Genomic DNA, 57,671 nt, shown 5'->3' with positions numbered 1-57,671 from the left:
CGGGATCGGTGATCGCCAACGAGCACTACCGGCTCGAGGTCGACAAGGCCCGCGGCGGGGCCGTCGCCTCGCTGATCGACTTGTCTGCCCAGGGGGGCCGCGAGCTGATCGCCGAGGGCCGGGTGGGCAACGAGCTCGCCGTCTACGAGGAATACCCGTCGCACCCCACGCAGGGCGAGGGACCGTGGCACCTGCTGCCCAAGGGGCCGGTGGTGTGCTCGTCGGAATCGCCGGCGCGGGTGCGGGCCTTTCGCGGACCCCTCGGTGAGCGGGTGGTGGTCCGCGGTCGGATCGGCACGCTGCTGCGCTACACCCAGACCCTGACGCTGTGGCGGGGCGTCGCGCGGGTGGACTGCCGCACCACCATCGACGACTTCACCGGCGCCGATCAGCTGGTGCGGCTGCGCTGGCCGTGCCCGGTGCCGGGCGCCATGCCGGTCAGCGAAGTCGGCGACGCCGTCGTCGGCCGCGGTTTCGCGCTGCTGCACGACGGGCCGCGCGCGGTGGACACCGCCCGGCACCTGTGGGCCCTGGACAACCCGGCGTACGGCTGGTTCGGCCTGTCCTCGGCCGCCCGGGTCCGGGTGTCGGGGGCCGGGGTGCGGGCGATCTCGGTCGCCGAGGTGGTGTCTCCGGCGGAGGCGGTGTCCGGGCCGCTGGCGCGCGCGCTGATGGTGGCGCTGGTCCGCGCCGGAGTCACGGCCACCTGCAGCGCCGCGGACAAGCCCCGCTACGGCCACCTGGAGGTGGATTCCAACCTGCCCGACGTGCGGATCGCGCTGGGCGGGCCGGACCGCAACGCCTTCACCGAGGCGGTGCTGGCCCACGCCGATGCGGTGTACGCCCGGGAACTCGACCGCCAGCTGGCGGCGACCGGCCGGGCCCGGGTCTGGGTGCCGGCCGAGACGCCGCTGGCCGCGGTGTGGGTGCCCGGCGCCGACCTGCGTGGACTGCGGGCGCTGCCGGTGCTGGTCGTCGACGGCCGCGCCGACGAGGACCTGCGCGCGGAGATCGCCGCGCTGGCCGACGATCTCGGTGACGCCGAGATCGTCGCGCAGCGGCCCGCGTCGGGAACGGAGGCGTTCGAGGACCGCACCGTCGCCCTGCTCAACCGCGGGGTGCCCAGCTTCGCCGTCGACACCGAGGGCACCCTGCACACCGCGCTGATGCGCTCGTGCACCGGCTGGCCGTCGGGCATCTGGATCGATGACCCCCGCCGCACCGCGCCGGACGGCTCCAACTTCCAGCTGCAGCACTGGACCCACGATTTCGACTACGCGTTGGTCAGCGGCGACGGCGACTGGCGGCGCGCGGACATCCCCACCCGCAGCGCGCAGTTCGCGCAGCCGCTGCTCGCCGTCGCCGGGGGCCGGCGGCCCGGTGCGCTGCCGCCGGTCGGTGCGCTGCTGCGCGTCGAGCTCGCCGACTCGGTCCACCTGGCGGCCCTCAAGGCGGCCGGCGATCCGCTGACCGCGGGCCGCGCCGCGCCGGTCGACCCGCACTCGGTCGCCCTGCGGTTGGTGGAGACGACCGGGGCGGGCGCGCGGGTGACGCTTAGCTCGGACGTCGCGGCGATCAGCGACCTGCGGGCCGCCGACCTCCTGGAGGCTCCCGAGGGGCGGCTGGATTCGGTCGACCTGCACGGCTACCAGGTGGCGACCGTGCTGGCCCGGTTCGACCTGCCCGCGACGCTCGCGGACGCCGCCGCCCTGGCGCCGAACGCCGAGGCCGCCCAGCCGCTCTACGCCCGCTATTGGCTGCACAACCGCGGGCCCGCGCCGCTCGGGGGCCTGCCCGCGGTCGCCCACCTGCACCCGTCGCAGATCAGTGCGCAGCCCGGCCGCGACGTGACGGTGCGTCTGACCGCGGCCAGCGACTGCAGCGACGCCACGCTGCGCGGCGGGGTCGTCCTCGCGTGCCCGGACGGCTGGTCGGCCACGCCCGCCGAGCTGCCCTTCACCCTGTGCAGCGGCGGCCACCTGGAGGCCGACGTGGTGGTGTCGATCCCGCCGACGGCAGAACCGGGCCTCTACCCCGTCCGGGCACGGCTGCGCCTCACCGGCGAACACATCCCCGCCCCCTGGCGGCAAGCGGTCGAGGACGTGTGCGTGGTCGCGGTGGGCGGCGCGGCGGTCGACCCGGGCGGGCTGGTCTACCTCGCCGACGGGCCGCGCGAGGTCACGCTGCGACCCGGCGAAGCGGGTGAGGTGACCGTCACCGTCGGCACCCACGCCCGGGCCGATTTGGCGCTCGAGGCGCATCTGATCAGCCCCTGGGGCACGTGGGAATGGATGGGACCCGCCGCCCTCGGCGCGGTCCTGCCCGCCGGCGGCACCGTCGGCCTCGGCTTCCGGGTGACCCCGCCGGCCTGGCTGGGACCCGGGCAATGGTGGGCGCTGGTGCGCATCGGCTGCGCCGGGCGGCTGGTCTACTCGCCCGCGGTCCGGGTGACGGTGACATGAGCGGCCACCCTGTCGCGACCGTCGCCGGCATCCCCGTGTCGTGCGCGGAGGTCGACGCGGCCGAAACGCGGCTGCGCGCGGGGCGGGGAGCGGGCGCACTGCCGGCCGCGGGCACCAGCGAGGGCCGCCAACTGCGACGCTGGCTGACCCAGCTCATCGTGACCCGGCGGGTGGTCGCCGCCGAGGCGGACGCGCGCGGGCTGGACCCGCGCGAAGCCCCGACCGAGACGGAGCTGCTGCCCGACGTGACCGCACGGCTGGAGATCGGCAGCATCGCCGCGGCCGTACTGGCCGACCCGCGCGCCCGGGCGCTGTTCGCCGACGTCACCGCCGACGTGCACGTCACCGACGACGAGGTGGCCGCCTATCACGCCCGCAACCCGCTGCGCTTCGCCGCGGCACGACCGGGTGAAAACGGCTGGCGCACAACGGCGTTGGCCGCTCCACCGCTGGCCGAGGTGCGATCGGCGATCGCCGAGCAGCTGCGCGGCGCCGCCCGGCGGCGCGCCTTCCGGCTGTGGCTGCACGCCCGCCGCGCCGAGCTGGTGCGGCTCGCGCCCGGCTACGAGCATCCCGGCGACCCCCGCCAACCCGACAACACCCACCGGCACTGAGACCATGCCAACCCTCTGCCTGGACATCGGCGGCACCAAAATCGCCGCCGCTCTGGTCGATTCGGCCGGCGCGCTGGTGCACAGCGCGATCCGCCCCACCCCGGTCACGACCGCCGCCGGCGACGTGTGGGCCGTCGTCGAGGCGATGATCGCCGACGCGGTGCGCGCGGCCGACGCCCCGATCACCGCCGTCGGCATCGCCTCGGCCGGGCCGATCGACCTGCACACCGGATCGGTCAGCCCGATCAACATCGCGGGCTGGGACCGTTTCCCGCTGCGCGACAGGGTCGCCGCCGCGGTGCCCGGGGTGCCGGTGGTGCTGGGCGGCGACGGCCTGTGTATGGCGTTGGGCGAGCACTGGATCGGGGCGGGCCGCAGCGCGGGGCCGGACGCCCGGTTCCTGCTGGGCATGGTGGTCTCCACCGGGGTGGGCGGCGGTCTGGTGCTCGACGGCGTCCCCTACGCCGGGCGCACCGGCAACGCCGGCCACGTCGGGCACATCGTCGTCGAACTGGACGGGCCGCCGTGCACGTGCGGCGGCCGCGGCTGCGTGGAGACGGTGGCGTCCGGGCCGTGGATGGTGCGCTGGGCGCGCTACAACGGGTGGGCGGCGCCGCCCGGCGCGGGCGCCAGGGACCTGGCCGTCGCGGCGGCGGCCGGAGACCCGGTGGCCCGGCGGGCCTTTCACCGATCGGCCAACGCGCTCGCCGCGATGATCGCCTCGGTCGGCGCGGTCTGCGATCTGGACCTCGTCGTGATCGGGGGAGGGGTGTCCAAATCCGGGCCGCTGCTCTTCGACCCCCTGCGGGCGAAGCTGGCCGACTACGCGGGGCTGGACTTCCTGTCCGGGCTGCGGGTGGTGCCCGGCGAGCTCGGCGGTGCGGCCGGCCTGATCGGCGCGGCCCGCCTCGCGGCCCTGGGCTGACGCGGCGCACGCCGCGCCCGGCTTTCTACGCTGACTGGCATGAACCACAGCATCGACGCGCTCGCGGTCGTGATCACCGGCCTGCTGGTGGGCGTGGAGCTGGCGGTCGCGGTGTTCTTCCACCCGCTCATCGTGCGGCTGCCCGACGACGCCTTCCGTGCGGCCCGCGTCGGCGCCGCCCGATCGCTGGGCACGACGATGCCGTTCTGGTACGCGCTGAGCCTGTTGCTGTTGGTGGCGCTGGCCATCAAGGAGCGGGGCGCGGCGCGCGACTGGCTGTACGGTGCCGCCGGCGCCCTGATGGTGTTGGTCGTGCTGCTGACGGTCACGCTGCTGGTGCCGATCAACAACCGCATCGCCAAGTGGCCGGCCGCCGGTGAGCTCTCGCGTGACCTCGCGGCCCGGTGGGATCGGCTGCACCGGCTGCGGGTGGCCCTGCTGCTGGCGGTGTTCGTCCTGCTGACCCTCGGCGTCACCCGCGCGGTCATCTGAGCCGGCGTCCGGGGTCGCCGTTTTGGCTGACCGCGCAGGCCACGCTATTGTGTTAGCCGTTCCACCGAAGACCGTCGGTCACCGAGCAATCGGTCGAAGGTCCGGGAGTATCCCGGCGGCCCACGCAGGAGGACGAGGCATGACGCCGGCTCGCGCCGGCGTGTTTGTACGCCCCGGCCGTTTCCTGCGCCGGGGCGTTCGTCGTTTTCGGGGGAATCGAGACGACACGTCGCATGACTTCACTTCAGGAGGTAGGCATGGCCAGGGCTGACAAGGCCACCGCCGTTGCGGACATCGCCGAGCAGTTCAAGGAATCGACCGCTGCCCTGGTCACCGAGTACCGCGGCCTGACGGTCGCCAACCTGGCCGAGCTGCGGCGCTCGCTGGGCGCGTCGGCCACGTACTCGGTGGCCAAGAACACGCTGGTCAAGCGTGCTGCGTCGGAAGCCGGGGTCGACGGCCTCGACGAGCTCTTCGCCGGCCCGACGGCCATCGCGTTCATCACCGGGGAGCCGGTCGACGCCGCCAAGGCCATCAAGACCTTCGCCAAGGAGCACAAGGCGCTGGTCATCAAGGGTGGCTACATGGACGGCCGCGCGCTGACGGTCGCCGAAGTCGAGCGCATCGCCGACCTCGAGTCGCGCGAGGTGCTGCTGGCCAAGCTGGCCGGCGCGATGAAGGGCAACCTCGCCAAGGCGGCCGGGCTGTTCAACGCCCCGGCGTCGCAGGTCGCCCGGCTCGCGGCCGCGTTGCAAGAGAAGAAGGCCGCAGAGGGACCGGCGGGGCCAGCAGCTTCCGAGGCCGCTGCCGAGCCCGCCGCGGAAGCCGCCCCGGAACCCGTTTCGGAAGCACCCGCCGAGCCTGCGGAAACCCCGGCCGAAGCCGAATAACAACCACCCCGGAACCTGGGAAAAACAAGGAAGGACCCACACCCATGGCAAAGATGTCTACCGACGACCTGCTCGACGCGTTCAAGGAGATGACGCTCCTGGAGCTCTCCGACTTCGTCAAGAAGTTCGAGGAGACCTTCGAGGTCACCGCGGCCGCCCCGGTCGCCGTCGCCGCGGCCGGCCCGGCCGCCGGTGGCGCGCCCGCCGAGGCCGCCGAGGAGCAGTCGGAATTCGACGTGATCCTCGAGTCCGCCGGCGACAAGAAGATCGGCGTCATCAAGGTGGTCCGCGAGATCGTCTCCGGCCTGGGCCTCAAGGAGGCCAAGGACCTGGTCGACGGCGCGCCCAAGCCGCTGCTGGAGAAGGTCGCCAAGGAGGCCGCCGACGAGGCCAAGACCAAGCTCGAGGCCGCCGGCGCCACCGTCACCGTCAAGTAAGTCACTGCGCGCAGGCCCCCGGGATCGAGGTCCCGGGGGCTTCGTGCGCTCAGCGCGCGCCCATCGCGGTCTGCAGCGACTGCGCCACCTGCTCCGGTGAATCACCAAGGGCCACAAGCAGGTTCGACGTCATCGACCCCAGCACCGGGACGACGGCCGAGCTGTCGTCGCCGTAGTAGCCGGCCAGTTCCAGCATGACGAAGCCGTGGATCAACGCCCAGAACTGCGCCGCGGTCGCCACCACGGACGCGTCGTCGACACCGTCTTTCACGGCGCCCGCGGGTTTGATGCGGCCGGCCAGCATGCACCGGTGCACCCCGCGCACCACGTGCGCGAAGCTCGGGTAGTCGCGCTCGATCGCGGCGACCGTCAGCGTCAGGACGTTGTGGGCGGGCGCGTTGATGCCGTGCGCGCTGGTGCTGCCGAACATCAGCCGATACACGTGCGGGCGCTTGATCGCGTAGCGGCGGTAGGCGGCCCCGATCATGAACAGGTCGGCGACCGGGTCGGCGGTGTGCGGCACGGTCAGCGCGGCGTCGAACTGGCGCAGGCCCTCCTCGGCCACCTCGGCGATGAGCCCCCGCATCCCGCCGAAGTGGGTGTAGACCGCCATCGTCGAGGTCCCCGCGGCGCCGGCCACCTTGCGCGTCTGCAGGGCGTCGGGGCCGTGCTCGTCGAGCAGGCCGACCGCGGCGCGCAGCATCTCCTCGCGAACGCTGCGCTGAACGTCTGAAGTCATCGTTGCCATCTTCTCATCGGGGGCGTACGGTGCCAATAACGCTGAAATAACGATGTTATAGGAGCTCAGCCATGGCGACCACGACAACCGCCAAGCCCGGCAACCCCTACCTCGAGGACTTCCTGGCGCCGGTGAGCGCGGAGGTCACCGCCACTGACCTCAAGGTCACCGGACGCATTCCCGAACACCTCGACGGGCGCTACCTGCGCAACGGGCCCAACCCCGTCGCCGAGGTGGACCCCGCCGTCTACCACTGGTTCAGCGGTGACGGCATGGTGCACGAGGTGGCGCTGCAAGGCGGGCAGGCCCGCTGGTATCGCAACCGATGGGTGCGCACCGCCCACGTCTGCGCCGCACTCGGCGAGCCGGCGCCCAGCGGGCTGAACCCGCGGGCCGGCATGCTCTCCGTCGGCCCCAACACCAACGTCCTCAGCCACGCCGGCCACACGCTCGCGCTCGTCGAGGGGGGCGGGGCGAACTACCGCCTCACCGACGAGCTGGACACCGAGGGGCCCTGCGACTTCGACGGAACCCTGTTCGGGGGATACACCGCCCATCCGCACGCCGACCCGCGGACCGGCGAATTGCACGCGGTGTCCTACTCGTTCACCCGCGGGCGCACCGTGCAGTACTCGGTCATCGACACCCAGGGCCGGGCGCGGCGCACCGTCGACATCGAGGTGGGCGGGTCGCCGATGATGCACGACTTCTCGCTGACCGACAAGTACGTGGTGATCTACGACCTGCCCGTCACGTTCGACCCCGTCCAGGTGATGCCGGCGAACGTGCCCCGTTGGCTGAGCCTGCCGGCCCGCCTGGTGATGCAGTCGCTCATCGGGCGCGTGCGGCTGCCCAGCCCGATGGCGACGGCGATCAATCGCAACCAGCGGCCGACCAGCCGGATGCCGTACCGGTGGGACGACAACTACCCGGCGCGCATCGGGGTGATGCCCCGAGAGGGCGGAAATCGGGACGTGCGCTGGTTCGACATCGAGCCCTGCTACGTCTACCACCCGCTCAACGCCTACTCCGAGATGCGCGACGGCACAGAGGTTTTGGTGCTCGACGTGGTGCGCTACGCGCGGATGTTCGACCGTGACCTGCGCGGTCCCGGCGACAGCCGGCCGACGCTGGACCGCTGGACCGTCAACCTGGCCACCGGGACGGTGACCAGCGAACGCCGTGACGATCGCCCCCAAGAATTCCCGCGCATCAACGAGGCCTTGCTGGGCGGGCCGCACCGGTATGGCTACACCATCGGCACCGAGGGCGGTTACCTGTCCGGCGGGCGATCCGAGATGTCGACCGCCGTGTACAAGCACGACTACGCGACCGGATCCGCCACCGCTGCCGATCTCGATGCGGGCCTTTTGCTCGGCGAGATGTCGTTTGTGCCCAATCCCGCACCGGGCGCCGAGGATGACGGCATCCTCATGGGGTTCGGCTATCACCGCGACCGCGACGAGGGCCAACTGGTCTTGCTGGACGCGCAGACGCTCGAGCACGTCGCCACCGTGCATCTGCCGCAGCGGGTGCCGATGGGATTCCACGGCAACTGGGCGCCCGCTGGCTAACACGTGCGTCAAATAAGTTGCGCCATCGGGGCTTCCGGCTGAGTCTGCGGACGGCCAATTTTTCCCCGCTGTGTGCCGCAACCCTGATGCCGTGTGGCAGGCGTGCGCTACAGTGACTCATGCCACACAAAAGGGCAGGTGGCAGGCATGAGTGTCGACGGAAGGATTTCCCATGGGCGTCGCAATCGAGGTGAATGGGCTCACGAAGTCCTTCGGTTCCTCGAGAATCTGGGAAGACGTGACGCTGGAAATCCCCGCCGGGGAGGTCAGCGTCCTGCTGGGGCCGTCGGGTACCGGCAAATCGGTTTTCCTGAAGTCACTGATCGGTTTGTTGCGCCCCGAGCGCGGCTCGGTCGTCATCGACGGCACCGACATCCTGCAGTGCTCGGCCAAGGAGCTCTACGAGATCCGCACGCTGTTCGGCGTGATGTTCCAGGACGGCGCGCTGTTCGGGTCGATGAACCTCTTCGACAACGCTGCCTTCCCGCTGCGCGAGCACACCAAGAAGAAGGAAGGCGAGATCCGTGACATCGTCATGGAGAAGCTGACCCTGGTCGGCCTCGGCGGCGACGAGAAGAAGTTCCCCGGTGAGATCTCCGGCGGTATGCGCAAGCGCGCCAGCCTGGCCCGCGCCCTGGTGATGGACCCGCAGATCATCCTGTGCGACGAGCCCGACTCCGGTCTGGACCCGGTCCGCACCGCCTACCTGAGCCAGCTGATCCTCGACATCAACGCCCAGATCGACGCCACGGTGCTGATCGTCACGCACAACATCAACATCGCCCGCACGGTGCCGGACAACATGGGCATGCTGTTCCGCCGCAAGCTGGTCATGTTCGGCCCCCGCGAGGTGTTGCTGACCAGCGACGAGCCGGTCGTGCGGCAGTTCCTCAACGGCCGCCGCATCGGGCCGATCGGCATGTCGGAGGAAAAGGACGAGGCGACCATGGCCGAGGAGCAGGCGGCGCTGGACGCCGGACAGCATGCGGGCGGTGTCGAGGAGATCGAGGGCGTGCCGCCGCAGATCGTCGCATCGCCCGGCATGCCGGAACGCAAGGCCGTCGCCCGCCGCCAGGCGCGGGTGCGCGAGATCCTGCACACCCTGCCCAAGACCGCTCAGACCGCCATCCTCGACGACCTCGAAGGCACCCACCGGTACCGCGCACACGAGATCGGCGAATGAGGCGCGCCCGGGCCGGCGGATTCCGTGATAACTCCGCGTAACACTCCCGGCCCGCCCTCTTGACGACGGGCCCTAAACGAGCCAGTCTGTTGGGCAGCATGTACCTGAACAGTCCGAGGGAAGTCGAGATCGCCAGCCAGCGTCGATGTCCCTGGACCCCCAGGGCTGGGAAGTTGAGGAATGCGCCGTCCTGCGCTATTGTTGGACGTTGCGCTGGCTACCTCCTGCCCACCTCACCCGCCACCTGACACCGTGGTCTAAGCCTGAGCCCCCCTACGTGGCTTAGTTCTTTAGTTGCGCGTGAGATCCGGACAGTTCGTTCGCCGGCCGAACCGACACAATTCGCGGCGAGCTGGCCGGTGGTCCCGGCCTTCGTGAGTCGCACGAGGTGCTGGAAGGATGCATCTTGGCTGATTTCCGCCAGAGCAAGACGGATCGCCCACAAAATTCCTCTAACGGAAGTTCGTCGAACGGCTCCGTGCCCGGAGCGCCCAACCGAGTTTCCTTCGCCAAGCTCCGCGAGCCCCTCGAGGTTCCGGGCCTGCTTGACGTGCAGATCGACTCCTTCGAGTGGTTGATCGGCGCGCCGCGGTGGCGCGAGGCGGCCGCCGCGCGCGGCGACGGCAAGCCGGGGGTCACCCCGGTGGGCGGCCTCGAAGAGGTGCTCTTGGAGCTCTCGCCGATCGAGGACTTCTCCGGCTCGATGTCGCTGTCGTTCTCCGACCCGCGCTTCGACGAGGTCAAGGCGCCGGTCGACGAGTGCAAAGACAAGGACATGACGTACGCGGCCCCGCTGTTCGTCACGGCCGAGTTCATCAACAACAACACCGGCGAGATCAAGAGCCAGACGGTGTTCATGGGTGACTTCCCGATGATGACCGAGAAGGGCACCTTCATCATCAACGGCACCGAGCGCGTCGTGGTCAGCCAGCTGGTCCGCTCGCCCGGTGTGTACTTCGACGAGACCATCGACAAGTCGACCGAGAAGCTGCTGCACAGCGTCAAGGTGATCCCCAGCCGGGGCGCGTGGCTGGAGTTCGACGTCGACAAGCGCGACACCGTCGGCGTGCGCATCGACCGCAAGCGCCGCCAGCCGGTCACCGTGCTGCTCAAGGCGCTGGGCTGGACCAACGAGCAGATCACCGAGCGCTTCGGCTTCTCCGAGATCATGATGTCGACGCTGGAGAAGGACAACACCGCCGGCACCGACGAGGCGCTGCTGGACATCTACCGCAAGCTGCGTCCGGGCGAGCCGCCGACCAAGGAGTCCGCGCAGACCCTGCTGGAGAACCTGTTCTTCAAGGAGAAGCGCTACGACCTGGCGCGTGTCGGCCGCTACAAGGTCAACAAGAAGCTCGGCCTGCACGCGGGCGAGCCGATCACCAGCTCGACGCTGACCGAGGAAGACGTCGTCGCCACCATCGAGTACCTGGTGCGCCTGCACCACGCCCGGACGGATGGCCAGCCCGCTGTCATGACTGTCCCCGGCGGCATCGAGGTGCCGGTGGAGACTGACGACATCGACCACTTCGGCAACCGCCGCCTGCGCACCGTCGGTGAGCTGATCCAGAATCAGATCCGGGTCGGCATGTCGCGGATGGAGCGCGTCGTCCGCGAGCGGATGACCACGCAGGACGTCGAGGCCATCACGCCGCAGACCCTGATCAACATCCGGCCGGTCGTCGCCGCGATCAAGGAGTTCTTCGGCACCAGCCAGCTGAGCCAGTTCATGGACCAGAACAACCCGCTGTCCGGTCTGACCCACAAGCGCCGCCTCTCGGCGCTGGGCCCCGGCGGTCTGTCCCGTGAGCGCGCCGGCCTGGAGGTCCGTGACGTCCACCCCTCGCACTACGGCCGGATGTGCCCGATCGAGACCCCGGAGGGTCCCAACATCGGTCTGATCGGCTCGCTGTCGGTGTACGCGCGGGTGAACCCCTTCGGGTTCATCGAGACCCCGTACCGCAAGGTGGTCGACGGTGTGGTCACCGACGAGATCCACTACCTGACCGCCGACGAGGAGGACCGCCACGTCGTGGCGCAGGCCAACTCGCCGATCGACGCCAAGGGCCGGTTCGAGGAGTCGCGCGTGCTGGTCCGCCGGAAGGCGGGCGAGGTCGAGTACGTGCCCTCGTCCGAGGTGGACTACATGGACGTCTCGCCGCGCCAGATGGTGTCGGTGGCCACCGCGATGATCCCGTTCCTCGAGCACGATGACGCCAACCGTGCCCTGATGGGCGCCAACATGCAGCGCCAGGCGGTTCCACTGGTGCGCAGCGAGGCGCCGCTGGTGGGCACCGGCATGGAGCTGCGCGCGGCGATCGACGCCGGCGACGTCGTCGTCGCGGAGAAGGCCGGGGTGATCGAGGAGGTCTCCGCCGACTACATCACCGTGATGGCCGACGACGGCACCCGGCACACCTACCGGATGCGCAAGTTCGAGCGGTCCAACCACGGCACCTGCGCCAACCAGTCGCCGATCGTCGACGCGGGCGACCGCGTCGAGGCCGGCCAGGTGATCGCCGACGGTCCGTGCACCGAGAACGGCGAGATGGCGCTGGGCAAGAACCTGCTCGTGGCGATCATGCCGTGGGAGGGCCACAACTACGAGGACGCGATCATCCTGTCCAACCGTCTGGTTGAGGAGGACGTGCTCACCTCGATCCACATCGAGGAGCACGAGATCGACGCCCGCGACACCAAGCTGGGCGCCGAGGAGATCACCCGGGACATCCCGAACGTCTCCGACGAGGTGCTGGCCGACCTCGACGAGCGCGGCATCGTGCGCATCGGCGCCGAGGTCCGCGACGGCGACATCCTGGTCGGCAAGGTGACCCCGAAGGGTGAGACCGAGCTGACCCCGGAGGAGCGGTTGCTGCGGGCGATCTTCGGCGAGAAGGCCCGCGAGGTCCGCGACACCTCGCTGAAGGTGCCGCACGGTGAGTCCGGCAAGGTCATCGGCATCCGGGTGTTCTCCCGCGAGGACGACGACGAGCTGCCGGCCGGTGTCAACGAGCTGGTGCGCGTCTACGTGGCCCAGAAGCGGAAGATCTCCGACGGCGACAAGCTGGCCGGACGGCACGGCAACAAGGGTGTGATCGGCAAGATCCTGCCCCAGGAGGACATGCCGTTCCTGCCGGACGGCACTCCGGTGGACATCATCCTGAACACCCACGGGGTGCCGCGACGGATGAACATCGGCCAGATCCTGGAGACCCACCTCGGGTGGGTCGCCAAGTCCGGCTGGAACATCGAGGGCTCACCCGATTGGGCGGTGAACCTGCCCGAGGAGCTGCGGCACGCGCAGCCGGACCAGATCGTGTCGACGCCGGTGTTCGACGGCGCCAAGGAGGAGGAGCTGGCGGGCATGCTGTCCTGCACGCTGCCCAACCGCGACGGCGAGGTCATGGTGGACGGCGACGGCAAGTCGGTGCTGTTCGACGGCCGCAGCGGCGAGCCGTTCCCGTACCCGGTGACCGTCGGCTACATGTACATCATGAAGCTGCACCACCTGGTGGACGACAAGATCCACGCCCGCTCCACCGGCCCGTACTCGATGATCACCCAGCAGCCGCTGGGCGGTAAGGCGCAGTTCGGTGGCCAGCGCTTCGGGGAGATGGAGTGCTGGGCGATGCAGGCCTACGGCGCGGCGTACACGCTGCAGGAGCTGTTGACCATCAAGTCCGACGACACCGTCGGCCGGGTCAAGGTGTACGAGGCGATCGTCAAGGGCGAGAACATCCCGGAGCCGGGTATCCCCGAGTCCTTCAAGGTGTTGCTCAAGGAACTGCAGTCGCTGTGCCTCAATGTCGAGGTGCTGTCCTCGGACGGCGCGGCGATCGAGTTGCGCGAAGGCGAGGACGAGGACCTCGAACGGGCCGCGGCGAACCTGGGAATCAACTTGTCCCGCAACGAATCCGCGTCCGTTGAGGACCTCGCCTAACCAACGTTTTCAGTTACTAAACCCGCAAGGGGAAAGGGAGTTACGTGCTCGACGTCAACTTCTTCGATGAACTCCGGATCGGTCTGGCCACCGCGGAGGACATCAGGCAATGGTCTTACGGCGAGGTCAAGAAGCCGGAGACGATCAACTACCGCACGCTGAAGCCGGAGAAGGACGGCCTGTTCTGCGAGAAGATCTTCGGACCGACTCGCGACTGGGAGTGCTACTGCGGCAAGTACAAGCGCGTCCGCTTCAAGGGCATCATCTGTGAGCGCTGCGGCGTCGAGGTGACCCGCGCCAAGGTGCGCCGCGAGCGGATGGGCCACATCGAGCTGGCCGCGCCCGTCACGCACATCTGGTACTTCAAGGGCGTGCCGTCGCGGCTGGGGTACCTGCTCGACCTGGCGCCGAAGGATCTCGAGAAGATCATCTACTTCGCCGCCTACGTCATCACCTCGGTCGACGAGGAGATGCGCCACAACGAGCTCTCGACGCTCGAGGCCGAAATGATGGTGGAGCGCAAGGCCATCGAGGACCAGCGCGACGCCGACTTGGAGGCCCGCGCCCAGAAGCTCGAGGCCGACCTGGCCGAGCTGGAGGCCGAGGGCGCGAAGGCCGACGCGCGCCGCAAGGTCCGCGACGGCGGCGAGCGCGAGATGCGCCAGCTGCGCGACCGGGCCCAGCGTGAGCTGGACCGGCTCGAGGAGATCTGGACGACCTTCACCAAGCTGGCTCCCAAGCAGCTGATCGTCGACGAGAACCTCTACCGCGAGCTGATCGACCGCTTCGGTGAGTACTTCACCGGCGCCATGGGTGCGGAGTCGATCCAGAAGCTGATCGAGAACTTCGACATCGACGCCGAGGCCGAGATCCTGCGCGACGTCATCCGGAACGGCAAGGGGCAGAAGAAACTTCGCGCCCTGAAGCGGCTCAAGGTGGTCGCCGCCTTCCAGCAGTCGGGCAACTCGCCGATGGGCATGGTGCTCGACGCCGTCCCGGTGATCCCGCCGGAACTGCGCCCGATGGTCCAGCTCGACGGTGGCCGGTTCGCCACCAGCGACCTCAACGACCTGTACCGCCGGGTGATCAACCGGAACAACCGCCTCAAGAGGCTGATCGACCTCGGCGCGCCCGAGATCATCGTCAACAACGAGAAGCGGATGTTGCAGGAGTCCGTGGACGCGTTGTTCGACAACGGCCGTCGCGGCCGCCCGGTCACCGGGCCGGGTAACCGCCCGCTGAAGTCGCTGTCCGACCTGCTCAAGGGTAAGCAGGGCCGGTTCCGTCAGAACCTGCTCGGCAAGCGTGTCGACTACTCGGGCCGCAGCGTCATCGTGGTCGGCCCGCAGCTCAAGCTGCACCAGTGCGGTCTGCCCAAGCTGATGGCGCTGGAGCTGTTCAAGCCGTTCGTGATGAAGCGGCTGGTCGACCTCAACCACGCGCAGAACATCAAGAGCGCCAAGCGCATGGTGGAGCGCCAGCGTCCCCAGGTGTGGGATGTCCTCGAAGAGGTCATCGCCGAGCACCCGGTGCTGCTGAACCGCGCGCCCACCCTGCACCGGCTGGGTATCCAGGCCTTCGAGCCGATGCTGGTGGAAGGCAAGGCAATCCAGCTGCACCCGCTGGTGTGTGAGGCGTTCAACGCCGACTTCGACGGTGACCAGATGGCGGTGCACCTGCCTTTGAGCGCCGAGGCGCAGGCCGAGGCCCGCATCCTGATGCTGTCCAGCAACAACATCCTGTCGCCCGCGTCGGGCCGTCCGCTGGCCATGCCGCGTCTGGACATGGTGACCGGGCTGTACTACCTGACCACCGAGGTCGACGGGGACAAGGGCGAATTCAAGGCGGCCGCCAAGGACGAGCCCGAGGTGGGCGTGTACTCGTCGCCGGCCGAGGCGATCATGGCGTCCGACCGTGGCGTGCTGTCGGTGCGGGCCAAGATCAAGGTGCGGCTGACCCAGCTGCGCCCGCCCGCCGAGATCGAGGCCGAGCTGTTCGGCGCGGGCGGCTGGCAGCCGGGGGACGCCTGGATGGCCGAGACCACGCTGGGCCGGGTGCTGTTCAACGAGCTGCTGCCGGTGGGCTATCCGTTCGTGAACAAGCAGATGCACAAGAAGGTGCAGGCCGCCATCATCAACGACCTGGCCGAGCGCTACCCGATGATCGTGGTCGCGCAGACCGTCGACAAGCTCAAGGACGCCGGTTTCTACTGGGCGACCCGCAGCGGTGTCACCGTGTCGATGGCCGACGTGCTCGTGCCGCCGCGCAAGAAGGAGATCCTCGACCAGTACGAGGAGCGGGCGGAAAAGGTCGAAAAGCAGTTCCAGCGTGGCGCTTTGAACCACGACGAGCGCAACGAGGCGCTGGTGGAGATCTGGAAGGAAGCCACCGACGAGGTCGGTCAGGCGCTGCGTGAGCACTACCCGGCCGACAACCCGATCATCACGATCGTCGACTCGGGTGCCACGGGTAACTTCACCCAGACCCGGACGCTGGCCGGCATGAAGGGTCTGGTGACCAACCCCAAGGGTGAGTTCATCCCGCGTCCGGTCAAGTCGTCGTTCCGCGAGGGCCTGACCGTGCTGGAGTACTTCATCAACACCCACGGCGCCCGAAAGGGCTTGGCGGACACCGCGTTGCGTACCGCCGACTCCGGGTACCTGACCCGTCGTCTGGTGGACGTGAGCCAGGACGTCATCGTCCGGGAGCATGACTGCGAGACCGAGCGGGGCATCGTCGTCGAGCTGGCCGAGCGTCAGCCCGACGGCACCCTGATCCGCGACCCGTACATCGAAACCTCGGCGTACGCACGGACTTTGGGCACCGACGCGGTCGACGAGGCTGGCAAGGTCGTCGTCGCGCGCGGCGAGGACCTGGGTGACCCGGAGATCGAGGCCCTGCTGGCGGCCGGCATCACGCAGGTCAAGGTGCGCTCGGTGCTGACGTGCACCACCGGCACCGGGGTGTGCGCGACCTGTTACGGGCGGTCCATGGCCACCGGAAAGCTGGTCGACATCGGCGAGGCCGTCGGTATCGTCGCCGCCCAGTCCATCGGTGAGCCCGGCACCCAGCTGACCATGCGGACGTTCCACCAGGGTGGTGTCGGTGAGGACATCACCGGCGGTCTGCCCCGGGTCCAGGAGCTGTTCGAGGCCCGCATCCCGCGCGGCAAGGCGCCGATCGCCGACGTCACCGGGCGGGTCCGCCTCGAGGAGGGCGAGCGCTTCTACAAGATCACCATCGTTCCCGACGACGGGAGCGAGGAGGTCGTGTACGACAAGCTCTCCAAGCGGCAGCGGCTGCGCGTGTTCAAGCACGAAGACGGTTCCGAGCGGGTGCTCTCCGACAACGACCACGTCGAGGTGGGCCAGCAGCTGATGGAAGGCTCGGCCGACCCGCACGAGGTGCTGCGCGTGCAGGGCCCCCGCGAGGTGCAGATCCACCTGGTCCGCGAGGTCCAGGAGGTCTACCGCGCGCAGGGTGTGTCGATCCACGACAAGCACATCGAGGTGATCGTTCGCCAGATGCTGCGCCGCGTCACCATCATCGACTCGGGCTCGACGGAGTTTTTGCCCGGCTCGCTGATCGACCGCGCGGAGTTCGAGGCGGAGAACCGCCGGGTGGTGGCCGAGGGCGGCGAGCCCGCCGCCGGCCGTCCGGTGCTGATGGGTATCACGAAGGCGAGCCTCGCCACCGACTCGTGGCTGAGCGCGGCGTCGTTCCAGGAGACCACGCGAGTGCTGACCGATGCGGCGATCAACTGCCGCAGCGACAAGCTCAACGGTCTGAAGGAGAACGTGATCATCGGAAAGCTGATCCCGGCCGGTACCGGCATCAACCGCTACCGCAACATCCAGGTGCAGCCGACCGAGGAGGCCCGGGCCGCCGCGTACACGATCCCGTCCTACGAGGATCAGTACTACAGCCCGGACTTCGGCCAGGCCACCGGCGCCGCGGTTCCGTTGGACGACTACGGCTACAGCGACTACCGGTAGTTTCTGCGACAACGACAAAGCCCCGGGTTTCGCCCGGGGCTTTGTCGTTGCGTGGGACGCCGAGCCGGTCGGGTGTGCGGCCAGCCGCACGTTCGGACTCGGGTGTGCGGCCAGCCGCACTCTCGCCGCCGTCAGGACCCCTCACTACACTGGCCACCGTGCTCATCGGTTCGCATGTCCACCAGGATGACCCGCTGGCCGCCGCGCAGGCCGACGGCGCCGACGTCGTCCAGTTCTTCCTCGGCAACCCGCAGAGCTGGAAGAAGCCCAAGCCGCGTGACGACGCCGAGGCGCTCAAGGCGTCGACCATCCCGCTCTACATCCACGCGCCCTACCTGATCAACGTGGCCTCGGCCAACAACCGGGTCCGCATCCCGTCGCGCAAGATCCTGCAGGACACCTGCGACGCGGCCGCGGCGATCAGCGCGACGGCGGTGATCGTGCACGGCGGCCACGCCGACGACAACGACATGGACGCCGGCTTCGAACGGTGGGTCAAGGCCCTGGACTACCTGGAAACGGACGTGCCGGTCTACCTGGAGAACACCGCCGGCGGCGACCACGCGATGGCCCGCCACTTCGACACCATCGGCCGGCTGTGGGATCACATCGGCGACAAGGGAATTGGGTTCTGCCTGGACACCTGCCACGCCTGGGCCGCCGGCGAGCAGCTGATCGACGCGGTCGACCGCATCAAGGCGCTGACCGGCCGCATCGACCTGGTGCACTGCAACGACTCGAGGGACGCGGCGGGCTCCGGCGCCGACCGGCACGCCAACTTCGGCACCGGCCAGATCGATCCCGAGCTGCTCGCCGCGGTGGTCAAGGCCGCCGACGCCCCGGTGATCTGCGAAACCGCCGACGAGGGCCGCAAGGACGACATCGCGTTCCTGCGGGAGAAAACGGGCGGCTGAGCGCGGGCCAGCGCTTACCTTTGATCCATGCTGCGCCGGCTGGCCACGATCTCGGGTGTCGTCCTGGTGCTCGCGGGCTGCTTCCCCGGAGTCGCCAACGCGCCGACGGGCTTCGTGACCGGCACCAGCGTCCACCACCTCAAGGTCGGCGATCTCGATCGCAGCTATCGGCTGTACAAGCCCGCGGGAGTGGCGGCCTCGGCCCCGCTCGTGGTCATGATGCACGGCGTGTCGGGAAGCGCCAGGGAAGCCGAAAAGGACTACCACTGGGACGGTTTGGCCGATTCGGGCAAGTTCGTCGTCGCCTACCCTGACGGCCTCGACCACGCCTGGAACGTCGACGGCCAAACCTGCTGCGGCCGGTCCGGACGAGAGGGCGTGGATGACGTCGGTTTCATCAGCGCGGCCGTCGCCGACATCGCCAAGAACGTCGGCATCGACACCGCGAAGGTCTATGCCACCGGCATGAGCAACGGCGGCATCATGTCCTACACGCTGGCCTGCACCACGGAGATCTTCGCCGCGATCGGTCCGGTCGCGGGCACCCAGCTGAACTCCTGCCGCACGCCGCATCCGATGTCGGTCATGCACATTCACGGCACCGCGGACGAGCTGGTGCCCTACGGCGGCGGACCGGGCTACAGCGTGATCAACGGCCCGCCCGTGCCGAACGTGAATGCCTTCTGGCGCAACGTCGATCAGTGCGGCGCCCCGTCGGCCACCACCGACGGCCCGATCACCACCTCGACCGCGGGATGCGCCGAGGGTCGCGGGGTCGTGCTCATCACGGTCGACCACGGCGACCACGAGTGGCCCGACTTCGCGACGCGAGAACTGTGGGACTTCTTCGCCGCGCACCCGCGCTGATCATTACAGCTCTTGTGCAACTGTCGGAAAAATGTAACATTGATCCCATGTCGGACACCCATGTCGTCACCAACCAGGTCCCGCCCCTGGAAGACCACAACCCCGCCACCTCGGCGGTGCTCATCGAGGCCCTGATTCGCGAGGGAGGGCAGTGGGGCCTGGACGAGGTGAACGAGGTCGGCGCCCTGTCGGCCAGCCGCGAGGCGCAGCGCTGGGGCGAGCTCGCCGATCGCAACCGGCCCATCCTGCACACCCACGACCGCAACGGTCACCGGATCGACGAGGTCGAATACGACCCGGCGTACCACGAGCTGATGCGCGCGGCGATCGAACACGGCATGCACGCCGCGCCCTGGGCCGACGAGCGGCCGGGTGCGCACGTCGTGCGGGCCGCCAAGACCTCGGTGTGGACGGTCGAACCGGGGCACGTCTGCCCGATTTCGATGACGTATGCCGTGGTGCCCGCGCTGCGCTACAACCCCGAGCTGGCCCAGGTCTACGAGCCGCTGCTGACCTCCCGCGAATACGACCCGGAACTCCGGCCGGCCACCGCCAAGCCCGGCATCACGGCGGGCATGTCGATGACCGAGAAGCAGGGCGGCTCCGACGTGCGCGCCGGCACCACGCAGGCCACCCCCAACGCCGACGGCACCTACAGCCTGACGGGCCACAAGTGGTTCACCTCGGCGCCGATGTGTGACATCTTCCTGGTGCTCGCGCAGGCGCCCGGAGGGTTGTCGTGCTTCATGCTGCCGCGCGTGCTGCCCGACGGCACCCGCAACCGGATGTTTTTGCAGCGTCTCAAGGACAAGCTCGGCAACCACGCCAACGCCTCGAGCGAGGTCGAGTACGACGGCGCGATCGCGTGGCTGGTGGGCGAGGAGGGCCGCGGCGTGCCGACCATCATCGAGATGGTCAACCTCACCCGGCTGGACTGCACGCTGGGCAGCGCCACCAGCATGCGCACCGGTTTGACCCGCGCGATCTACCACGCCCAGCACCGAAAGGCGTTTGGCGCCTATCTCATTGACCAGCCGCTGATGCGCAACGTGCTGGCCGATTTGGCCGTGGAGGCGGAGGCGGCCACCATGGTCGCGATGCGGATGGCCGGCGCCACCGACAAGGCGGTGCGCGGCGACGAGACCGAGGCGCTGCTGCGCCGGATCGGCCTGGCCGCCAGCAAGTACTGGGTGTGCAAGCGCTCGACCCCGCACGCCGCCGAAGCCCTGGAATGCCTGGGCGGCAACGGCTATGTGGAGGACTCCGGCATGCCGCGGCTGTACCGGGAGGCGCCGCTGATGGGCATCTGGGAGGGTTCGGGCAACGTCAGCGCGCTGGATACGTTGCGCGCCATGGCGACTCGTCCCGAATGCGTCGAGGTGCTGTTCGACGAAATCGCCGAGAGCGCGGGCCAGGACCCGCGCCTGGGCAACCATGTCGCGCGGCTGCGCGCCGACCTGGCCAACCTGGAGTCCATCGCCTACCGCGGCCGCAAGGTCGCCGAGGACATCTGCCTGGCGCTGCAGGGCTCGCTGCTGGTGCGCCACGGGCACCCCGCCGTCGCCGAGGCGTTCCTGACGACCCGGCTCGACCGCCGGTGGGGCGGCGCGTTCGGCACCATGCCCGACGGGCTCGACCTCGCGCCGATTCTCGAGCGTGCTCTAGTAAAGGGATGACGCCCGCCGGCGACGATGCAGAGCGCAGCGATGAGGAGGAGTGGCGCTCATGACTCACGCGATCAGGCCGGTCGACTTCGACAACCTGAAGACGATGACCTATGAGGTCACCGACCGGGTCGCCCGGATCACGTTCAACCGGCCGGAGAAGGGCAACGCGATCGTCGCGGACACGCCGCTGGAGCTCTCGGCGCTGGTGGAGCGCGCCGACCTCGACCCGAATGTGCACGTCATCCTGGTGTCCGGTCGCGGCGAGGGCTTCTGCGCCGGATTCGACCTGAGCGCCTACGCCGACCGCACCGGGTCGGCCGGCGGCACCGGCGCGTACGCGGGCACCGTGCTGGACGGAAAGACCCAGGCGGTCAACCATCTGGCGGATCAGCCGTGGGACCCGATGATCGATTACCAGATGATGAGCCGCTTCGTCCGGGGCTTTTCCAGCCTCATGCACGCCGACAAGCCCACGGTGGTCAAGATCCACGGCTACTGCGTGGCCGGGGGTACCGATATCGCGCTGCACGCCGACCAGGTGATCGCCGCCGCCGACGCCAAGATCGGCTACCCGCCCACCCGGGTGTGGGGCGTGCCGGCGGCCGGCCTGTGGGCGCACCGGCTCGGCGACGCGCGCGCGAAAAGGCTGCTGTTCACCGGCGATTGCATCACCGGCGCTCAGGCCGCCGAGTGGGGATGGGCGGTCGAGGCGCCGGATCCGGCGGATCTCGACGAGCGCACCGAGCGGCTGGTCGAGCGGATCGCCGCGGTGCCGGTCAATCAGCTGATCATGGTCAAGCTCGCGCTGAATTCCGCCCTGCTGCAACAGGGTGTGGCCACCAGCAGAATGGTCAGCACGGTGTTCGACGGTGTCGCCCGGCACACGCCCGAGGGCCACGCGTTCGTCGCCGACGCGGTCGAGCACGGATTCCGTGAGGCGGTGCGGCATCGCGACGAACCCTTCGGCGACCACGGCCGCCGGGCGTCCGGAGTGTAGCCATGCCGGACCTGACGGCGCGGTCGGTGGTGCTCAGCGTGCTGCTCGGCGCCCACCCGGCGCGCGCCCGCGCCAGCGAACTGGTCAGGCTCACTTCCGATTTCGGCATCAAGGAGTCGACGCTGCGAGTGGCGCTGACCCGGATGGTCGGCGCGGGCGACCTGGTCCGCAACGCCGACGGCTACCAACTCTCGGATCGCCTGCTCGCCCGCCAGCGGCGCCAGGACGATGCCATCGACCCGCGCGTGCGTCCCTGGCGCGGGGAGTGGGTCACCCTGGTCGTGACCAGCGTGGGAGACGACGCACGCACCCGGGCCGCGCTGCGAAACGCCATGCACGACAAGCGTTTTGGTGAGCTGCGCGAGGGGGTGTGGATGCGCCCCGACAACCTCGACGCGGAGCTCGGCCCCGACGTAAAGGCCAGGGTCCGGGTGCTGCGGGCGCGCGACGACGACCCCGCCGAGCTGGCCGCGCAGCTGTGGGACCTGCCCGCCTGGGCGCGGGCCGGGCACCGGTTGCTCGACGACATGGCCGCCGCGCCGGACATTCCCGGCCGTTTCGTGGTGGCCGCCGCGACCGTCCGGCACCTGCTCACCGACCCGGTCCTGCCCGACGAACTCCTGCCGGCCGACTGGCCCGGGGCCCGGCTGCGGGCGGCCTACCATGACTTCGCCGCTGAGCTGCTGCGGCGGCGCGAACCACTATGTGCGGAGGCGAGATGAGCGATCCGGTGCGCGTCGAGCGCAACGGCCGGGTGATCACCGTGATCATCGACCGGCCGGGGGCGCGCAACGCGGTCAACGGCCCGACGGCCGCCGCGCTGTATGCGGCGTTCGAGGAGTTCGACCGCGACGACACCGCGTCGGTCGCCGTGCTGTGGGGCGACGGCGGAACATTCTGCGCCGGAGCCGATTTGAAGGCGTTCGGCACACCGGACGCCAACGCCGTGCACCGGAGTGGCCCGGGCCCGATGGGCCCGACGCGGATGGTGCTGTCCAAGCCCGTCATCGCCGCGGTCAGCGGCTACGCCGTCGCCGGCGGCCTCGAGTTGGCCATCTGGTGTGATCTGCGGGTGGTCGAGGAGGACGCCGTGTTCGGGGTGTTCTGCCGGCGCTGGGGCGTTCCCCTGATCGATGGGGGCACCGTGCGGCTGCCGCGCCTGATCGGCCACAGCCGCGCGATGGACATGATCCTCACCGGCCGCGCCGTGGCCGCCGACGAAGCCCAGGCCATCGGGCTGGCGAACCGAGTGGTCCCCAAGGGCCAATCGCGCCGGGCCGCAGAGGAATTGGCGGCACAACTGTCGGCACTGCCGCAGCAGTGCCTGCGCTCGGACCGGCTCTCGGCGCTACACCAATGGGGGGCAACGGAATCCGAGGCGCTCGACTTCGAATTCGCCAGCATCTCCCGGGTGGCCGCGGAGGCGAACGAAGGGGCCGGGCGGTTCGCCGCCGGCGCGGGGCGTCACGGCGCGGCCGCCGATTGAGGGCGAGTTCGCCGCCGATCAAGGCCGGTGAGCCGCCGGTCAGCTGCCCTTGTTGATCGTGTTGTCCGAGCCGAGGTTGTCGACCTTGGGATCGCCGTCTTTGTAGGTGATGGTGTTGTTCATCCCGAGCACGGTGATGCGCTTCTCGACCTTGTCGAGGGTGATCTTGTTGTTGGTGCCGCCGATGTTCACCGTCGAGCAGCTGCCGGTGACGGTCAGGGTGTTGTCCGAACCGGCCACGTTCAACGACTTGCCGGTGGCGCAGTCGAGGTTGGTGGTGGTGCCCATCGACCCGTAGTTCACCGTGTTGCCGATCTCGAGGGACGCGGTGGTGCTCGCTCCGCTCGATCCCGTCGTCGGCGCGGCGCCGGCACTCGTCGTCGGGCTGCTCTTCGTCGTGGTGGTGGTGGAGGAGCCCGCCGGCGGATTGGCCGTCGAGCTGCAGCCGGCCAGCACCAGGATCGCGGCGGCCGGTGCCAGGGCGAAGGTGTGCACACGCATCGTTGTTTGATTCCCCTCGGTATGGTGCCTCAGCCCGGCACCTGCTGGAGCCGGTTGGTCATGCCCAGTTCGCGGCCCCGGTCCCACAGGAACGGCTGACCGCCCTTGTAGAGCACGGTCTGGTCGTGGCCGTACACCGTGATGTCGTGCGAAACCGAGTCGGCGATAACGACATTCGACGAACCCATCACCGTCACGGCGTAACAGTTGCCCAGCGCGGTGACCGTCAGGAACGAGCCGTTGACCAGCAGCGTGGCGTCGTTGCAGTCGACCGTCTGCTCCATGTCCTCCCCGATGACATGGGTGTCGCCGTTCTTGGCCTGCGCAAGCCCCGGCACGGCCGCGAAACCGGCCACGATCGCGACGGCGCACGTGGCCAACGACCCGGCGACAGTTGTCCACTTCACTGCGGGCCCCCTCTTGGACGGGTCGTCTGCTCGAATGAGCCAAGCATGACATTACGTGCATTCGCCCGCCCGATGGCAGATTTTCTTTGGTTCGCCGGGAGCTCATGCGCCTCCGGGGAGATTAATGTCTGACCGGGCGTCAACTAGAGTCATTAGTTAACCGCAACCCGTTCCCGCGATCGAAGGGCGACCGCCATGGCAGCTCAACCGGAATCGCCGTCGGCGGCCGGGCGCCAACGCGCGGGACGGCCCGGTTCGCGCCCGACCAAGCTCAGCCGGGAAGGGATCATCGACGGCGCGCTGACGTTCCTGGACCGCGAGGGCTGGGACGCCCTGACCATCAACGCGCTGGCGACGCAGTTGGGCACCAAGGGGCCGTCGCTGTACAACCACGTGGACAGCCTGGAGGATTTGCGCCGGGCGGTCCGGATCCGGGTGATCGACGACATCATCATGATGCTCAACCGGGTGGGCGAGGGCCGCGCCCGCGACGACGCGGTGCTCGTCATGGCCGGCGCGTACCGCAGCTACGCCCACCACCACCCGGGGCGCTACTCGGCCTTCACCCGGATGCCGCTGGGTGGCGAAGACGCCGAGTACGCGGCGGCGACCCGCAGCGCGGCCGCCCCGGTGATCGCCGTGCTGTCCTCCTACGGGCTCGACGGCGCCGAAGCCTTCCACGCCGCGCTGGAGTTCTGGTCCGCGATGCACGGCTTCGTGTTGCTCGAGATGACCGGCGTCATGGACGACATCGACACCGACGTGTTGTTCTCCGACATGGTGCTGCGCCTGGCGGCGGGTCTGGAACGGCGCACCGCCCACGACGGCGCCAGGGGCTAGGCCCCGTTGCGATCCCCGCTGGTCCGCCGCTTTGACCTGCGAGACCGGCGGCGGGTATTGTGGTTCCTCGTGCCTGGCGGCTTACGGCGCCTAACCGTAAGGAAGTGAATGCCGGGCGAATTCGCGTGTCCACCATGCATCGGGCTTACGTCCGGTGCGCAGCGCATGCGACACACCCGGCCGCGGGGTGAAGCGGACGGTCATAACTGCAGTACACAGACTTGAAGACGCCAGAAATATGCCGAACACGAACAGAGAAAGCCGGTAGATGCCAACCATTCAGCAGCTGGTCCGCAAGGGTCGCCGGGACAAGGTCGCCAAGGTCAAGACCGCGGCCCTCAAGGGCAGCCCGCAGCGCCGTGGCGTATGCACCCGCGTGTACACCACCACTCCGAAGAAGCCGAACTCCGCTCTTCGGAAGGTCGCCCGCGTGAAGCTGACGAGCCAGGTTGAGGTGACGGCCTACATCCCAGGCGAGGGACACAACCTGCAGGAGCACTCGATGGTGCTGGTGCGTGGTGGCCGGGTGAAGGACCTGCCCGGTGTCCGGTACAAGATCATCCGCGGTTCGCTCGACACCCAGGGCGTCAAGAACCGCAAGCAGGCTCGCAGCCGTTACGGCGCCAAGAAGGAGAAGAGCTGATGCCGCGCAAGGGGCCCGCGCCGAAGCGCCCGTTGGTCAACGACCCGGTCTACGGGTCGCAGCTGGTCACCCAGCTGGTGAACAAAGTCCTGCTGCAGGGGAAGAAATCGCTCGCCGAGCGCATTGTTTATGGTGCGCTCGAACAAGCCCGGGACAAGACGGGCACCGATCCCGTGATCACGCTCAAGCGTGCTCTCGACAACGTCAAGCCCGCCCTGGAGGTGCGCAGCCGCCGCGTCGGTGGTGCCACCTATCAGGTGCCGGTCGAGGTGCGTCCGGATCGGTCCACCACGCTGGCACTGCGCTGGCTGGTCAGCTTCTCGCGGCAACGCCGGGAGAAGACCATGGTCGAGCGCCTGGCAAACGAGATCCTGGATGCCAGCAACGGCCTGGGTGCCGCCGTCAAGCGACGCGAGGACACCCACAAGATGGCCGAGGCCAACCGCGCCTTCGCGCACTACCGCTGGTAGGTCTATGCGGCCCGCGCGCCGGGGCGCTGGCCTGACCGCGACAGACAGCAATTAAGCAATCGAAAGAGTGGGAAGACTTCTGTGGCACAGAAGGACGTGCTGACCGACCTGACCAAGGTCCGCAACATCGGCATCATGGCGCACATCGACGCCGGCAAGACGACGACGACCGAGCGCATCCTCTACTACACCGGTATCAGCTACAAGATCGGTGAGGTGCACGACGGCGCCGCCACCATGGACTGGATGGAGCAGGAGCAGGAGCGGGGGATCACCATCACCTCCGCGGCCACCACCTGCTTCTGGAAAGACAACCAGATCAACATCATCGACACCCCCGGGCACGTCGACTTCACCGTGGAAGTCGAGCGCTCGCTCCGTGTCCTCGATGGCGCCGTCGCCGTCTTCGACGGCAAGGAGGGCGTGGAGCCGCAGTCCGAGCAGGTCTGGCGGCAGGCCGACAAGTACGACGTCCCGCGCATCTGCTTCGTCAACAAGATGGACAAGATCGGGGCCGACTTCTACTTCTCCGTGCGCACCATGGAGGAGCGCCTCGGCGCCAACGTCATCCCGATCCAGCTGCCCGTCGGCTCCGAGGGTGACTTCGAGGGCATCGTCGACCTGGTCGAGATGAACGCCAAGGTGTGGCGCGGCGAGACCAAGCTGGGCGAGACCTACGACACCATCGACATCCCGGCCGAGCTGGCCGAGAAGGCCGAGGAGTACCGCACCAAGCTCCTCGAGGCGGTCGCCGAGACCGACGAGGCGCTGCTGGAGAAGTACCTGGGCGGCGAGGAACTGTCGGTCGACGAGATCAAGGGTGCGCTGCGCAAGCTCACCATCAGCTCCGAGGCCTACCTGGTGCTGTGCGGCAGCGCGTTCAAGAACAAGGGCGTGCAGCCGATGCTGGACGCCGTCATCGACTACCTGCCCTCGCCGCTGGACGTGCCACCGGCCGTCGGCCACGCCCCGGGCAAGGAGGACGAAGAGGTCACCCGCAAGCCGTCGACCGACGAGCCGTTCTCCGCGCTCGCGTTCAAGGTCGCCACGCACCCGTTCTTCGGCAAGCTGACCTACGTCCGGGTGTACTCCGGCAAGGTCGACTCCGGCAGCCAGGTCATCAACGCCACCAAGGGCAAGAAGGAGCGTCTGGGCAAGCTGTTCCAGATGCACTCCAACAAGGAGAACCCGGTGGAGACCGCCTCGGCGGGTCACATCTACGCGGTGATCGGGCTCAAGGACACCACCACCGGTGACACCCTGAGCGACCCGAACCAGCAGGTCGTGCTGGAGTCGATGACCTTCCCCGACCCGGTCATCGAGGTGGCCATCGAGCCCAAGACCAAGAGCGACCAGGAGAAGCTGTCGCTGTCGATCCAGAAGCTCGCCGAGGAGGACCCGACCTTCAAGGTGCACCTGGACCATGAGACCGGCCAGACCGTGATCGGCGGGATGGGCGAGCTGCACCTGGACATCCTGGTGGACCGGATGCGCCGCGAGTTCAAGGTCGAGGCCAACGTCGGCAAGCCGCAGGTGGCCTACAAGGAGACCATCCGCCGCAAGGTGGAGAACGTCGAGTTCACCCACAAGAAGCAGACCGGCGGCTCCGGCCAGTTCGCGAAGGTCATCATCAACCTCGAGCCGTTCACCGGCGAGGACGGCGCGACCTACGAGTTCGAGAACAAGGTCACCGGTGGGCGCATCCCGCGTGAGTACATCCCGTCGGTGGATGCGGGCGCGCAGGACGCCATGCAGTACGGTGTCCTGGCCGGTTACCCGCTGGTGAACATGAAGGTCACCCTGCTCGACGGGGCGTTCCACGAGGTCGACTCGTCGGAGATGGCCTTCAAGATCGCCGGTTCGCAGGTGCTGAAAAAGGCTGCGGCGCAAGCGCAGCCAGTCATCCTGGAACCGATCATGGCCGTCGAGGTCACCACGCCCGAGGACTACATGGGCGATGTGATCGGCGACCTGAACTCCCGCCGTGGCCAGATCCAGGCCATGGAGGAGCGGAGCGGTGCGCGCGTCGTGAAAGCGCATGTGCCGCTGTCGGAGATGTTCGGCTACGTCGGCGACCTGCGGTCCAAGACCCAAGGCCGGGCGAACTACTCCATGGTCTTCGACTCGTACGCCGAAGTGCCGGCGAACGTGTCAAAGGAGATCATCGCGAAGGCGACGGGCCAGTAAACATTCGCTCGGAGTAATCTTGCCGGGTCATTGGAATGCCTTGGGCGCGGCACAACTGAAAACACCAACACTGCTTTAACAAGCACCAACTAGTCCAGGAGGACACAGAAGTGGCGAAGGCGAAGTTCGAGCGGACGAAGCCGCACGTCAACATCGGGACCATTGGTCACGTTGACCACGGCAAGACCACGCTGACCGCGGCTATCACCAAGGTTCTGCACGACAAGTACCCGGACCTGAACGAGTCCCGCGCGTTCGACCAGATCGACAACGCGCCCGAGGAGCGTCAGCGCGGTATCACCATCAACATCTCCCACGTGGAGTACCAGACCGACAAGCGTCACTACGCCCACGTCGACGCCCCGGGTCACGCCGACTACATCAAGAACATGATCACCGGTGCGGCCCAGATGGACGGCGCGATCCTGGTGGTCGCGGCCACCGACGGCCCGATGCCGCAGACCCGTGAGCACGTGCTGCTCGCCCGTCAGGTCGGTGTGCCCTACATCCTGGTCGCCCTGAACAAGGCCGACATGGTCGACGACGAGGAGCTCCTCGAGCTCGTCGAGATGGAGGTCCGCGAGCTGCTGGCCGCCCAGGAGTTCGACGAGGACGCCCCGGTGGTGCGGGTCTCCGCGCTCAAGGCGCTCGAGGGCGACGCCAAGTGGGTCGAGTCCGTCGAGCAGCTGATGGAGGCCGTCGACGAGTCGATCCCGGACCCGGTCCGCGAGACCGAGAAGCCGTTCCTGATGCCGGTGGAGGACGTCTTCACCATCACCGGGCGTGGCACCGTGGTCACCGGCCGTGTCGAGCGCGGTGTGATCAACGTGAACGAGGAAGTCGAGATCGTCGGCATCCGCCCGACCAGCACCAAGACCACGGTCACCGGTGTGGAGATGTTCCGCAAGCTGCTCGACCAGGGCCAGGCCGGTGACAACGTCGGTCTGCTGCTGCGTGGTATCAAGCGTGAGGACGTCGAGCGCGGCCAGGTCGTGACCAAGCCCGGCACCACCACGCCGCACACCGAGTTCGAGGGTCAGGTCTACATCCTGTCCAAGGACGAGGGCGGCCGGCACACGCCGTTCTTCAACAACTACCGTCCGCAGTTTTACTTCCGCACCACCGACGTGACCGGTGTGGTGACGCTGCCGGAGGGCACCGAGATGGTGATGCCCGGTGACAACACCAACATCTCGGTGAAGCTGATCCAGCCCGTCGCCATGGACGACGGTCTGCGGTTCGCGATCCGCGAGGGCGGCCGCACCGTCGGCGCCGGCCGGGTCGTCAAGATCATCAAGTAGTTCGCTACTGAGTCAGGTCGAAGCCCGGATTGCCCACACGGCAATCCGGGCTTCGTCTGCTGTGCGCACCGCCTTGCCGGACCGGCGCGGAAATGATGCGGCCGCAGAGCGCCCTGCACTAGGATTTCGGCATAGTTCTCGGTGACCGTGAGGCGTGGCGGGGAGGTGCCGATGTCGTTCGTTCAAGCGACTCCCGAATTCGTTGCGGCTGCCGCGACGGACCTGGCCAGGATCGGGACGACGATCACCTCCGCCAACACGGCGGCGATGGGGCCGACGTCGGCGGTGCTCGCCCCCGGCGCCGACGAGGTGTCGGCGAGCATCGCCGCCCTGTTCGACGCCCACTCCCAGGTCTATCAGGCGCTCAGCGCCCAGGCGGCCGCGTTCCACAGCCAGTTCGTCCAGCTGATGAACGGCGGTGCGATGCAGTATGCCGCCGCCGAGGCGGCCAACGCGACGCCGCTGCAGACCGCGGCAGCGCCCGCATCGATGGCCGCGCAGGTACCGACGATGACGGCCGGCGCCATAAGCGCCTCGGCGCCGACCGCGCCCGCGGGGCCCCTGGCGGCGGCGGTGGCCCCGGCGGCCGCGGTGCCCGCACCGGCCGGCACGCCGGTCGCGGCGGCGCCGGTGGGGTCGGCGACGCTGGCCTCGGCCACCGCTCCGGCCGGACCGGCGCGGGTGGCGACGCCGGCCTACGCACCGGCCGGGCCCGCGAGCACCGTCGCGCCCGCGGCGTCGGCACCGACCGGCACGTCCGCCGCGCCGCCGGCACAGGTGGCGCCGCAGGCCTCCCCGGCCACGACGCTGCCGGTATCGCCGCGCACCGCCCCGCACTCGCCTGCGGGCACGCAGCCCGCGGCGCCTCCGGTGCGCCGGGTGCCGATCGTCCCGCCCGAATCGCTGGCCTGATCGCGGCCGAACCCGGTTTGCGCGTATCGGGTTCGCGGCGAGCCCCCGAGCGCTAATCTGACACAAATCCCCAGCAAGCCAAGGAGGGGCAAGTGTTAGCGCGCTACCTGAAGGCACAGTTGGTCGTTTTGCTGTGCGGAGGCCTCGTGGGGCCGATTTTCCTGGTCGTGTATTTCGTCATGGGGCTCGACAGCCTGCTGCAGTGGATGTTCTACGTCGGCCTGCTCATCACCGCGGCCGACGTGCTGATCGCGCTCGCGCTGGCCAACTACGGCGCCAAGACGTCGGCGAAGGTGGCCGCCCTCGAACAGAGCGGCGTGCTGGCGCTCGCGCAGATCACCGGCATCACCGAAACGGGCACGTGGGTCAACAACCAGCAGGTCGTCAAGGTGCACCTGCACATCGCGGGGCCCGGGCTCCTGCCGTTCGACAGCGAAGACCGCGTGATCGCCAGCGTCACCCGGCTGGGCAACCTCAACGCCCGCAAGGTGGTGGTCCTGGTCAACCCCACCACCAACGAATACCGGATCGACTGGGAGCGAAGCGCTTTGGTCAACGGCCTGGTGCCCGCGCAGTTCACGGTGGCCGAGGACAACCGGACCTACGACCTGAGCGGGCAGGCGGGCCCGCTGATGGAGATCCTGCAGATCCTCAAGGCCAACAACGTTCCGCTCAACCGGATGGTCGACATCCGGTCGAACCCGGCGCTGCGCGGCCAGATCCAGGCGGTGGTGCGCCGGGCCGTCGAGCAGCAGTCATCGGCCGCCCAACCGGCGCCGGGCGCCCCGCCGGCTCCTGCCGTCCAGCAGGGCGCGGCGCCGTCGGCGGTTGTCACGCCGCCCGAACCGTCGATCGCCGCGCGGCTGCAGGAGCTGAACGATCTGCACGCGAGCGGGGCGCTCACCGACCAGGAATACAACAGCCGCCGCGCTGCGATCATCGCCGAAATCTAGGGGCTCGTCCGGCCACCGGCGGGCGAATTAGAACACGTTTCAGTTCCGCTGCTAGCCTGGTTTGGTCTGTCGGCGGTCGAAGGGGTTACACGTGGTTGGATCACTGCACGGGCGGGTGGCATTCATCACCGGGGCCGCCCGCGGCCAGGGGCGATCGCACGCCGTGCGGCTGGCCGCCGAGGGCGCCGACGTCATCGCGCTCGACATCTGCGCGCCGGCATCGGCCAGCGTGACCTACCCGCCCGCCACGCCCGAGGACCTCGACGAGACCGCGCGCCTGGTGGAGGGGCAGGGGCGCAAGATCCTGACCCGCGTCCTCGACGTCCGCGACGACGCCGCGCTGCGGGAGCTGGTGGCCGACGGGATGGAACAGTTCGGCCGGCTCGACATCGTGGTCGCCAACGCCGGAGTGCTGAGCTGGGGCCGCGTCTGGGAGCTCACCGACGAGCAGTGGGACGCCGTCATCGGTGTCAACCTGACCGGCACCTGGCGCACGCTGCGCGCCACCGTGCCCGCGATGATCGAGGCGGGCAACGGCGGTTCCATCGTCGTGGTCAGCTCGTCGGCGGGGCTCAAGGCCACACCGGGCAACGGCCACTACTCGGCCAGCAAGCACGGGCTCACCGCGCTCACCAACACCCTCGCGATCGAGCTCGGCGAATACGGCATCCGGGTCAACTCGATCCATCCGTACTCCGTCGAAACCCCGATGATCGAGCCCGAAGCGATGATGGAGATCTTCGGCAGGCATCCCAGCTTCGTGCACAGCTTCCCGCCAATGCCGGTGCAGCCCAACGGCTTCATGACGGCCGACGAAGTCGCCGACGTCGTGGCGTGGCTCGCCGGCGACGGGTCCGGCACACTGACCGGCACGCAGATCCCGGTAGATAAGGGTGCCCTAAAGTACTGACCGGCCACCGTGCTAAGAACTCCACGTGAGTACTGACGCGAGCGCCACCAACGGAATCGTGATCGTCGGCGGCGGATTGGCCGCCGCCCGCACCGCCGAGCAGCTGCGGAAATCGGAGTATTCCGGGCCCATCACGCTCGTCAGCGACGAGGTCCACCTGCCGTATGACCGCCCGCCGCTGTCGAAAGAGGTGCTGCGCAAAGAGGTCGACGACACCGCACTCAAACCGCGCGAGTGGTACGACGAGAACGACATCACCCTGCGGCTGGGATCGGCCGCGACACGCCTGGACACCGCGGCGCAGACGGTGACGCTCGACGACGGGACGACGCTTCGCTACGACGAACTCGTCATCGCCACCGGGCTGGTACCGCGACGCATCCCGTCGATCCCCGACCTCGAGGGCATCCGGGTGCTGCGCTCGTTCGACGAGTCCCTGGCGCTGCGCGAGCACGCGTCCGCGGCGCAGCGCGCCGTCGTCATCGGCGCCGGCTTCATCGGCTGCGAGGTGGCGGCCAGCCTGCGCAGCCTGGGGGTGGACGTGGTGCTGGTGGAGCCCCAGCCCACTCCGCTGGCCGCGGTGCTCGGCGAACGGATCGGTGAGCTGGTGGCCCGGCTGCACCGCGCCGAAGGCGTCGACGTCCGCCTCGGGGTCGGCGTGGCGGAGGTGCGCGGTGACACGCGCGTCGAGGCGGTGGTGCTCAGCGACGGCACCGAGCTGCCGGCCGACGTGGTCGTGGTCGGCATCGGGTCGCGCCCGGCGACCGAATGGCTCGAGGGCAGCGGAGTTGACGTCGACAACGGCGTCATCTGCGACGAGGCCGGGCGCACCAGCGCGCCGAACGTGTGGGCGCTCGGGGACGTCGCGTCGTGGCGTGACGCGACGGGACACCAAGGGCGCGTGGAACATTGGAGCAATGTCGCCGATCAGGCCCGCGCCGTGGTGCCCGCGATGCTGGGGCAGGACGTGCCCACCGCGGTGGTGGTTCCCTACTTCTGGAGCGACCAATACGACGTCAAGATCCAGTGCCTGGGCGAGCCGGAGGCCGACGACATCGTGCACGTCGTCGAGGACGACGGTCGCAAGTTCCTGGCCTACTACGAACGCGACGGCGCCCTGGCCGGCGTGGTCGGCGGCGGGATGCCCGGCAAGGTCATGAAGATGCGCGCCAAAATCGCTGCGGCCGTGCCCATTTCGGAAGTGCTGGGCTGAGCCGCCGCTAGCCGACGGCGGTCGCGTACCGGTCGCCGACGTTCTCGGTGTTGCGGATCACCGTCGCGAGTTGCTCGGCGATGCCCGGCGCGCTGATCACGGTCGACGCGGACTTGTGGGTGTGGGGATTGCCCTGGGCGTCGGTGAGCTGCGCCCCCGCTTCCCGGGCGATCAGGGTCCCCGCCGCGGTGTCCCAGGGCTTGTTGGACATCATCACGCAGGCGTCCAGGGCGCCCTCGGCGACGAACGCGAGGTCCAGGGTCGCCGCCCCGATCATGCGGATGCGCTCGACCCGCGGCACCAGCTCGGCGGTGAGCGCCAGCCGGTGCTCGTTCAGCCTGCCGGCGTCGTGGCCGACGGCGTAGTCGCCGAGCGACACGATGGCCCCGCTGAGGCTGTCGGCGGCGCTGGCGTTGATCCGCTGGCCGCCCAGAAAAGCGCCCTTGCCCTCGATGGCGTGGTAGGTCTTGCCGAGCAGGGGAGCGTGGGTGACCGCGACCACGGTGCGCCCGGTGCGCATCAGCGCCAGTGATACGGCGCACAACGGCAGCCCGTGGACGAAGTTCGACGTTCCGTCGATGGGGTCGAGCACCCAGAGCCACTCGGAGGTTTCGATGTCCGGCTGTTGCTCGGACTCTTCGGCCAACAGTGGGATCTCGGGTGTGGTTTGGGCCAGGTAGTCGGCGATGTCACGCTGGATCGCAAGGTCGATGTCGGTGACCAGGTCACGGTCTCCCTTGTGCTGCACCGAGCTCGGCTGTGATTTCTTGAGCGTTGCGGCACCGATTTGCGTTGCTTGCCAGGCAATTTCGAAAAGCTCTTGCATTGTCTTCATGCGACAGACTTGCCTCGCTTCCAGGGGTAGCGCGTGGTCGCGTCTCTCGAGGATAGGGGACAGGTGATTTCACATCACAGTCGCATCACGGTATATCACGTTCGCATCACGACGCAGCTATGTCCGTTCCCCGGGAGTGAAACACGCACCATTGTCGGTGTTTTCGCCGGTAAGGCGCCTGGCCCAGGGAGAATTACGCTGAAATCGGTGATGCGCCACAACGCAATTCGATGGTGTTGCACATCACATCGGTTTGAGGTTTCGTCTGTCTTCGTCGAGGGCACCGGGCGCTCGTGTCTGCGGTGTCACAAAATTGCCAAAATTCCATCGCCAATCTTATTGTGCTGGAAAGACGTAACTTCTGAGCTCGCGTTTTTTTGCTAATGCGACGTCGACCGCCTCGGTCCGGGCGGCATCCGCCCGGCTCGGTTATTGTCTCCAAGCGAACGATGTATGGGGCCCATACGCACCAGAAGGGGTTGGCATAAGCCGCCTGGTGTGTTGTCCCTGGATCGTTTACGTCGAAGAAACCCCACACCCCAACCTGGCAGGCAGGTGATTGAAAAGTGACAGTGATTGATGAGATATACAGCGCTTCCAGCGTGATTCCGACCGTCGCTCTCAACGACGAGGCGAAGATGCCCGTACTCGGCTTGGGCGTGGCCAAGTTGTCCGATGAGGAGACGGAAAGCTCGGTACTCGCGGCTCTGGAGGCTGGCTGCCGCCTCATCGACACCGCTGCCTCGTACGGAAACGAAGAAGCCGTCGGGCGCGCGATCGCCGCGTCGGGCATCCCGCGTGAGGAGTTGTTCGTCGCCACCAAGCTGGGCACCTCGAGGCAGGGCTTCCAGAGTGCCCAGGAGTCGTGCAAGGAGAGCCTGGACCGTCTTGGGCTGGATTACCTCGACCTCTACCTGATCCACTGGCCGGCGCCGAAGCTGGGCAAGTATGTGGAGAGCTTCGAGGGCATGAAGGTCGCCCGCGACGAAGGGCATGTCCGCTCGATCGGCGTCTGCAACTTCACCGAGGAACTGCTGGCGAACGTCATCGAGGAGACCGACGAGGTGCCCGCGGTGAACCAGGTCGAGCTGCACCCGCGCCTCAACCAGGCCGAGCTGCGCCAGGCGCACGCCCAGCACGACGTGACCACGCAGTCCTACAGCCCGCTGGGCGTCGGCAAGATGCTCGAGGACCCGACCGTGACGGCGATCGCCGCCGAGTACGGCCGCACGCCGGCGCAGGTGCTGGTCCGGTGGAACCTGCAGTTGGACAACGTGGTCGTCTCGCGGTCGTCCAAGCCCGAGCGCGTCGCCCAGAACCTCGACGTGTTCGACTTCACCTTAGAGCCTCAGCACATGGAGGCCATCGACGGATTGCACGACGGCACCCGGGTGCTGCACGATCCGATGACCTTCATGGGTACCTAGTACACGCAGCATTGACGAAGACGAATTGCCGGACTTGGTCCGGCAATTCGTTTTTGCCGAGTTAGTGCCAGTGCACCGGCGGGCCGTGCGGGTGGCAGTCGCCCAGCACGCGCGTCTCGCCGTCCGGCCAGCTGCGGGCGCGCACCTCGAACCTGATCGGCCCGCCGGGGCGAGAGCGCGCCGGCTCCATCGTCAGGTGGGCGAACGGTGAGCGCGCGTCGGCCCGTGCGGCCAGCGCGTCCACGTGGGCGCGCACTGCGTCGCGCTCGCCGGCCGACAGGTATTGCCAGGTGATGGAATGCCAGAGGACGGTGAGCGCGCCGTCGGACACCCGCAGGCCGGCGACCGCGCCGGCCGCCGTCCGGCGTTCGAGCCGGGCCGGGACCCGGCGGGCGACCTCGATGGCCCCGCGCAGCCGGGCGAGCCGCGCGGCCTGGTCGGGCCAGACGTAGCTCAGCACGGTCAGCTCCCCGTCGATGTCGCCGACGTCGATCGGCGCGATGTCGTAGCCACGCCGCTCGACGATCCGCACGTCGCCCCCCGGCGGCAGCGCGCCGCGCCACGCGTCATCGATGGCCACCGGCGAGTCGGGCGGCCCCCACTGGCTTCCGGCGAACCGGTAGCGGTAGTGGTCGGCCCGCAGATTCAGCCCGGCGCTCGCCCCGATCTCGAAAAGCCTTATCGGCAAACCGGATTGATTGAGGTGCAGCAAACCGCCGATCAGTGCGGCCGATCGGCCTACCTCGTTGGTCTGTGGTGGTTGATCCAGCGCCGCGCGCAGCGCATCGGCGTGGCCGGCCGCGGCGTCGCGGATCTGAGGCCAGGCCGGTCCGGCGTCCCAGATCCCGCCGGTGCTGGGGTACCAGCGGCGCAGGTGCGGCGCCCGGCCGTCGAGCACCAGCCGGTGCAGCCCGCCGAGCAGCCGGAGCGGCACCGCGTCGCGCGAGGGGGCGTGGCGGTGCCCGGACAGGATGGCCGCGAACACGCCGCCGGCTTCGACGTCGGCGGCCACCAGATCGAACAGCTCGCCGTACATCGCGGAGCCCGACGAGGCGCAGAACCGGCCCTGGGCGCGCAGCGTGTGCGCCAGGTGCTCGACGCTCAAATGTCCAGCTCGTTCAGCCCCGCGCCGGCCACGTCGAAGGCATTGCCGAGGGCTACCGGCAGCGGGACGGATTCATCGCTGAGCCAGTGTTCGTACGCCGACAGCGCCACCCCCAGCATCGTCCAGGCGGCGGTCTGCGGCAGCAGGTCGGTGGTCTTGCAATCGCAACGGCGGGCCACGAACCCGGCGATCACCTCGCGCCAGCCGGCGTACATCGTCATCGAATAGGCCTGCAGCTCAGCGGTTTGCAGGATCACCCGCATGCGCCGGCGGTGGCGGGCGGTCTCGGACTCGTCAAAGGTGTTGAACGCCAACAACGCGGCGCGCAGGGCATCGCCCAGGCGCACCCGGGAATCCACGTTGTCGAGCAGGTCCCGCAGGTGGGCGAGGTGAGTGTCGAAATCGCCCCAGGGGATGGCGTTCTTGGACGCGTAGTAGCGAAAGAGCGTGCGGCGCGAGATGCCGGCGGCGTGGGCGACGTCGTCGACGCTCACGTCGGCGAAACCGCGGGCGGTGAACAGGTCGATGGCCACGTCGGTGATGTGGGCCGGCGTGGTCGAGCGGCGCCTGCCCACCCGCGGCTGCGGCATCTTCGGACCCCGCCCTTCCATTTCGGCACTCGATGCCATATTCTGGCGGCGAGTGTGACTCAGACCCCATCGTTGTCAAGACCCGACGAAAGGCAAGGCCCCGTGGACCACGAGACCGAAACTGACACCCAGCTCGTCACCGAGACCCTGGTCGAAGAGGTGTCCATCGACGGCATGTGCGGGGTCTACTGACCGTGCCTGCGTCCGCGCAGGCCGAAACGGCTCGCCCCGCCGGCGACACCGTGTTCGATCCTGATCGCGGCTGGCGACTGCACCCGCAGGTGGCGGTGCGCCCGGAACCGTTCGGCGCGCTGCTCTATCACTTCGGCACCCGCAAGCTGTCGTTTTTGAAGAACCGCACCATCCTCACGGTGGTGCAGTCGCTGGCCGAGCACCCCGACGTCCGCTCCGCGTGTCGCGCGGCGGGCATCGACGACGCGGGGCAGGCTCCCTACCTGCACGCGCTGGGTGTGCTCGTCGACTCCAAGATGCTGGTGCCCCGGGAGGACCATCAATGACCGCACCGACCCAAGCGGCCGTACCGCGGCTGATCGAGCAGTTCGAGCACGGGCTCGACGCGCCCATCTGCCTCACCTGGGAGCTCACCTACGCCTGCAACCTGGCCTGCGTGCACTGCCTGTCGTCGTCGGGCAAGCGGGATCCGCGCGAGCTGTCCACCCGTCAGTGCATGGACATCATCGACGAGCTGGAACGCATGCAGGTGTTCTACGTCAACATCGGTGGTGGGGAACCCACTGTGCGCCCGGACTTTTGGGAGCTCGTCGACTACGCGACCGCCCATCACGTCGGCGTCAAGTTCTCCACCAACGGCGTCCGGATCACGCCCGAGGTCGCCGCGCGGTTGGCGGCCAGCGACTACGTCGACGTCCAGATCTCGCTGGACGGCGCCACCGCCGAGGTCAACGACGCGGTGCGCGGACCCGGGTCGTTCGACATGGCGGTGCGGGCGCTGGAAAATCTGGCCGACGCCGGCTTCAAAGACGCCAAGATCTCGGTGGTCGTCACGCGGCACAACGTCGACCAGCTCGACGAATTCGCCGCGCTGGCAAGCCGTTACGGTGCCACGCTGCGGATCACCCGGCTGCGCCCGTCCGGGCGCGGCGCCGATGTCTGGGAGGAGCTGCACCCCACCGCCGACCAGCAGGTGCAGCTGTACGACTGGCTGGTCGCCAAGGGCGAGCGGGTGCTCACCGGCGACTCCTTCTTCCACCTGGCCCCGCTCGGTCAGTCCGGCGCGCTGGCCGGCCTGAACATGTGCGGCGCGGGCCGCGTCGTGTGCCTGATCGACCCCGTCGGCGACGTGTACGCCTGCCCGTTCGCCATCCATGACCGCTTCCTGGCCGGAAACGTGCTGTCGGACGGCGGCTTTGACAATGTGTGGAAGAACGCCCCGTTGTTCCGCGAGCTGCGCGAACCGCAGTCGGCGGGCGCCTGCGGCAGCTGCGGGCATTACGACAGCTGCCGGGGCGGCTGCATGGCGGCCAAGTTCTTCACCGGCCTGCCGCTGGACGGGCCGGACCCCGAATGCGTCCAGGGCCACAGCGCGTCGGCGCTGGCGCACGACCGCGAGACGCCGCGCCCCCGGGCCGACCACTCCCGCGGCAAGCGCATCCGCCAACCGGTGCCGCTCACGCTGTCGCTGCGGCCGCCGACGATCACGCCCGCGGCGCCGCCGGCGCGCCTGTGTAATGAAAGCCCGGTGTGACAATGGCCGAGAAATGGTTTGAGACCGTAGCCATCGCGCAGCAGCGCGCCAAGCGCCGGCTGCCGAAATCGGCCTATTCGTCGTTGATTTCGGCCAGCGAAAAGGGAATCACGGTTTCCGACAACGTCGAAGCCTTCGGTGAGCTCGGTTTCGCCCCCCACGTAGTCGGCGCGCCGGCCAAGCGCGACATGTCGACCAGCGTTATGGGGCAGGATATTTCGATGCCCGTCCTGATCTCACCGACCGGCGTGCAGGCGGTGCACCCCGACGGCGAGGTGGCTGTCGCGCGCGCCGCCGCCGCCCGCGGCACCGCCATGGGCCTGTCCTCGTTCGCCAGCAAGCCGATCGAAGAGGTCATCGCGGCGAACCCCAAGTTGTTCTTCCAGGTGTACTGGCTGGGTGACCGCGACGCGATCGCGGCGCGGGTCGAGCGCGCCCGGGCGGCCGGCGCGGCGGGCCTGATCGTCACCACCGACTGGAGCTTCTCGCACGGCCGGGACTGGGGCAGCCCCTCGATCCCGGAGAAAATGGACGTCAAGACCATCCTGAAGATGAGCCCGGAGGTGATCACCAAGCCGCGGTGGTTTCTGCAGTGGGCGAAGACCATGCGGCCGCCGGAGCTGCGGGTGCCCAACCAGGGCCGCCGCGGCGAGCCGGGGCCCCCCTTCTTCGCGGCCTACGGCGAGTGGATGGGCACCCCGCCGCCGACCTGGGAAGACATCGCCTGGCTTCGCGAACTGTGGGACGGGCCGTTCATGCTCAAGGGCGTGATCCGCGTCGATGACGCCAAAAGGGCTGTGGACGCGGGGGTTTCGGCGATCTCGGTGTCGAATCACGGTGGCAACAACCTGGACGGCACCCCCGCCTCGATCCGCGCCCTGCCGGCGATCGCCGCGGCCGTCGGCGATCAGGTCGAGGTGCTGCTCGACGGCGGCATCCGGCGCGGCAGCGACGTCGTGAAGGCCGTGGCGCTGGGAGCGCGCGCGGTGATGATCGGCCGGGCGTACCTGTGGGGCCTGGCCGCGGCGGGCCAACCGGGCGTGGAGAACGTCCTCGACATCTTGCGTGGCGGCATCGACTCGGCCCTGATGGGTCTGGGACATTCCTCGATCCACGACCTCGGGCCCGGCGACATCCTGGTGCCGCCCGGTTTCACCCGGGCGCTGGGCGTGCCGCCGGTCGGCGGATAACGAAAGCCGGGCTATCCGGGGCGGTTTTGTCGGAATTATTTGACGGCCACGGAAATCGTGGTACGGGCGGGGTAACCGTGACGAACGAGCCGACAATTCGAATGACCGATGAACGGCGCGGAAAAAAACTTATTTTCAAGCTTCAACAATCGGTGCACGCCAGGTGAATTCGTCCTACCATCACCGAGTGCCCGTACTCGGCGAACTAGGAACAGCGACGTCGAGCCAGCTGTCCGGTACGGCGGCATCGGTCATGATTCCGCTGGGTTCGACCGAGCAACACGGGCCGCACCTGCCGCTGGACACCGACACCCGGATCGCGGCGGCGGTCGCCCGGCGCGCTCGCGCCCGCCTCGGCGACGGGTGGCTGGTGGCGCCGGCCATCGCCTACGGCGCGAGCGGCGAGCACCAGAGCTTTGCCGGGACGATCTCGGTCGGCACCGAGGCGCTGACGCTGCTGCTGGTCGAGTACGGCAGGTCGGCGGGCACGTGGGCCCGGCGGCTGGTCTTCGTCAACGGCCACGGCGGCAACGTCGCCGCGCTGGGCGCCGCGGTGGCCAGGCTGCGCGCCGAGGGCCGCGACGCCGGGTGGTGCCCCTGTGTGGCCCCCGGCGGTGACGCCCACGCCGGGCATACCGAAACATCGGTGTTGCTCCATATCTCGCCGGCCGATGTCCGGACCGACCAGTGGCGCGCCGGCAACACCGCACCGTTGCCGGAGTTGCTCGGGTCGATGCGCCGCGGGGGAGTCGCGGCGGTCAGCCCGGTCGGCGTGCTGGGCGACCCGACCACCGCCACCGCCGCCGAGGGCGAGCGCATCGTCGCCGAGATGGTCGACGAGTGTGTCCGCCGCGTCGCCCGCTGGGGGCCCGGCCCCGACGGGATGCTGACATGACCTCCTCGGCGCCCCGGCTGCCCGACGGCTTCGCGGTCCAGGTCGACCGCCGCGTGCGGGTGCTCGGCGACGGCTCGGCGCTGCTCGGCGGGTCGCCGACGCGGCTGCTGAAGCTGGCCCCGGCCGCACAGGACATGCTCTGCGACGGCCGGCTGAAGGTCCGCGACGACCTGTCCGCCCAGCTCGCCCGCACCCTGCTGGACGCCACGGTCGCGCATCCCAGGCCCGCCGGCGGCCCGTCGCATCACGACGTGACCGTGGTAATTCCGGTGCGCAACAACCTTTCTGGCGTGCGCCGGCTGGTGAGCTCGCTGCGCGGGTTGCGCGTCGTCGTGGTCGACGACGGCTCGTTCCACGCCGTCGAGCCCGAAGACTTCGTCGGCGCGCACTGCGACATCGAGGTGTTGCGCCACCACCGCAGCAAGGGCCCCGCGGCGGCCCGCAACACCGGGCTGGCGGCCTGCCGGACGGACTTCGTGGCGTTCCTGGATTCCGACGTGGCGCCGCGCCGGGGCTGGCTGGAGGCCCTGCTCGGTCACTTCTGCGACCCCACCGTCGGCCTGGTCGCGCCGCGCATTGTCGGCCTGACGCACAACGAGAACGTGGTGGCGCGCTACGAGGCCGTGCACTCCTCGCTCGACCTCGGTGAGCGCGAGGCCCCGGTGTTGCCCCACAGCACGGTGTCGTATGTCCCCAGCGCGGCGATCATCTGTCGGTGCTCGGCCATCCGGGAGGTCGGCGGGTTCGACGAGACGTTGCAGTCCGGCGAGGACGTCGACCTGTGCTGGCGGCTGATCGAGTCGGGCGTCCGGCTGCGTTACGAGCCGATCGCGCTGGTGGCCCACGACCACCGCACCGAATTGCGGGATTGGCTCGCGCGCAAGGCGTTTTACGGCGGCTCGGCCGCCCCGCTGTCGGTGCGCCACCCGGACAAGACGGCGCCGGTGGTGATCTCCGGCTGGGCGCTGATGACCTGGACGCTGATGGCCTTCGGGTCCACGCTGTCGCGGCTGGCGTCCATCGTGCTGGCCGTCCTGACGGGTCGGCGCATCGCGCGGGCGATGCGCAGCGCGGAGACGTCGATGACCGATGTCGCCATGATCGCGGGCCGAGGCCTGTGGTCGGCGGCGCTGCAGCTGGCGTCGGCGCTGTGCCGGCACTACTGGCCGCTGGCGCTGATGGCCGCGACCATGTCGCGGCACTTCCGGCGGGTGGTCCTGGTCGCGGCCGTCATGGACGGGGTGGTCGACTGGCTGCGCCGCCGGGACGCCGTCGGCGACGACGTCGAACCGATCGGGCTGCCGACCTATCTGGTGCTCAAGCGCGTCGACGACCTGGCGTACGGCCTGGGGTTGTGGTGGGGTGTGCTACGGGAGCGCAACGTGCGCGCCCTGAAACCCCAGATCCGGAGTTAGCCGCCGCCTTGACCGCAGCCGTCACGCACAGCGATGTGCTGATCGTCGGCGCCGGCAGCGCTGGATCGGTTGTCGCGGAACGCCTTTCCGCCGACGCGGACCGCACGGTCACCGTCCTCGAGACGGGCCCCGCTCTCGACGATCCGGGCCTGCTCGCCCAGACCGCCAACGGGCTGCAGCTGCCGATCGGCGTCGGCAGCCCCCTGGTCCGGCGCTATCAGACTCACCTCACCGACGGACCCGTCCGCCAGCACCCCTTGGTGCGGGGGGCCACGGTGGGCGGATCGGGAGCCATCAACGGCGGCTACTTCTGCCGCGGGCTGCCCCGCGACTTCGACCGCATCGGCCTACCGGGCTGGGGATGGTCCGAGGTGCTGGACAGCTTCCGGGCCATCGAGACCGACCTGGACTTCGACGGTCCCGCCCACGGCGACAGCGGCCCCATCCTGGTGCGCCGCACCCACGAGATGACCGGGACCACGCACCGTTTCATCACCGCCGCCCGGCGCGCCGGATTCGGCTGGATCGCCGACCTCAACGACGTTGCGGCGGAACTGGTTTCGGGGATAGGCGCCGTCCCGCTCAACATCGTCGACGGAGTGCGCAGGGGGTCCGGCGCCGGGTATCTCATCCCGGCGCTGAGCCGGCCGAACCTGCGGCTGCACGCGCGGACCCGGGCGGTGCGGCTGCGCTTCGCCGGGAGCGTCGCGGTGGGCGTGGACGCGATCGGGCCGCACGGCCACACCGCGTTCACCGCCGACCGAATCGTGTTGTGCGGCGGGGCCATTGAAACGGCGCACCTCCTCATGCTCTCGGGCATCGGCGACCCCGAAGCGCTGGCGGCCGCCGGGGTGCCGGTGGTCGCGCCGCTGCCGGTGGGGGCGTCGTTCAGCGATCACGCCGAGTGGGTGCTGCCCACCGACTGGACGGTGGCCCCCGGGCGCCCGGTGCTCGAGGTGGTGCTCAGCACGGCCGACGGCCTCGAGATCAGGCCGTACACCGGTGGATTCGTGGCGATGACCGGCGACGGCACCGCCGGGCACGCCGATTGGCCGCACATCGGGGTGGCCCTCATGCAACCGCGCGCGCGGGGCCGCATCACGCTGGTCTCGTCGGATCCCGACGTGGCGCCGCGCATCGAGCACCGTTACGACAGCGAGCCCGACGACGTCGCGGACCTGCGCCGGGGCATCGAATTGGCCCACGAATTAGCCGGCAGCACAATCGGTTCCGCGTCGGCGGTCTGGTCCACCTCGCAGCATCTGTGCGGCACCGCGCCGATGGGGGTCGACGGCGACCCGCGGGCCGTCGTCGACCCCCGGTGCCGGGTCTATGGCATCGACAACCTGTGGGTGATCGACGGCTCGGTCCTGCCCGCGATCACCAGCCGCGGTCCGCACGCCACCATCGTGATGATCGGGCACCGGGCGTCAGAATTCGTTTCGACCCGATAGTCTCGTCTCAGACAGGAGGTGGTCGCCATTACCGCCGGGACGACCGACCCGCGCCCCGCGAGGTCGCGGGCCAGGCTGCTGGACGCCGCCGTCACGCTGCTGCGGGCCGGGGGTCCCAGCGCGGTGACGGTCGACGCGGTCACTCGCACCGCCAACGTGGCCAGGGCGACCCTGTATCGCCACTTTCCGAGCGGAAACGACTTGCTGGCAGCGGCTTTCAACAGCCTGATACCGGCGTCACCGACCCCGCCGGCCGAGGGGTCGCTGCGGGACCGGCTGGTCGCGGTGGTGTTGGCCCAGGCCGAATCCGTGGCCCACGCGCCCACCCTCATGACGGCGATGTCCTGGCTGGCGCTGGGGCGTGACCTGGAGGGGCTGCCCGAACCCCGGCACAGCGCCAATGCCGACAGCGCGGCGATCACCACCCTGCGCGAGCGGATCGCTCAGCAGTACGCGGAGCCGTTCGACGTCATCTTCGACAGCCCGGAGGCCGCCGAGCTGGGCGAGGTGGACCGATCCCGGGCGATCGCCATGCTCATCGGACCCCTGGTGCTCGGCCGCCTGTCCACCCTGCCCGATTTCGACTACCGCGAATGCGCGCTGGCGGCGGTCGACGGCTTCCTCCACGTCCAGACCAATCGGGCTAACGCAGCGAATACCGAATCGGCAGGTGCTTGAGACCACCCACGAACGTGGTGGCGACGAGTTCGGGTTCCCCGGCGCACTCGACGGACTCCAGCCGGGGCAACAGTTCGGTGAAAAAGCTGTTCACCTCCATGCGGGCCAGCGCGGCCCCCAGGCAGAAGTGCACGCCGTAGCCAAAGGCCAAGTGCTTGTTGGGGTCTCGGCCGACATCGAACCGGAACGGGTCGTCGAACACGTCCTCGTCGCGGTTCGCCGACACGTAGGACAGATACACCGATTCGCCCGCGGCGATCGGCACCCCGCGAACGGCGGTGTCGGCGACCGCGGTGCGCATGAACTCTTTGACCGGCGTCACCCAGCGGATCATCTCCTCGGTCGCCAGCGGCATCAGTGCGGGGTCGGCGGTCAACCGGGCGCGCTGGTCGGGGTTTTCGATCAGCGCCTGCAGCCCGCCGGCGATGGTGGCGCTCGTGGTGTCGTGCCCGGCGGTCGCGATGATGACGTAGTAGGAGGCCGTGTCGACGTCCGACAGCGGCTCGCCGTCGACGCGCGCGTTGGCGATCGCCGACGCCAGGTCGTCGGTGGGGTGGGCCCGCCGCGCCGCGGTGAGATCGCTGAAGTAGCCGAAGAAGTCGAGCAGGATCTGCATCTGCTCCTCGGGCGTGGTGCCCCGCTTGAACTCCTCGTCGTCGCCGCCGAACAGTTCCTGGGTGAGTCTGAGCATGCGCGGGAAATCCGATTCCGGCAGGCCCAGCAGCGACAAGATCACGTACAGCGGGTAGTTCACGGCGACCTCCTGCACGAAATCGCATTCGCCGCCCGCGGCCATCATCTTGTCGACGTAGCTCTTGGCCAGCTCGTCGACCCTGACCTTCAGCGCGCGCATGGCCTTGGGGCGAAACCAGTCGGCACCGATCGCGCGCACCACCTGGTGCCGGGGGTCGTCCATGTGGATCAGGGTGCGCAGGCCCATCCCGGCGTCCAGCTGGGCGCGCGCGAAGTCGTCGGCCTCGGCGGGGGCCAGCAGCGGCCGCGGCTCGTTGAGGAACAGGTCGTTGGCCCGCTCGATCTCCATGACGTCGGCGTGCTTGGTGATCGCCCAGAACGGCCGGTACGGCGGACAGTCGACCAACGACACCGGTGCGTGCGCGCGCAGGTGCGCCAGCGCCGCATGCAGCCGCGGCTCGTCGGCGTACGCGATGGGGTCGGCGAACACCTTGACGGCCTGCGCGGTTTCCGGATCGACGGTCGGTGTGCTCATGGCACTAGTCTTGGCCTCGGCACCGGCCATCTCAAGGCCTCTGACCTGGGCGTTAGCGTCGCGTAGCGACGGCGTCCGGGCCGGGCGTGACGGATTGGGCCCGGGATCTCGCCCGAATTTTGTTCGGGCCCCGATCTAGGGCATACTGTTCAGGTTGCCTTGAGCCGGGTTTGCGCCTGGTCGGGCATACGACCAGCGTCCAAACGGGCGCGTCCGGTCCCATCCTTCGAGTGCGACGAATTTCGATCGTGAAATCGGCGCGCCGAGGCCGCGTGAGGGTGACACACCCGACCGCGGGGGCCGGTGGACCACGACAGGTAAACAGCGGCGCACTATCCGGCGCAACGCTCGATCGGCCAACATCGGCCGGCCCGATCGGCGCGCCGGTGGCACTGAGGACATGGATTATTTGAGCCCGGAAACCGGGCCTCAACAGGAGCGAGGGTAGGAGAAGCGTGGCGGGACAGAAGATCCGCATCAGGCTTAAGGCCTACGACCATGAGGCTATCGACGCGTCGGCGCGCAAGATCGTCGAGACCGTCGTCCGCACGGGTGCCAGCGTCGTAGGGCCGGTGCCGCTGCCGACCGAGAAGAATGTGTATTGCGTCATCCGCTCTCCGCACAAGTACAAGGACTCGCGGGAGCACTTCGAGATGCGCACGCACAAGCGGCTGATCGACATCCTCGACCCGACGCCGAAGACCGTTGACGCGCTGATGCGCATCGACCTTCCGGCCAGTGTCGACGTCAACATCCAGTAAGGGGTTACAGAGCAATGGCGCGTAAGGGCATTCTCGGTACCAAGCTGGGCATGACGCAGGTATTCGACGAGAACAACAGGATTGTGCCGGTGACGGTCGTCAAGGCCGGGCCGAACGTGGTGACCCGCATCCGCACGCCGGAGCAGGACGGCTACAGCGCCGTGCAGCTGGCGTACGGCGAGATCAGTCCGCGCAAGGTCAACAAGCCGGTGACCGGTCAGTACGCGGCCGCGGGCGTCAACCCGCGCCGGTTCTTGGCCGAGCTGCGGCTGGACAACCCGGACGCGGCGGCGGAATACCAGGTCGGCCAGGAGCTGACGGCCGAGATCTTCACCGACGGCAGCTACGTCGACGTCACCGGAACCTCCAAGGGGAAGGGCTTCGCCGGCACCATGAAGCGCCACGGCTTCCGTGGTCAGGGCGCCAGTCACGGTGCCCAGGCGGTGCACCGTCGCCCGGGTTCCATCGGTGGTTGCGCCACCCCCGCCCGCGTGTTCAAGGGCACGCGGATGGCGGGCCGGATGGGTAACGACCGGGTGACCGTCCAAAACCTGTTGGTGCACAAGGTCGATACCGAGAACGGCGTGCTGCTGATCAAGGGTGCGGTCCCCGGCCGCACCGGTGGACTCGTGGTGGTCCGCAGCGCGGTCAAACGAGGTGAGAAGTGATGGCAGCACAAGGTTCCAAGACGCTCAAGATCGACGTCAAGACACCGGCCGGCAAGGTCGAAGGCTCGATCGAGTTGCCGGCCGAATTGTTCGATGCCCCGGCCAATATCGCGCTGATGCACCAGGTCGTCACCGCCCAGCGGGCGGCGGCGCGCCAGGGCACGCACTCGACCAAGACGCGCGGCGACGTCAGCGGCGGTGGCCGTAAGCCCTACCGGCAGAAGGGAACCGGCCGCGCCCGGCAGGGTTCCACGCGGGCCCCGCAGTTCACCGGCGGTGGCGTCGTGCACGGCCCCAAGCCGCGTGACTACAGCCAGCGCACGCCCAAGAAGATGATCGCCGCGGCGTTGCGCGGTGCGCTGTCCGACCGGGCGCGCAACGGGCGCATCCACGCGGTCACCGAAATCGTCGCCGGCCAGACCCCGTCGACCAAGAGCGCCAAGGCGTTCCTGGGCGCGCTGACCGACCGCAAGCAGGTGCTGGTCGTGATCGGACGCAGCGACGAGGCGGGCGCCAAGAGCGTGCGCAACCTGCCCGGTGTGCACATCCTGACGCCCGGCCAGCTCAACACCTATGACGTGCTCCGCTCCGACGACGTGGTGTTTTCCGTGGAGGCCCTCAACGCCTACATCAGCGCCAACACCGGTACTCCCGAGGAGGTTTCGGCCTGATGGCGACCGTCACTGACCCCCGCGACATCATCTTGGCCCCGGTCATCTCGGAGAAGTCCTATTCGCTCCTCGATGACAACGTGTACACGTTCGTGGTGCACCCCGATTCGAACAAGACGCAGATCAAGATCGCGATCGAGAAGATCTTCTCCGTCAAGGTCGCATCGGTGAACACCGCGAACCGGCAGGGTAAGCGGAAGCGCACCAGGACCGGGTTCGGCAAGCGCAAGAGCACCAAGCGGGCCATCGTCACGCTGGCGCCGGGTAGCAAGCCGATCGATCTCTTCGGCGCACCGAGCTAGCCCGACGACGATGCAGAGCGAAGCGATGAGGAGGAGTTGGGTAATCCAACCGAGCCGCCGCGAGAGGAAGACCTGATTAGACATGGCAATTCGTAAGTACAAGCCGACGAGCCCCGGCCGTCGCGGCGCAAGCGTGTCCGATTTCTCCGAGGTCACCCGTTCCACCCCGGAGAAGTCGTTGGTTCGGCCGCTGCACGGCCACGGTGGGCGTAACGCGCACGGCCGCATCACCACCCGCCACAAGGGTGGCGGCCACAAGCGCGCCTACCGGGTGATCGACTTCCGTCGCAACGACAAGGACGGCGTCAACGCCAAGGTCGCCCACATCGAATACGACCCCAACCGGACCGCCAACATCGCGTTGCTGCACTTCCTGGACGGCGAGAAGCGCTACATCATTGCGCCGCAGGGACTTTCACAGGGCGACGTGGTGGAGACGGGTCCGAACGCGGACATCAAGCCGGGCAACAACCTGCCGCTGCGCAACATCCCGGCCGGTACCGTGATCCACGCCGTGGAACTGCGGCCGGGCGGTGGCGCCAAGCTGGCGCGGTCGGCCGGCGCGAGCATTCAGTTGCTCGGCAAGGAGGGCACCTACGCGTCGCTGCGTATGCCCAGCGGCGAGATCCGTCGCGTCGACGTGCGTTGCCGCGCCACCGTCGGCGAGGTGGGCAACGCCGAGCAGGCGAACATCAACTGGGGGAAGGCCGGCCGCATGCGGTGGAAGGGCAAGCGCCCTTCGGTCCGTGGTGTGGTCATGAACCCGGTGGATCACCCGCACGGTGGTGGTGAGGGCAAGACCTCCGGTGGTCGCCACCCGGTGAGCCCGTGGGGCAAGCCCGAGGGCCGCACCCGCCATCCCAACAAGGCCAGCAACAAGCTCATTGTCCGACGCCGGCGCACCGGCAAGAAGCACGGTCGCTAGGGAAGTCAGGAGTAGCACATGCCACGCAGCCTGAAGAAGGGCCCGTTCGTCGATGGCCACCTGCTCAAGAAGGTGGACACGCAGAACGAGAAGAACACCAAACAGGTGATCAAGACATGGTCGCGCCGTTCGACGATCATTCCTGACTTCATCGGCCACACGTTCGCGGTCCACGACGGACGCAAGCACGTCCCGGTGTTCGTCACCGAGTCGATGGTCGGCCACAAGCTTGGTGAATTCGCCCCCACCCGCACCTTCAAGGGACACATCAAGGACGACCGGAAGGCCAAACGGCGATGACCACGACTGAATTTCCCTCGGCGGTGGCCAAAGCACGCTTCGTGCGGGTGTCGCCGAGAAAGGCGCGACGGGTGATCGACCTGGTGCGCGGCCGCTCGGTGGCCGACGCGCTCGACATCCTGCGCTGGGCGCCGCAGGCCGCCAGCGAGCCGGTGGCCAAGGTGATCGCCAGCGCCGCGGCCAACGCGCAGAACAACAACGGGCTGGACCCGTCGACCCTGGTGGTCGCCACCGTCTACGCCGACGAGGGCCCCACCGCCAAGCGCATCCGGCCGCGCGCCCAGGGCCGCGCGTTCCGGATTCGCAAGCGCACCAGCCACATCACGGTCGTGGTGGAGAGCCGCCCGGCAAAGGACCAGCGGTCGGCCAAGTCGACCCGGGCCCGCCGCGCCGAGGCGAGCAAGGCCGCCGCCAAGAAGGCCCCGGCCACCAAGGCGCCGGCCAGCAAGGCACCCGCCAAGAAGGCCGCGGCAAAAGCGCCCGCGAAGAAGGCCACACCGAAGGCCGAAGCCAAGACGTCTGAGACTTCTGACGCGAAGGGAGGCTCAGACTAGTGGGCCAGAAGATCAATCCGCACGGCTTCCGGCTGGGCATCACGACCGACTGGAAGTCCCGCTGGTACGCCGACAAGCAGTACTCGGACTACGTCAAGGAAGACGTCGCGATCCGGCGGCTGCTGTCGACCGGCCTGGAGCGGGCCGGGATCGCCGACGTGGAGATCGAGCGCACCCGCGACCGCGTCCGAGTGGACATCCACACCGCGCGCCCGGGCATCGTCATCGGCCGCCGCGGCACCGAGGCCGACCGGATCCGCGCCGACCTGGAGAAGCTGACCGGCAAGCAGGTGCAGCTCAACATCCTCGAGGTCAGAAACCCTGAGTCCCAAGCGCAATTGGTGGCCCAGGGCGTCGCCGAGCAGCTGAGCAACCGCGTGGCGTTCCGCCGGGCGATGCGCAAGGCCATCCAGTCGGCGATGCGCCAGCCCAACGTCAAGGGCATCCGCGTGCAGTGCTCCGGCCGTCTCGGCGGCGCCGAGATGAGCCGCTCGGAGTTCTACCGCGAGGGCCGGGTGCCGCTGCACACGCTGCGCGCCGACATCGACTACGGCCTGTACGAGGCCAAGACCACCTTCGGCCGGATCGGCGTGAAGGTGTGGATCTACAAGGGCGACATCGTCGGTGGCAAGCGCGAACTGGCCGCCGCCGCCCCCGCGGGCGCCGAGCGTTCCCGCCGCGAGCGCCCGTCGGGCACCCGCCCGCGCCGCAGTGGCGCCTCAGGCACCACTGCCACCAGCACCGAGGCCGGCCGGGCCGCCAGCGCCGAAGAGGGCGCCGCGGCCGCCGCACCCGCTGCAGAACCGCAAAGCACGGAGAGCTGAATCATGTTGATTCCACGCAGAGTTAAACACCGCAAGCAGCACCACCCCCGCCAGCGCGGCATCGCCAGCGGTGGCACGGCGGTGAACTTCGGCGACTACGGCATCCAGGCCCTGGAGCACGCGTACGTCACCAACCGGCAGATCGAGTCCGCTCGTATCGCCATCAACCGGCACATCAAGCGTGGCGGCAAGGTGTGGATCAACGTGTTCCCCGACCGCCCGCTGACCAAGAAGCCCGCGGAAACCCGGATGGGTTCCGGTAAGGGTTCGCCGGAGTGGTGGGTCGTCAACGTCAAGCCGGGCCGGGTGCTGTTCGAGCTCAGCTACCCCAACGAGCAGATCGCCCGCGCGGCGCTCACCCGCGCAATCCACAAGTTGCCGATCAAGGCGCGCATCGTGACTCGAGAGGATCAGTTCTGATGGCAGTGGGAATTTCGCCGGGCGAACTGCGCGAGCTCACCGACGAGGAGCTGACCGAGCGGTTGCGCGAGTCCAAGGAAGAGCTGTTCAACCTGCGCTTCCAGATGGCGACCGGCCAGCTCACCAACAACCGCCGGCTTCGCACCGTGCGTCAGGAGATCGCGCGCGTCTACACCGTGCTGCGCGAACGAGAACTCGGCCTGGCTTCCGGGCCGGATGGTAAGGAATCGTGATGGCAGAAGCCAAGAAGGCCGCCCCCAAGAAGGCCGCCGCAGCCCAAGCCGCGTCGAAGGACAAGGGCCCCAAGCACACTCCCGCGAACCCGAAGGTGCGTGGCCGCCGCAAGATGCGCATCGGTTACGTGGTGAGCGACAAGATGCAGAAGACCATCGTGGTCGAACTGGAAGACCGCGTCCGTCACCCGCTGTACGGCAAGATCATCCGGACCACCAAGAAGGTCAAGGCGCACGACGAGAACAGCGCCGCCGGGATCGGCGACCGCGTCTCGCTGATGGAGACGCGCCCGACGTCGGCGACCAAGCGCTGGCGGCTCGTCGAGATTCTGGAAAAGGCGAAGTAAGCCCTCACGCGTATGTGCGTTCGCCGAGCGTGACCTCACTGCGAAAGAACGGCCGAATTCTCGCGGTGGCGTTACGCTCGGCGCATGTCCACTGACTCGCGAGCCTTCAACGGCAAGATCGAGCTCGATATCCGGGATTCCGAACCGGATTGGGGCCCGTACGCCGCGCCGACCGCGCCGCAGGACGCACCGAACGTCCTCTATCTGGTCTGGGACGACACCGGCATCGCGACCTGGGACTGCTTCGGCGGCCTGGTCGAGATGCCGGCCATGTCGCGCATCGCCGAACGCGGCGTCCGGCTTTCGCAGTTTCACACCACCGCGCTGTGTTCGCCCACCCGGGCGTCGCTGCTCACCGGGCGCAACGCCACGACCGTCGGCATGGCCACCATCGAGGAGTTCACCGAGGGCTTCCCCAACGCCAACGGTCGCATCCCGTTCGACACCGCCCTGCTGTCCGAGGCCCTCGCCGAGGCGGGATACAACACCTACTGCGTGGGCAAGTGGCACCTGACGCCGCTGGAGGAATCGAACCTGGCGTCGACGAAGCGGCACTGGCCGCTCTCGCGCGGCTTCGAACGGTTCTACGGGTTCCTGGGCGGGGAGACCGACCAGTGGTATCCCGACCTGGTGTACGACAACCACCCGGTCAGCCCGCCGGCCACCCCGGAGGACGGCTACCACCTGTCAAAGGACCTCGCCGACAAGACGATCGAATTCATCCGCGACGCCAAAGTGATTGCACCGGAAAAGCCGTGGTTCTCCTACGTGTGCCCCGGCGCCGGGCACGCGCCGCATCACGTCTTCAAGCAATGGGCCGACCGCTACGCGGGCCGCTTCGACATGGGCTACGAGCGCTACCGCGAGATCGTGCTGGAGCGGCAGAAGTCGATGGGCATCGTGCCGGGCGACACCGAACTGTCGCCGGTCAACCCGTACCTCGACGTGAAGGGTCCCGACGGCCAGGAGTGGCCCCTGCAGGACACGGTGCGACCCTGGGATTCCCTGAATGACGACGAGAAGAGGCTGTTTTCCCGGATGGCCGAGGTGTTCGCCGGGTTCCTGAGCTACACCGACGCCCAGATCGGCCGGATCCTGGACTATCTCGAGGAATCGGGCCAGCTCGACAACACCATCATCGTGGTGATCTCCGACAACGGCGCCAGCGGCGAGGGCGGGCCCAACGGCTCGGTCAACGAGGGCAAGTTCTTCAACGGCTACATCGACACGGTCGAAGAAAGCATGAAGCTGTTCGAGCATCTCGGCGGGCCGCAGACCTACAACCACTACCCGATCGGTTGGGCGATGGCGTTCAACACGCCCTACAAGCTCTACAAGCGCTACGCCTCCCACGAGGGCGGGATCGCCGACACCGCAATCATCTCCTGGCCCAACGGGATTGCCGCGCACGGCGAGGTCCGCGACAACTACGTTAACGTCTGCGACATCACGCCGACCGTCTACGACCTGCTCGGCCTGACGCCGCCGGAAACCGTCAAGGGCATCGCACAGAAGCCACTGGATGGCGTGAGTTTCAAAGCGGCACTTGACGATCCGAAGGCCACCACCGGCAAGAGCACCCAGTTCTACACCATGCTGGGTACCCGCGGGATCTGGCACGAGGGCTGGTTCGCCAACACCGTGCACGCGGCCACACCGGCCGGCTGGTCGCATTTCGACGCCGATCGGTGGGAGCTGTTCCACATCGAGGCGGACCGCAGCCAGTGCCACGACCTTGCGGCCCAAAAGCCGGAGAAACTCGAGGAACTCAAGGCGTTGTGGTTCTCAGAGGCCGCAAAGTACAACGGGCTGCCCCTCTCGGATTTCAACATCCTGGAGACCCTGGGGCGCTCGCGGCCGTATCTGGTCGGCGAACGGTCCAGCTACGTCTACTATCCCGATTGCGCGGACGTGAGCATCGGCGCGGCCGCCGAGATCCGCGGCCGCTCGTTTTCGGTGCTGGCCGAGGTGACCATCGATACCACCGGCGCCGAGGGTGTGCTGTTCAAGCAGGGCGGCGCGCACGGCGGGCACGTGTTGTTCATCCAGGACGGGCGGCTGCATTACGTGTACAACTTCCTCGGCGAGCGCCAGCAGGAGGTCTCCTCGGCGCAGGCCGTGCCGTTGGGCAGGCATCTGTTCGGCGCCAGCTATTCGCGGACCGGCACGGTCGAGAACAGTCATACGCCGCTGGGTGACCTGACGCTGTTCATCGATGACGAGGTCGTCGGCACGCTCGCCGGGGTGAGCACCCACCCCGGCACCTTCGGGCTGGCGGGCGCCGGCATCACCGTCGGTCGCAACGGCGGGTCGGGTGTGTCCAGTCGCTTCAAGGCGCCGTTCGCGTTCACCGGCGGGACCATCGCCCAGGTCACCGTCGACCTGTCCGGCCGGCCCTATCGGGACGTGGAAACCGAGATCGCGCTGGCCTTTTCGCGCGACTGACGCGGCCGCGCGAGCGAGCGCCGGCGACGCCTGGATCGATCGAGCAGGGTTCGTCATACCCTGGACTGGTGCTGAGCGAACTGGTCGACCTCCCCGGCGGGTCATTCCGCATGGGCTCGACCAGCTTCTACCCGGAAGAGGCGCCGATCCATACGGTCGCCGTCGGTCCTTTTGCGGTGGAACGGCACCCGGTGACCAATGCGCAGTTCGCCGAATTCGTCGACGCCACCGGGTATCTCACGGTGGCCGAGCAACCGATCGACCCGGCGCTGTACTCCGGTGCGGATCCCGACGATCTGTGCCCGGGCGCAATGGTTTTCCGGCCGACGCCGGGGCCGGTGGACCTGCGTGACTGGCGACAGTGGTGGCAGTGGGTGCCGGGCGCGAGCTGGCGCCATCCGTTCGGGCCCGACAGCGACGTGGCCGACCGCGGCGATCACCCGGTGGTGCAGGTCGCCTACCCCGACGCGGCCGCCTACGCGCGCTGGGCGGGGCGGCGGCTGCCGACCGAGGCCGAGTGGGAGTACGCGGCCCGCGCCGGAAGCACCACGACGTACTCGTGGGGTGACGAGGTCACCAGCGATGGCCGGCTGATGGCCAACACCTGGCAGGGCAGCTTCCCCTACCGCAATGACGGGGCGCTCGGCTGGGTGGGGACCTCGCCGGTCGGCACGTTTGCGCCCAACGCGTTCGGCCTCGTCGACATGATCGGCAACGTCTGGGAATGGACCGCCACCGAATTCTCGCCGCACCACCGGCTCGATTCGCCGCCCAAGGCGTGCTGCACCCCGCCGGGCCCCGCCGACCCGTCCGTCAGCCAGACGTTGAAGGGCGGCAGCCACCTGTGCGCGCCGGAGTACTGCCACCGGTACCGACCGGCGGCCCGGTCCCCGCAATCGCAGGACTCCGCGACCACCCACATCGGGTTTCGCTGCGTGGCGGATTCGCGGTCAGGCTAGACCTGGGGTTGTCCTACCCCTGTGGCATAGTCGAATGTATGTTCGATGAGGTGCGGCGGCGTGCGGTGATCGCGGAGCTTGATGAGCTCGTTGAGCGGTGTCATCCGTCGGCGACGCGGGAGTCGGCGGCCCTGTTGGAACAGATCGGGGTTGTGGCGCGGGTGGAGAATCGGGCGGCGGCGGCGCAGTTGGTGGCGGTCGGGGAGTTGCAGTTGGTGGCGGTCGGGGAGTTGTTTGCCTATCGGCTCTCGCGCTGTGCGGAGAGCGAGGAGTGGGCGGTGGACACCGAGGCGGCGGTGGCCGCGGAGGTGGGCGCGCAGTTGCGGATCGGCCAGGGGTTGGCCGCGAGCCGGGTGCGTTATGCCCGGGCGATGCGGGAGCGGTTGCCGCTGGTGGGGGCGGTGTTTGCGGCCGGGGATATCGATTATCGGATGTTTCAGACCATGGTGTTCCGCACGGATTTGATCGATGACCGTGAGGTGTTGCGTTCGGTGGACGCGGTGTTGGCGGCCACGGTGGGCCGGTGGCCGTCGTTGAGTCAGGGCCGGTTGGCCGCCCAGGTCGACAAGGTCGTGGCCAAGGCGGATGTGGATGCGGTGCGCCGGCGCCAGGAGCGCGTGGCCGGCCGGCAGGTGTGGATGGCCGACATGGGTGATGGGCTGGCGCATCTGGAGGGCACCCTGTACGCCGCGGATGCGCACGCGTTGGATCGGCGCCTGGATGCGTTGGCGGCCACGGTGTGTGCGCATGACCCGCGGACTCGGGAGCAGCGCCGCGCTGATGCGTTGGGGGCGTTGGCCGCCGACGCCGACCGGTTGGGGTGTCGTTGCGGGCGCGCGGATTGTGCGGCCGGGGGGCGGGCCGCGGGCCCGGTGACTGTCCATGTGATCGCCCCGCAGACCAGCGCGGGGTGGGCGCCGGGCGTGCAGATCGGTGCCGAGGGGCTCATCCCGCCGGAGGTGCTGGCCGAGTTGGCCGCGTCGGCGCGACTGGTGCCGTTGGCCCATCCCGCCGATGCGCCGCCGGAGGCGGGGTATGTGCCCTCGCGGGCGTTGGCCGATTTCGTGCGGTGTCGGGATCTGACCTGTCGCTGGCCCGGCTGTGATCGCCCGGCCACCGCCTGCGATGTGGACCACACCATCCCGTACGCCGCCGGTGGGCCCACGCATGCCTCGAAGCTGAGATAATGTTAAACTACCCTCATGTCACGCCGGAAAGCCACTGCTCAGCGAGTTGGTGTTCAGTCGGCCGCGGTCTACGCACGTATCTCTGCTGACGTTGAGGGCGCCGGGTTAGGGGTGGCGCGCCAGTTGGAGGATTGCCGCAAGCTGGCCGCCGATCGCGGCTGGCCAGTCGGTGATGAGTACGTCGATAATGATGTGTCGGCCTTCTCTGGTAAACCGCGCCGCGAGTACGCACGGATGCTGGCCGATCTGGAGTCGGGTGCGCGCGATGCGGTGCTCGTCTACAACTTGGATCGGTTGCATCGCCGCCCGGTGGAGCTGGAAGAGTTCGTCGCGTTGTGTGAATCGGTAGGAGTGCGCGACGTGGCCACCGTGACCGCCGATATCGATCTGGGCAATGATGACGGGTTGTTCATGGCCCGGATTTTCGCCGCGTTCGCCGCCAAAGAGTCCGGACGCAAATCCGCACGCATCCGCCGCAAGATGTTGCAGAACGCCGAACAAGGACGCCCGCACGGCTCGGTGCGCCCGTTCGGGTACGAACCCGACAAGATCACCGTGCGCAGCGAGGAGGCTGCCGTGGTGCGTGAGATGGTGGACCGGTATCTGGCGGGGGCCTCGATCCGCTCATTGACCATGTGGCTCAACGATTCCGGGATCGCGCCTGCGGCATCGAAATCGTGGCGGACCTCGGCGGTGCGCCAAATCCTATGCTCGGGTCGCGTGGCGGGACTGCGCGAGCATCACGGCCAGGTGATCGGTGAGGCCGCGTGGCCAGCGATCATCAGCCCCATGCAGCGCGATCAGGTGTTAGCCCGCATGACCGCGCGGGCGCTGACCAAGACCCGCGCCCCGCGCACCTACCTGCTGTCGGGATTGCTGCGCTGCGGCCGGTGCGGCAACCGGTTGTATTCCCAAGCCCGCCATGTCAATCCCGAGAACCGGGTGCGCCGCTATGTGTGTCTGAGCGGCCCGGATCAGGGCGGCTGCGGCCGCTTGACGGTCGTGGCTCAACC

General features: G+C 68.7%; 55 protein-coding genes and 1 pseudogene (2 of these 56 running past the window's edge). 49 read left to right on the top strand and 7 right to left on the bottom strand.

Features of this window, described 5'->3' with window-relative positions; translation table 11 throughout:
- The 6 genes from W7U_RS17850 to rplL all read left to right on the top strand — a co-directional run.
- A protein-coding gene (locus tag W7U_RS17850; RefSeq protein WP_008260893.1) for an NEW3 domain-containing protein crosses the window boundary here: on the top strand, positions 1–2,462 show its 3' portion. 1,717 nt of this gene lie to the left of the window's left edge; 2,462 of the gene's 4,179 nt are visible here — the last part of the coding sequence; the start codon falls outside the window, past its left edge; it ends in the stop codon at positions 2,460–2,462.
- Positions 2,459–3,076 (top strand): hypothetical protein, encoded by a 618-nt coding sequence (locus tag W7U_RS17845; protein ID WP_008260892.1) that lies wholly within the window; start codon positions 2,459–2,461, stop codon positions 3,074–3,076. Before W7U_RS17850 ends, W7U_RS17845 begins: the two co-directional genes overlap by 4 nt.
- 4 nt (positions 3,077–3,080) lie before the next feature.
- Positions 3,081–4,001, top strand: coding sequence for an ROK family protein (locus W7U_RS17840; RefSeq protein ID WP_008260891.1), 921 nt, complete (start codon positions 3,081–3,083; stop codon positions 3,999–4,001).
- A 39-nt stretch (positions 4,002–4,040) separates the two neighbouring features.
- Complete coding sequence (locus tag W7U_RS17835; RefSeq protein ID WP_008260890.1) at positions 4,041–4,493, top strand: anthrone oxygenase family protein; 453 nt, start codon at positions 4,041–4,043, stop codon at positions 4,491–4,493.
- A 257-nt stretch (positions 4,494–4,750) separates the two neighbouring features.
- Complete coding sequence (gene rplJ / locus W7U_RS17830) at positions 4,751–5,383, top strand: 50S ribosomal protein L10 (RefSeq protein ID WP_008260887.1); 633 nt, start codon at positions 4,751–4,753, stop codon at positions 5,381–5,383.
- Between the two features lie 44 nt (positions 5,384–5,427).
- A complete protein-coding gene (gene rplL / locus W7U_RS17825; protein WP_008260886.1) occupies positions 5,428–5,820 on the top strand; it encodes a 50S ribosomal protein L7/L12 in 393 nt (130 codons plus the stop codon).
- Positions 5,821–5,869: 49 nt separating this feature from the next.
- On the opposite strand, the gene W7U_RS17820 is transcribed toward rplL, so the two are convergent.
- Positions 5,870–6,559, bottom strand: a complete 690-nt coding sequence (locus tag W7U_RS17820) for a TetR/AcrR family transcriptional regulator (RefSeq protein ID WP_036429524.1) — start codon at positions 6,557–6,559, stop codon at positions 5,870–5,872.
- A 71-nt stretch (positions 6,560–6,630) separates the two neighbouring features.
- Between W7U_RS17820 and W7U_RS17815 the strand changes: the two genes are divergently transcribed.
- The 10 genes from W7U_RS17815 to W7U_RS17770 all read left to right on the top strand — a co-directional run bounded on the left by W7U_RS17815 (position 6,631) and on the right by W7U_RS17770 (position 23,182).
- Complete coding sequence (locus tag W7U_RS17815; RefSeq protein ID WP_008260874.1) at positions 6,631–8,133, top strand: carotenoid oxygenase family protein; 1,503 nt, start codon at positions 6,631–6,633, stop codon at positions 8,131–8,133.
- Positions 8,134–8,305: 172 nt separating this feature from the next.
- The gene (locus W7U_RS17810) at positions 8,306–9,316 is read left to right on the top strand and encodes an ATP-binding cassette domain-containing protein (protein ID WP_008260873.1); all 1,011 of its coding nucleotides are present in this window, start codon (positions 8,306–8,308) and stop codon (positions 9,314–9,316) included.
- 406 nt (positions 9,317–9,722) lie between these two features.
- Positions 9,723–13,256, top strand: coding sequence for a DNA-directed RNA polymerase subunit beta (locus W7U_RS17805; RefSeq protein WP_085976856.1), 3,534 nt, complete (start codon positions 9,723–9,725; stop codon positions 13,254–13,256).
- Between the two features lie 44 nt (positions 13,257–13,300).
- Entirely contained in the window at positions 13,301–17,251 is a 3,951-nt protein-coding gene (locus tag W7U_RS17800; protein ID WP_008260871.1) for a DNA-directed RNA polymerase subunit beta', read from the top strand.
- Between the two features lie 158 nt (positions 17,252–17,409).
- Positions 17,410–18,165 (top strand): deoxyribonuclease IV, encoded by a 756-nt coding sequence (locus W7U_RS17795; RefSeq protein WP_008260869.1) that lies wholly within the window; start codon positions 17,410–17,412, stop codon positions 18,163–18,165.
- A 27-nt stretch (positions 18,166–18,192) separates the two neighbouring features.
- Complete coding sequence (locus tag W7U_RS17790) at positions 18,193–19,032, top strand: PHB depolymerase family esterase (protein WP_008260865.1); 840 nt, start codon at positions 18,193–18,195, stop codon at positions 19,030–19,032.
- 47 nt (positions 19,033–19,079) lie between these two features.
- A complete protein-coding gene (locus W7U_RS17785) occupies positions 19,080–20,708 on the top strand; it encodes an acyl-CoA dehydrogenase family protein (protein WP_008260863.1) in 1,629 nt (542 codons plus the stop codon).
- 49 nt (positions 20,709–20,757) lie between these two features.
- Positions 20,758–21,696, top strand: a complete 939-nt coding sequence (locus W7U_RS17780; RefSeq protein ID WP_008260861.1) for a crotonase/enoyl-CoA hydratase family protein — start codon at positions 20,758–20,760, stop codon at positions 21,694–21,696.
- Positions 21,697–21,698: 2 nt separating this feature from the next.
- The gene (locus W7U_RS17775; protein ID WP_008260860.1) at positions 21,699–22,418 is read left to right on the top strand and encodes a PaaX family transcriptional regulator C-terminal domain-containing protein; all 720 of its coding nucleotides are present in this window, start codon (positions 21,699–21,701) and stop codon (positions 22,416–22,418) included.
- Complete coding sequence (locus W7U_RS17770) at positions 22,415–23,182, top strand: crotonase/enoyl-CoA hydratase family protein (protein WP_008260858.1); 768 nt, start codon at positions 22,415–22,417, stop codon at positions 23,180–23,182. The genes W7U_RS17775 and W7U_RS17770 overlap by 4 nt, the downstream gene beginning before the upstream one ends.
- A 39-nt stretch (positions 23,183–23,221) precedes the next feature.
- Here the strand turns inward: W7U_RS17770 and W7U_RS17765 are convergent, their stop codons facing one another.
- Together W7U_RS17765 and W7U_RS17760 are read right to left on the bottom strand one after the other, a co-directional pair.
- On the bottom strand, positions 23,222–23,683 hold the full coding sequence (locus tag W7U_RS17765) for a DUF3060 domain-containing protein (RefSeq protein WP_170320611.1): 462 nt from the start codon (positions 23,681–23,683) through the stop codon (positions 23,222–23,224).
- A gap of 29 nt (positions 23,684–23,712) precedes the next feature.
- Positions 23,713–24,090 (bottom strand): DUF3060 domain-containing protein, encoded by a 378-nt coding sequence (locus tag W7U_RS17760; protein ID WP_014712398.1) that lies wholly within the window; start codon positions 24,088–24,090, stop codon positions 23,713–23,715.
- Positions 24,091–24,285: 195 nt separating this feature from the next.
- Here W7U_RS17760 and W7U_RS17755 point away from each other — a divergent pair, with 195 nt between their 5' ends.
- The 9 genes from W7U_RS17755 (at position 24,286) to W7U_RS17715 (ending at position 33,519) form a co-directional block, all read left to right on the top strand.
- Positions 24,286–24,930 (top strand): TetR/AcrR family transcriptional regulator, encoded by a 645-nt coding sequence (locus W7U_RS17755; RefSeq protein ID WP_008260853.1) that lies wholly within the window; start codon positions 24,286–24,288, stop codon positions 24,928–24,930.
- A gap of 268 nt (positions 24,931–25,198) precedes the next feature.
- A complete protein-coding gene (gene rpsL / locus W7U_RS17750) occupies positions 25,199–25,573 on the top strand; it encodes a 30S ribosomal protein S12 (protein ID WP_007767794.1) in 375 nt (124 codons plus the stop codon).
- The gene (rpsG, locus tag W7U_RS17745; protein WP_008260850.1) at positions 25,573–26,043 is read left to right on the top strand and encodes a 30S ribosomal protein S7; all 471 of its coding nucleotides are present in this window, start codon (positions 25,573–25,575) and stop codon (positions 26,041–26,043) included. The genes rpsL and rpsG overlap by 1 nt, the downstream gene beginning before the upstream one ends.
- Before the next feature lie 81 nt (positions 26,044–26,124).
- Positions 26,125–28,230: an elongation factor G gene (fusA, locus tag W7U_RS17740; protein WP_008260848.1), complete on the top strand. Its 2,106-nt coding sequence runs from the start codon at positions 26,125–26,127 to the stop codon at positions 28,228–28,230.
- A gap of 110 nt (positions 28,231–28,340) precedes the next feature.
- Complete coding sequence (gene tuf / locus W7U_RS17735) at positions 28,341–29,531, top strand: elongation factor Tu (protein WP_008260847.1); 1,191 nt, start codon at positions 28,341–28,343, stop codon at positions 29,529–29,531.
- Between the two features lie 171 nt (positions 29,532–29,702).
- Entirely contained in the window at positions 29,703–30,443 is a 741-nt protein-coding gene (locus W7U_RS26935; protein WP_008260846.1) for a PE family protein, read from the top strand.
- Between the two features lie 92 nt (positions 30,444–30,535).
- Positions 30,536–31,396, top strand: a complete 861-nt coding sequence (locus W7U_RS17725) for an SHOCT domain-containing protein (RefSeq protein ID WP_008260845.1) — start codon at positions 30,536–30,538, stop codon at positions 31,394–31,396.
- 91 nt (positions 31,397–31,487) lie between these two features.
- Positions 31,488–32,306 carry a mycofactocin-coupled SDR family oxidoreductase gene (locus W7U_RS17720; protein ID WP_081490137.1) on the top strand — a complete coding sequence of 273 codons (819 nt, stop codon included), beginning with the start codon at positions 31,488–31,490 and terminating at the stop codon, positions 32,304–32,306.
- A gap of 25 nt (positions 32,307–32,331) precedes the next feature.
- On the top strand, positions 32,332–33,519 hold the full coding sequence (locus tag W7U_RS17715) for an FAD-dependent oxidoreductase (RefSeq protein WP_008260843.1): 1,188 nt from the start codon (positions 32,332–32,334) through the stop codon (positions 33,517–33,519).
- Positions 33,520–33,526: 7 nt separating this feature from the next.
- Here W7U_RS17715 and W7U_RS17710 read toward each other — a convergent pair whose 3' ends face one another.
- Positions 33,527–34,354 (bottom strand): inositol monophosphatase family protein, encoded by an 828-nt coding sequence (locus W7U_RS17710; RefSeq protein WP_009956322.1) that lies wholly within the window; start codon positions 34,352–34,354, stop codon positions 33,527–33,529.
- Positions 34,355–34,920: 566 nt separating this feature from the next.
- Between W7U_RS17710 and W7U_RS17705 the strand changes: the two genes are divergently transcribed.
- Positions 34,921–35,781 carry an aldo/keto reductase gene (locus W7U_RS17705; protein WP_170320610.1) on the top strand — a complete coding sequence of 287 codons (861 nt, stop codon included), beginning with the start codon at positions 34,921–34,923 and terminating at the stop codon, positions 35,779–35,781.
- A 61-nt stretch (positions 35,782–35,842) separates the two neighbouring features.
- Here W7U_RS17705 and W7U_RS17700 read toward each other — a convergent pair whose 3' ends face one another.
- Both W7U_RS17700 and mftR read right to left on the bottom strand, forming a co-directional pair.
- The gene (locus tag W7U_RS17700) at positions 35,843–36,886 is read right to left on the bottom strand and encodes a DUF2332 family protein (RefSeq protein ID WP_008260838.1); all 1,044 of its coding nucleotides are present in this window, start codon (positions 36,884–36,886) and stop codon (positions 35,843–35,845) included.
- Entirely contained in the window at positions 36,883–37,476 is a 594-nt protein-coding gene (gene mftR / locus W7U_RS17695; protein WP_008260836.1) for a mycofactocin system transcriptional regulator, read from the bottom strand. The genes W7U_RS17700 and mftR overlap by 4 nt, the downstream gene beginning before the upstream one ends.
- 102 nt (positions 37,477–37,578) lie before the next feature.
- Between mftR and mftA the strand changes: the two genes are divergently transcribed.
- From mftA to W7U_RS17655, 8 genes are all read left to right on the top strand, one after another.
- A complete protein-coding gene (gene mftA, locus W7U_RS26280) occupies positions 37,579–37,668 on the top strand; it encodes a mycofactocin precursor MftA (RefSeq protein ID WP_007773607.1) in 90 nt (29 codons plus the stop codon).
- On the top strand, positions 37,653–37,994 hold the full coding sequence (gene mftB / locus W7U_RS17685) for a mycofactocin biosynthesis chaperone MftB (RefSeq protein WP_008260833.1): 342 nt from the start codon (positions 37,653–37,655) through the stop codon (positions 37,992–37,994). The genes mftA and mftB overlap by 16 nt, the downstream gene beginning before the upstream one ends.
- Positions 37,991–39,202 carry a mycofactocin radical SAM maturase gene (gene mftC, locus W7U_RS17680; RefSeq protein ID WP_008260832.1) on the top strand — a complete coding sequence of 404 codons (1,212 nt, stop codon included), beginning with the start codon at positions 37,991–37,993 and terminating at the stop codon, positions 39,200–39,202. The genes mftB and mftC overlap by 4 nt, the downstream gene beginning before the upstream one ends.
- Positions 39,203–39,204: 2 nt before the next feature.
- Positions 39,205–40,392, top strand: a complete 1,188-nt coding sequence (mftD, locus tag W7U_RS17675) for a pre-mycofactocin synthase MftD (protein WP_008260831.1) — start codon at positions 39,205–39,207, stop codon at positions 40,390–40,392.
- Positions 40,393–40,555: 163 nt separating this feature from the next.
- On the top strand, positions 40,556–41,287 hold the full coding sequence (mftE, locus tag W7U_RS17670) for a mycofactocin biosynthesis peptidyl-dipeptidase MftE (protein WP_008260830.1): 732 nt from the start codon (positions 40,556–40,558) through the stop codon (positions 41,285–41,287).
- Complete coding sequence (gene mftF, locus W7U_RS17665) at positions 41,284–42,702, top strand: mycofactocin biosynthesis glycosyltransferase MftF (RefSeq protein ID WP_008260829.1); 1,419 nt, start codon at positions 41,284–41,286, stop codon at positions 42,700–42,702. The genes mftE and mftF overlap by 4 nt, the downstream gene beginning before the upstream one ends.
- An 8-nt stretch (positions 42,703–42,710) precedes the next feature.
- Entirely contained in the window at positions 42,711–44,156 is a 1,446-nt protein-coding gene (gene mftG, locus W7U_RS17660; protein ID WP_008260828.1) for a mycofactocin system GMC family oxidoreductase MftG, read from the top strand.
- A 78-nt stretch (positions 44,157–44,234) separates the two neighbouring features.
- Positions 44,235–44,834: a TetR/AcrR family transcriptional regulator gene (locus W7U_RS17655; RefSeq protein ID WP_170320628.1), complete on the top strand. Its 600-nt coding sequence runs from the start codon at positions 44,235–44,237 to the stop codon at positions 44,832–44,834.
- Here the strand turns inward: W7U_RS17655 and W7U_RS17650 are convergent.
- Positions 44,800–46,062, bottom strand: a complete 1,263-nt coding sequence (locus tag W7U_RS17650; protein ID WP_008260825.1) for a cytochrome P450 — start codon at positions 46,060–46,062, stop codon at positions 44,800–44,802. The genes W7U_RS17655 and W7U_RS17650 overlap by 35 nt on opposite strands.
- Before the next feature lie 455 nt (positions 46,063–46,517).
- Here W7U_RS17650 and rpsJ point away from each other — a divergent pair, with 455 nt between their 5' ends.
- From rpsJ to W7U_RS17575, 15 genes and pseudogenes are all read left to right on the top strand, one after another.
- Positions 46,518–46,823, top strand: coding sequence for a 30S ribosomal protein S10 (gene rpsJ / locus W7U_RS17645; RefSeq protein ID WP_003873519.1), 306 nt, complete (start codon positions 46,518–46,520; stop codon positions 46,821–46,823).
- A 14-nt stretch (positions 46,824–46,837) separates the two neighbouring features.
- Positions 46,838–47,491 (top strand): 50S ribosomal protein L3, encoded by a 654-nt coding sequence (gene rplC / locus W7U_RS17640; protein WP_008260820.1) that lies wholly within the window; start codon positions 46,838–46,840, stop codon positions 47,489–47,491.
- A complete protein-coding gene (gene rplD, locus W7U_RS17635; RefSeq protein WP_008260818.1) occupies positions 47,491–48,162 on the top strand; it encodes a 50S ribosomal protein L4 in 672 nt (223 codons plus the stop codon). The genes rplC and rplD overlap by 1 nt, the downstream gene beginning before the upstream one ends.
- The gene (rplW, locus tag W7U_RS17630) at positions 48,162–48,464 is read left to right on the top strand and encodes a 50S ribosomal protein L23 (protein WP_008260817.1); all 303 of its coding nucleotides are present in this window, start codon (positions 48,162–48,164) and stop codon (positions 48,462–48,464) included. Before rplD ends, rplW begins: the two co-directional genes overlap by 1 nt.
- Before the next feature lie 82 nt (positions 48,465–48,546).
- Complete coding sequence (rplB, locus tag W7U_RS17625) at positions 48,547–49,389, top strand: 50S ribosomal protein L2 (RefSeq protein ID WP_008260807.1); 843 nt, start codon at positions 48,547–48,549, stop codon at positions 49,387–49,389.
- Between the two features lie 18 nt (positions 49,390–49,407).
- Complete coding sequence (gene rpsS, locus W7U_RS17620; protein WP_008260806.1) at positions 49,408–49,689, top strand: 30S ribosomal protein S19; 282 nt, start codon at positions 49,408–49,410, stop codon at positions 49,687–49,689.
- Positions 49,686–50,243 (top strand): 50S ribosomal protein L22, encoded by a 558-nt coding sequence (gene rplV, locus W7U_RS17615; protein WP_008260805.1) that lies wholly within the window; start codon positions 49,686–49,688, stop codon positions 50,241–50,243. Before rpsS ends, rplV begins: the two co-directional genes overlap by 4 nt.
- Positions 50,243–51,067 carry a 30S ribosomal protein S3 gene (rpsC, locus tag W7U_RS17610; protein WP_008260804.1) on the top strand — a complete coding sequence of 275 codons (825 nt, stop codon included), beginning with the start codon at positions 50,243–50,245 and terminating at the stop codon, positions 51,065–51,067. Before rplV ends, rpsC begins: the two co-directional genes overlap by 1 nt.
- Positions 51,068–51,070: 3 nt before the next feature.
- Entirely contained in the window at positions 51,071–51,487 is a 417-nt protein-coding gene (rplP, locus tag W7U_RS17605) for a 50S ribosomal protein L16 (RefSeq protein ID WP_008260803.1), read from the top strand.
- Complete coding sequence (rpmC, locus tag W7U_RS17600; RefSeq protein ID WP_008260802.1) at positions 51,487–51,720, top strand: 50S ribosomal protein L29; 234 nt, start codon at positions 51,487–51,489, stop codon at positions 51,718–51,720. The genes rplP and rpmC overlap by 1 nt, the downstream gene beginning before the upstream one ends.
- Complete coding sequence (gene rpsQ / locus W7U_RS17595; RefSeq protein WP_014385800.1) at positions 51,717–52,067, top strand: 30S ribosomal protein S17; 351 nt, start codon at positions 51,717–51,719, stop codon at positions 52,065–52,067. Before rpmC ends, rpsQ begins: the two co-directional genes overlap by 4 nt.
- Before the next feature lie 84 nt (positions 52,068–52,151).
- Positions 52,152–54,512, top strand: coding sequence for an arylsulfatase (locus W7U_RS17590; RefSeq protein WP_008260800.1), 2,361 nt, complete (start codon positions 52,152–52,154; stop codon positions 54,510–54,512).
- Positions 54,513–54,580: 68 nt separating this feature from the next.
- Entirely contained in the window at positions 54,581–55,471 is an 891-nt protein-coding gene (locus tag W7U_RS17585; protein WP_008260799.1) for a formylglycine-generating enzyme family protein, read from the top strand.
- A gap of 38 nt (positions 55,472–55,509) precedes the next feature.
- A pseudogene (locus W7U_RS17580) lies at positions 55,510–56,655 on the top strand (HNH endonuclease signature motif containing protein); the annotation flags it as partial.
- An 18-nt stretch (positions 56,656–56,673) separates the two neighbouring features.
- A protein-coding gene (locus tag W7U_RS17575) for a recombinase family protein (RefSeq protein ID WP_072501373.1) crosses the window boundary here: on the top strand, positions 56,674–57,671 show its 5' portion. It continues 442 nt past the right edge of the window; 998 of the gene's 1,440 nt are visible here — the first part of the coding sequence; the start codon lies at positions 56,674–56,676; its stop codon lies beyond the right edge, outside the window.

It is taken from the genome of Mycobacterium sp. H4Y (assembly GCF_000364405.1).
In the GTDB taxonomy this organism is placed as follows: domain Bacteria; phylum Actinomycetota; class Actinomycetes; order Mycobacteriales; family Mycobacteriaceae; genus Mycobacterium; species Mycobacterium intracellulare.
Note: the sequence above shows the minus strand (reverse complement) of the source record. Positions and strands in the feature narration are given on the sequence as shown.

Bases quoted from the DNA above. Each gene is read 5' to 3' on its own strand.
- rplB (WP_008260807.1), top strand. From the start codon at position 48,547: ATGGCAATTCGTAAGTACAAGCCGACGAGCCCCGGCCGTCGCGGCGCA.
- W7U_RS17785 (WP_008260863.1), top strand. From the start codon at position 19,080: ATGTCGGACACCCATGTCGTCACCAACCAGGTCCCGCCCCTGGAAGAC.
- rpmC (WP_008260802.1), top strand. From the start codon at position 51,487: ATGGCAGTGGGAATTTCGCCGGGCGAACTGCGCGAGCTCACCGACGAG.
- W7U_RS17590 (WP_008260800.1), top strand. From the start codon at position 52,152: ATGTCCACTGACTCGCGAGCCTTCAACGGCAAGATCGAGCTCGATATC.
- mftR (WP_008260836.1), bottom strand. From the start codon at position 37,476: ATGCCGCAGCCGCGGGTGGGCAGGCGCCGCTCGACCACGCCGGCCCAC.
- W7U_RS17840 (WP_008260891.1), top strand. From the start codon at position 3,081: ATGCCAACCCTCTGCCTGGACATCGGCGGCACCAAAATCGCCGCCGCT.
- W7U_RS26935 (WP_008260846.1), top strand. From the start codon at position 29,703: ATGTCGTTCGTTCAAGCGACTCCCGAATTCGTTGCGGCTGCCGCGACG.
- rpsS (WP_008260806.1), top strand. From the start codon at position 49,408: ATGCCACGCAGCCTGAAGAAGGGCCCGTTCGTCGATGGCCACCTGCTC.
- W7U_RS17765 (WP_170320611.1), bottom strand. From the start codon at position 23,683: ATGCGTGTGCACACCTTCGCCCTGGCACCGGCCGCCGCGATCCTGGTG.
- W7U_RS17780 (WP_008260861.1), top strand. From the start codon at position 20,758: ATGACTCACGCGATCAGGCCGGTCGACTTCGACAACCTGAAGACGATG.
- W7U_RS17835 (WP_008260890.1), top strand. From the start codon at position 4,041: ATGAACCACAGCATCGACGCGCTCGCGGTCGTGATCACCGGCCTGCTG.
- W7U_RS17810 (WP_008260873.1), top strand. From the start codon at position 8,306: ATGGGCGTCGCAATCGAGGTGAATGGGCTCACGAAGTCCTTCGGTTCC.
- rplD (WP_008260818.1), top strand. From the start codon at position 47,491: ATGGCAGCACAAGGTTCCAAGACGCTCAAGATCGACGTCAAGACACCG.
- rplV (WP_008260805.1), top strand. From the start codon at position 49,686: ATGACCACGACTGAATTTCCCTCGGCGGTGGCCAAAGCACGCTTCGTG.
- rplP (WP_008260803.1), top strand. From the start codon at position 51,071: ATGTTGATTCCACGCAGAGTTAAACACCGCAAGCAGCACCACCCCCGC.
- W7U_RS17650 (WP_008260825.1), bottom strand. From the start codon at position 46,062: ATGAGCACACCGACCGTCGATCCGGAAACCGCGCAGGCCGTCAAGGTG.
- rplL (WP_008260886.1), top strand. From the start codon at position 5,428: ATGGCAAAGATGTCTACCGACGACCTGCTCGACGCGTTCAAGGAGATG.
- W7U_RS17820 (WP_036429524.1), bottom strand. From the start codon at position 6,559: ATGACTTCAGACGTTCAGCGCAGCGTTCGCGAGGAGATGCTGCGCGCC.
- W7U_RS17710 (WP_009956322.1), bottom strand. From the start codon at position 34,354: ATGAAGACAATGCAAGAGCTTTTCGAAATTGCCTGGCAAGCAACGCAA.
- W7U_RS17775 (WP_008260860.1), top strand. From the start codon at position 21,699: ATGCCGGACCTGACGGCGCGGTCGGTGGTGCTCAGCGTGCTGCTCGGC.
- W7U_RS17845 (WP_008260892.1), top strand. From the start codon at position 2,459: ATGAGCGGCCACCCTGTCGCGACCGTCGCCGGCATCCCCGTGTCGTGC.
- W7U_RS17755 (WP_008260853.1), top strand. From the start codon at position 24,286: ATGGCAGCTCAACCGGAATCGCCGTCGGCGGCCGGGCGCCAACGCGCG.
- mftF (WP_008260829.1), top strand. From the start codon at position 41,284: ATGACCTCCTCGGCGCCCCGGCTGCCCGACGGCTTCGCGGTCCAGGTC.
- W7U_RS17770 (WP_008260858.1), top strand. From the start codon at position 22,415: ATGAGCGATCCGGTGCGCGTCGAGCGCAACGGCCGGGTGATCACCGTG.
- mftD (WP_008260831.1), top strand. From the start codon at position 39,205: ATGGCCGAGAAATGGTTTGAGACCGTAGCCATCGCGCAGCAGCGCGCC.
- rplC (WP_008260820.1), top strand. From the start codon at position 46,838: ATGGCGCGTAAGGGCATTCTCGGTACCAAGCTGGGCATGACGCAGGTA.
- mftC (WP_008260832.1), top strand. From the start codon at position 37,991: ATGACCGCACCGACCCAAGCGGCCGTACCGCGGCTGATCGAGCAGTTC.
- W7U_RS17815 (WP_008260874.1), top strand. From the start codon at position 6,631: ATGGCGACCACGACAACCGCCAAGCCCGGCAACCCCTACCTCGAGGAC.
- W7U_RS17790 (WP_008260865.1), top strand. From the start codon at position 18,193: ATGCTGCGCCGGCTGGCCACGATCTCGGGTGTCGTCCTGGTGCTCGCG.
- rpsL (WP_007767794.1), top strand. From the start codon at position 25,199: ATGCCAACCATTCAGCAGCTGGTCCGCAAGGGTCGCCGGGACAAGGTC.
- rpsG (WP_008260850.1), top strand. From the start codon at position 25,573: ATGCCGCGCAAGGGGCCCGCGCCGAAGCGCCCGTTGGTCAACGACCCG.
- rplJ (WP_008260887.1), top strand. From the start codon at position 4,751: ATGGCCAGGGCTGACAAGGCCACCGCCGTTGCGGACATCGCCGAGCAG.
- rplW (WP_008260817.1), top strand. From the start codon at position 48,162: ATGGCGACCGTCACTGACCCCCGCGACATCATCTTGGCCCCGGTCATC.